The sequence below is a fragment of the Lysobacterales bacterium genome, assembly GCA_019634735.1.
Taxonomy (GTDB): Bacteria; Pseudomonadota; Gammaproteobacteria; order Xanthomonadales; family UBA2363; genus Pseudofulvimonas.
The window spans coordinates 345,199-401,676 of sequence record JAHCAT010000001.1 but is presented as its reverse complement, the minus strand read 5'-3'; the positions used below and the strand labels follow the sequence as shown (position 1 = coordinate 401,676).

52 protein-coding genes and 2 pseudogenes (2 of these 54 cut by a window edge) are annotated in these 56,478 nt (G+C 68.4%); 32 read left to right on the top strand and 22 right to left on the bottom strand.

Annotated features, from left to right (window positions below; translation table 11 throughout):
- From KF823_01645 to KF823_01625, 5 genes are all read right to left on the bottom strand, one after another.
- On the bottom strand, nt 1-595 hold the 5' portion of the coding sequence (locus KF823_01645) for a hypothetical protein (protein MBX3724606.1). It extends 230 nt beyond the left edge of the window; the window shows 595 of its 825 coding nt (coding positions 1-595); its start codon is at nt 593-595; its stop codon lies off the left edge, out of view.
- Complete coding sequence (locus tag KF823_01640; protein ID MBX3724605.1) at nt 592-1,179, bottom strand: recombinase family protein; 588 nt, start codon at nt 1,177-1,179, stop codon at nt 592-594. The genes KF823_01645 and KF823_01640 overlap by 4 nt, the downstream gene beginning before the upstream one ends.
- A gap of 1,335 nt (nt 1,180-2,514) precedes the next feature.
- Nucleotides 2,515-3,378 (bottom strand): hypothetical protein, encoded by an 864-nt coding sequence (locus tag KF823_01635; protein ID MBX3724604.1) that lies wholly within the window; start codon nt 3,376-3,378, stop codon nt 2,515-2,517.
- The gene (locus tag KF823_01630; protein MBX3724603.1) at nt 3,362-4,189 is read right to left on the bottom strand and encodes an AAA family ATPase; all 828 of its coding nucleotides are present in this window, start codon (nt 4,187-4,189) and stop codon (nt 3,362-3,364) included. The genes KF823_01635 and KF823_01630 overlap by 17 nt, the downstream gene beginning before the upstream one ends.
- 1 nt (nt 4,190) lies before the next feature.
- Nucleotides 4,191-4,418 (bottom strand): AlpA family phage regulatory protein, encoded by a 228-nt coding sequence (locus KF823_01625; protein MBX3724602.1) that lies wholly within the window; start codon nt 4,416-4,418, stop codon nt 4,191-4,193.
- An 89-nt stretch (nt 4,419-4,507) separates the two neighbouring features.
- On the opposite strand from KF823_01625, the gene KF823_01620 reads away from it, so the two are divergent.
- Nucleotides 4,508-5,485, top strand: a complete 978-nt coding sequence (locus KF823_01620) for a LuxR family transcriptional regulator (protein MBX3724601.1) — start codon at nt 4,508-4,510, stop codon at nt 5,483-5,485.
- 31 nt (nt 5,486-5,516) lie between these two features.
- On the opposite strand, the gene KF823_01615 is transcribed toward KF823_01620, so the two are convergent.
- The 3 genes from KF823_01615 to guaB all read right to left on the bottom strand — a co-directional run bounded on the left by KF823_01615 (nt 5,517) and on the right by guaB (nt 10,222).
- Entirely contained in the window at nt 5,517-6,713 is a 1,197-nt protein-coding gene (locus KF823_01615) for a tyrosine-type recombinase/integrase (GenBank protein MBX3724600.1), read from the bottom strand.
- A 305-nt stretch (nt 6,714-7,018) separates the two neighbouring features.
- Complete coding sequence (guaA, locus tag KF823_01610; GenBank protein ID MBX3724599.1) at nt 7,019-8,590, bottom strand: glutamine-hydrolyzing GMP synthase; 1,572 nt, start codon at nt 8,588-8,590, stop codon at nt 7,019-7,021.
- A 177-nt stretch (nt 8,591-8,767) separates the two neighbouring features.
- Nucleotides 8,768-10,222 carry an IMP dehydrogenase gene (guaB, locus tag KF823_01605; GenBank protein MBX3724598.1) on the bottom strand — a complete coding sequence of 485 codons (1,455 nt, stop codon included), beginning with the start codon at nt 10,220-10,222 and terminating at the stop codon, nt 8,768-8,770.
- A gap of 104 nt (nt 10,223-10,326) precedes the next feature.
- On the opposite strand from guaB, the gene KF823_01600 reads away from it, so the two are divergent.
- Together KF823_01600 and KF823_01595 are read left to right on the top strand one after the other, a co-directional pair.
- Nucleotides 10,327-11,082, top strand: a complete 756-nt coding sequence (locus KF823_01600) for an arginyltransferase (GenBank protein MBX3724597.1) — start codon at nt 10,327-10,329, stop codon at nt 11,080-11,082.
- A pseudogene (locus KF823_01595) lies at nt 11,079-12,309 on the top strand (endonuclease/exonuclease/phosphatase family protein). The gene KF823_01600 and the pseudogene KF823_01595 overlap by 4 nt, the downstream one beginning before the upstream one ends.
- Before the next feature lie 39 nt (nt 12,310-12,348).
- Here the strand turns inward: KF823_01595 and lolA are convergent.
- The 4 genes and pseudogenes from lolA to ald all read right to left on the bottom strand — a co-directional run bounded on the left by lolA (nt 12,349) and on the right by ald (nt 17,008).
- Complete coding sequence (gene lolA / locus KF823_01590; GenBank protein MBX3724596.1) at nt 12,349-13,011, bottom strand: outer membrane lipoprotein chaperone LolA; 663 nt, start codon at nt 13,009-13,011, stop codon at nt 12,349-12,351.
- Nucleotides 13,012-13,108: 97 nt separating this feature from the next.
- A pseudogene (locus KF823_01585) lies at nt 13,109-13,481 on the bottom strand (aldehyde dehydrogenase family protein).
- A 57-nt stretch (nt 13,482-13,538) separates the two neighbouring features.
- Complete coding sequence (locus KF823_01580; GenBank protein ID MBX3724595.1) at nt 13,539-15,797, bottom strand: DNA translocase FtsK 4TM domain-containing protein; 2,259 nt, start codon at nt 15,795-15,797, stop codon at nt 13,539-13,541.
- A gap of 143 nt (nt 15,798-15,940) precedes the next feature.
- On the bottom strand, nt 15,941-17,008 hold the full coding sequence (gene ald, locus KF823_01575; protein MBX3724594.1) for an alanine dehydrogenase: 1,068 nt from the start codon (nt 17,006-17,008) through the stop codon (nt 15,941-15,943).
- 142 nt (nt 17,009-17,150) lie between these two features.
- On the opposite strand from ald, the gene trxB reads away from it, so the two are divergent.
- The 4 genes from trxB (at nt 17,151) to KF823_01555 (ending at nt 22,413) form a co-directional block, all read left to right on the top strand.
- Nucleotides 17,151-18,101: a thioredoxin-disulfide reductase gene (gene trxB, locus KF823_01570; protein ID MBX3724593.1), complete on the top strand. Its 951-nt coding sequence runs from the start codon at nt 17,151-17,153 to the stop codon at nt 18,099-18,101.
- Nucleotides 18,102-18,259: 158 nt separating this feature from the next.
- Nucleotides 18,260-19,411, top strand: a complete 1,152-nt coding sequence (locus KF823_01565) for a GNAT family N-acetyltransferase (protein MBX3724592.1) — start codon at nt 18,260-18,262, stop codon at nt 19,409-19,411.
- A complete protein-coding gene (gene aat / locus KF823_01560) occupies nt 19,389-20,123 on the top strand; it encodes a leucyl/phenylalanyl-tRNA--protein transferase (GenBank protein MBX3724591.1) in 735 nt (244 codons plus the stop codon). Before KF823_01565 ends, aat begins: the two co-directional genes overlap by 23 nt.
- A 184-nt stretch (nt 20,124-20,307) precedes the next feature.
- Nucleotides 20,308-22,413 (top strand): S9 family peptidase, encoded by a 2,106-nt coding sequence (locus KF823_01555; protein ID MBX3724590.1) that lies wholly within the window; start codon nt 20,308-20,310, stop codon nt 22,411-22,413.
- 447 nt (nt 22,414-22,860) lie between these two features.
- Here the strand turns inward: KF823_01555 and KF823_01550 are convergent, their stop codons facing one another.
- Nucleotides 22,861-23,454, bottom strand: a complete 594-nt coding sequence (locus KF823_01550) for a glycine zipper 2TM domain-containing protein (protein MBX3724589.1) — start codon at nt 23,452-23,454, stop codon at nt 22,861-22,863.
- A gap of 145 nt (nt 23,455-23,599) precedes the next feature.
- Here KF823_01550 and cysS point away from each other — a divergent pair, with 145 nt between their 5' ends.
- The 5 genes from cysS to KF823_01525 all read left to right on the top strand — a co-directional run bounded on the left by cysS (nt 23,600) and on the right by KF823_01525 (nt 28,017).
- Nucleotides 23,600-24,976 (top strand): cysteine--tRNA ligase, encoded by a 1,377-nt coding sequence (gene cysS / locus KF823_01545; GenBank protein ID MBX3724588.1) that lies wholly within the window; start codon nt 23,600-23,602, stop codon nt 24,974-24,976.
- Nucleotides 24,958-25,422: a SufE family protein gene (locus tag KF823_01540; protein ID MBX3724587.1), complete on the top strand. Its 465-nt coding sequence runs from the start codon at nt 24,958-24,960 to the stop codon at nt 25,420-25,422. Before cysS ends, KF823_01540 begins: the two co-directional genes overlap by 19 nt.
- Nucleotides 25,423-25,564: 142 nt before the next feature.
- Nucleotides 25,565-26,392, top strand: a complete 828-nt coding sequence (locus KF823_01535; protein MBX3724586.1) for a ferritin-like domain-containing protein — start codon at nt 25,565-25,567, stop codon at nt 26,390-26,392.
- 14 nt (nt 26,393-26,406) lie between these two features.
- The gene (locus tag KF823_01530) at nt 26,407-26,814 is read left to right on the top strand and encodes a hypothetical protein (GenBank protein ID MBX3724585.1); all 408 of its coding nucleotides are present in this window, start codon (nt 26,407-26,409) and stop codon (nt 26,812-26,814) included.
- Between the two features lie 93 nt (nt 26,815-26,907).
- Nucleotides 26,908-28,017, top strand: coding sequence for an S-(hydroxymethyl)glutathione dehydrogenase/class III alcohol dehydrogenase (locus tag KF823_01525; GenBank protein MBX3724584.1), 1,110 nt, complete (start codon nt 26,908-26,910; stop codon nt 28,015-28,017).
- 21 nt (nt 28,018-28,038) lie between these two features.
- On the opposite strand, the gene KF823_01520 is transcribed toward KF823_01525, so the two are convergent.
- Entirely contained in the window at nt 28,039-28,935 is an 897-nt protein-coding gene (locus tag KF823_01520; protein MBX3724583.1) for an acyltransferase, read from the bottom strand.
- A gap of 270 nt (nt 28,936-29,205) precedes the next feature.
- Between KF823_01520 and KF823_01515 the strand changes: the two genes are divergently transcribed.
- A complete protein-coding gene (locus tag KF823_01515) occupies nt 29,206-30,012 on the top strand; it encodes a hypothetical protein (protein MBX3724582.1) in 807 nt (268 codons plus the stop codon).
- A 139-nt stretch (nt 30,013-30,151) separates the two neighbouring features.
- Complete coding sequence (locus KF823_01510) at nt 30,152-30,355, top strand: hypothetical protein (protein MBX3724581.1); 204 nt, start codon at nt 30,152-30,154, stop codon at nt 30,353-30,355.
- Here the strand turns inward: KF823_01510 and KF823_01505 are convergent.
- The gene (locus KF823_01505) at nt 30,313-30,936 is read right to left on the bottom strand and encodes a DNA-3-methyladenine glycosylase (GenBank protein ID MBX3724580.1); all 624 of its coding nucleotides are present in this window, start codon (nt 30,934-30,936) and stop codon (nt 30,313-30,315) included. The two genes, KF823_01510 and KF823_01505, sit on opposite strands and share 43 nt — an antisense overlap.
- Nucleotides 30,937-31,081: 145 nt before the next feature.
- Here KF823_01505 and KF823_01500 point away from each other — a divergent pair, with 145 nt between their 5' ends.
- The 12 genes from KF823_01500 to KF823_01445 all read left to right on the top strand — a co-directional run bounded on the left by KF823_01500 (nt 31,082) and on the right by KF823_01445 (nt 44,857).
- Nucleotides 31,082-31,258 (top strand): hypothetical protein, encoded by a 177-nt coding sequence (locus tag KF823_01500; protein MBX3724579.1) that lies wholly within the window; start codon nt 31,082-31,084, stop codon nt 31,256-31,258.
- Nucleotides 31,259-31,467: 209 nt separating this feature from the next.
- Nucleotides 31,468-33,132 (top strand): AbgT family transporter, encoded by a 1,665-nt coding sequence (locus KF823_01495; protein MBX3724578.1) that lies wholly within the window; start codon nt 31,468-31,470, stop codon nt 33,130-33,132.
- Nucleotides 33,133-33,221: 89 nt separating this feature from the next.
- Complete coding sequence (locus tag KF823_01490) at nt 33,222-33,500, top strand: hypothetical protein (protein MBX3724577.1); 279 nt, start codon at nt 33,222-33,224, stop codon at nt 33,498-33,500.
- Between the two features lie 127 nt (nt 33,501-33,627).
- Entirely contained in the window at nt 33,628-34,809 is a 1,182-nt protein-coding gene (locus KF823_01485) for a hypothetical protein (GenBank protein ID MBX3724576.1), read from the top strand.
- Nucleotides 34,810-34,906: 97 nt separating this feature from the next.
- Complete coding sequence (locus KF823_01480; protein MBX3724575.1) at nt 34,907-36,817, top strand: winged helix-turn-helix transcriptional regulator; 1,911 nt, start codon at nt 34,907-34,909, stop codon at nt 36,815-36,817.
- A 112-nt stretch (nt 36,818-36,929) separates the two neighbouring features.
- The gene (locus KF823_01475; GenBank protein MBX3724574.1) at nt 36,930-38,012 is read left to right on the top strand and encodes a hypothetical protein; all 1,083 of its coding nucleotides are present in this window, start codon (nt 36,930-36,932) and stop codon (nt 38,010-38,012) included.
- Between the two features lie 67 nt (nt 38,013-38,079).
- The gene (locus tag KF823_01470; GenBank protein MBX3724573.1) at nt 38,080-38,358 is read left to right on the top strand and encodes a hypothetical protein; all 279 of its coding nucleotides are present in this window, start codon (nt 38,080-38,082) and stop codon (nt 38,356-38,358) included.
- Between the two features lie 21 nt (nt 38,359-38,379).
- Complete coding sequence (locus KF823_01465) at nt 38,380-38,817, top strand: hypothetical protein (GenBank protein ID MBX3724572.1); 438 nt, start codon at nt 38,380-38,382, stop codon at nt 38,815-38,817.
- Between the two features lie 119 nt (nt 38,818-38,936).
- Nucleotides 38,937-41,021, top strand: a complete 2,085-nt coding sequence (locus tag KF823_01460; protein ID MBX3724571.1) for a S9 family peptidase — start codon at nt 38,937-38,939, stop codon at nt 41,019-41,021.
- Nucleotides 41,022-41,154: 133 nt separating this feature from the next.
- Nucleotides 41,155-41,727, top strand: coding sequence for a sigma-70 family RNA polymerase sigma factor (locus KF823_01455; GenBank protein MBX3724570.1), 573 nt, complete (start codon nt 41,155-41,157; stop codon nt 41,725-41,727).
- A 17-nt stretch (nt 41,728-41,744) separates the two neighbouring features.
- Nucleotides 41,745-44,321, top strand: a complete 2,577-nt coding sequence (locus KF823_01450) for a serine/threonine protein kinase (protein MBX3724569.1) — start codon at nt 41,745-41,747, stop codon at nt 44,319-44,321.
- Between the two features lie 92 nt (nt 44,322-44,413).
- On the top strand, nt 44,414-44,857 hold the full coding sequence (locus tag KF823_01445) for a hypothetical protein (protein MBX3724568.1): 444 nt from the start codon (nt 44,414-44,416) through the stop codon (nt 44,855-44,857).
- 106 nt (nt 44,858-44,963) lie between these two features.
- On the opposite strand, the gene KF823_01440 is transcribed toward KF823_01445, so the two are convergent.
- Together KF823_01440 and KF823_01435 are read right to left on the bottom strand one after the other, a co-directional pair.
- Nucleotides 44,964-45,530, bottom strand: a complete 567-nt coding sequence (locus tag KF823_01440; protein ID MBX3724567.1) for a hypothetical protein — start codon at nt 45,528-45,530, stop codon at nt 44,964-44,966.
- Nucleotides 45,531-45,942: 412 nt separating this feature from the next.
- The gene (locus tag KF823_01435; GenBank protein MBX3724566.1) at nt 45,943-47,013 is read right to left on the bottom strand and encodes a TraB/GumN family protein; all 1,071 of its coding nucleotides are present in this window, start codon (nt 47,011-47,013) and stop codon (nt 45,943-45,945) included.
- A 234-nt stretch (nt 47,014-47,247) separates the two neighbouring features.
- On the opposite strand from KF823_01435, the gene KF823_01430 reads away from it, so the two are divergent.
- The 4 genes from KF823_01430 (at nt 47,248) to KF823_01415 (ending at nt 50,595) form a co-directional block, all read left to right on the top strand.
- Nucleotides 47,248-47,907, top strand: coding sequence for an energy transducer TonB (locus tag KF823_01430; GenBank protein ID MBX3724565.1), 660 nt, complete (start codon nt 47,248-47,250; stop codon nt 47,905-47,907).
- Nucleotides 47,908-48,076: 169 nt separating this feature from the next.
- Nucleotides 48,077-48,550, top strand: a complete 474-nt coding sequence (locus KF823_01425; GenBank protein MBX3724564.1) for a hypothetical protein — start codon at nt 48,077-48,079, stop codon at nt 48,548-48,550.
- Between the two features lie 492 nt (nt 48,551-49,042).
- Nucleotides 49,043-49,636, top strand: a complete 594-nt coding sequence (locus KF823_01420; protein ID MBX3724563.1) for a HutD family protein — start codon at nt 49,043-49,045, stop codon at nt 49,634-49,636.
- An 89-nt stretch (nt 49,637-49,725) separates the two neighbouring features.
- Complete coding sequence (locus KF823_01415; GenBank protein MBX3724562.1) at nt 49,726-50,595, top strand: bile acid:sodium symporter family protein; 870 nt, start codon at nt 49,726-49,728, stop codon at nt 50,593-50,595.
- On the opposite strand, the gene KF823_01410 is transcribed toward KF823_01415, so the two are convergent.
- Entirely contained in the window at nt 50,517-51,026 is a 510-nt protein-coding gene (locus KF823_01410; protein ID MBX3724561.1) for a hypothetical protein, read from the bottom strand. The genes KF823_01415 and KF823_01410 overlap by 79 nt on opposite strands.
- Before the next feature lie 84 nt (nt 51,027-51,110).
- On the opposite strand from KF823_01410, the gene KF823_01405 reads away from it, so the two are divergent.
- Nucleotides 51,111-51,248, top strand: a complete 138-nt coding sequence (locus KF823_01405) for a hypothetical protein (protein MBX3724560.1) — start codon at nt 51,111-51,113, stop codon at nt 51,246-51,248.
- A gap of 420 nt (nt 51,249-51,668) precedes the next feature.
- Here KF823_01405 and KF823_01400 read toward each other — a convergent pair whose 3' ends face one another.
- The 4 genes from KF823_01400 to KF823_01385 form a co-directional block, all read right to left on the bottom strand.
- Nucleotides 51,669-53,417, bottom strand: a complete 1,749-nt coding sequence (locus KF823_01400; protein ID MBX3724559.1) for a DUF885 family protein — start codon at nt 53,415-53,417, stop codon at nt 51,669-51,671.
- A 186-nt stretch (nt 53,418-53,603) separates the two neighbouring features.
- Nucleotides 53,604-54,533 carry a GGDEF domain-containing protein gene (locus KF823_01395; protein MBX3724558.1) on the bottom strand — a complete coding sequence of 310 codons (930 nt, stop codon included), beginning with the start codon at nt 54,531-54,533 and terminating at the stop codon, nt 53,604-53,606.
- 391 nt (nt 54,534-54,924) lie between these two features.
- Nucleotides 54,925-55,596, bottom strand: coding sequence for an SDR family oxidoreductase (locus KF823_01390; protein MBX3724557.1), 672 nt, complete (start codon nt 55,594-55,596; stop codon nt 54,925-54,927).
- Nucleotides 55,597-55,666: 70 nt separating this feature from the next.
- Nucleotides 55,667-55,906, bottom strand: a complete 240-nt coding sequence (locus KF823_01385; GenBank protein ID MBX3724556.1) for a hypothetical protein — start codon at nt 55,904-55,906, stop codon at nt 55,667-55,669.
- Nucleotides 55,907-56,283: 377 nt separating this feature from the next.
- On the opposite strand from KF823_01385, the gene KF823_01380 reads away from it, so the two are divergent.
- Nucleotides 56,284-56,478, top strand: partial view of a cation-transporting P-type ATPase gene (locus KF823_01380; protein ID MBX3724555.1) — the beginning only. The gene runs 2,298 nt beyond the window's last position; only the first 195 of its 2,493 coding nucleotides appear in the window; its start codon is at nt 56,284-56,286; its stop codon lies off the right edge, out of view.

The following is a 56,478-nucleotide window of genomic DNA, read 5'->3' as shown; positions in this document are numbered from 1 at the left end:
GATAGCGGTCATCGGTGCCGAAGTCCTCCGGCAGAATCAAAGTCATCAGGCCCGTGGTGCCTTCGGTTAGCGCAAAGGGTGTTGGCGCGACGTACATCTTGCGGTCGCGGATCATGATGTCGCCGTAGGTGCCAAAGCCCTTCACGCTCTTGTTCTTGTGAACGTAGTTGTGATCAGCGTTGAGGAAGTCGCCGTGGCAAACGACGAGATCAACCACCGGGTATTGCCTGCGGCCGTTGCCCTGATCAGCATAGCCAGATAAGTCAGCCGGGTAGCGGCCAAACACGTAGAAGATTTGGCGGCCGTTGTGAAAACCGGTCGGCACTTGGCTATTCGAATCGTAGTCGCGTTCACGGCCAGGCCATGCCAGGCCCTTGATCTCGTATCCCTCAGTGTGCTCCACCAAGCAGAAGTCGGGGTAGGTGTTGCGGCCCGACCCCTCGAAGTGCATCGACAGGCTTTGAAGTCTCTTCTGAAACCAGTTCTGGAAATGAAATTCCTTGTCCTTCGCAGAGACAGATTCGATCAGTTCTCCGGCTTGGACTGCTTGGACGCATTTCTCAAACACGTCGAAAGCGGTTGTCTTCTTGGTCATGTTGCCCCTTCAATCAGTTCGCTCGGCGGCACTACGCCGCAATACTTATAAATGGTTGTTCTCGACACGCCATAGTCACGGGCCACCTCGGCAACGCTGGTATTTGGATCGCGCAGCAATACCTTAATCTGGCGTATCTGTTTGGCGTCCAGCTTCGGCTTGCGACCTCCCGCCCGCCCTCGTGCACGAGCTGCGGCCAGGCCGGCTTGGGTGCGCTCCCGAATCAAGCCTCGCTCGAACTCGGCCAGCGCCGCAAATACATGAAAAACCAACTTGCCCGCCGCGCTGCTCGTCTCGATTTTTTCTGTCAAGCTCTCAAAGCCAATGCCTCGCTGCTCAAGGTCAGCGATGATCTGCACTAGGTCAGGCAAACTGCGACCAAGGCGATCCAGGCGCCATACCACCAGCGTATCCCCTGCCCGCAGGGCCTTGCGGCACTGTTCAAGCTCTGGACGCACAGCGCTCTTACCGCTGATCGCTTCCTCATAGATCACGCTGCACCCAGCCTGCGAAAGCGCGTCGCGCTGCAACTCCAGGTGCTGGTCATCGGTCGATACGCGAGCGTATCCTATCCGTTGATTCATGGACGCAACCAGTACATTGAAAATTTGACGAGTATCTTAACACTCAATGACCACAACGGCGATCAGAAAACATCGCATGGCAGAGTGTCTAGAAAACCACCGTTTTCTGAACAGGTTGAGCATCTCAGCCTGCCGTGACAGTACGGTTCCCCCTGGGACTGTTCCCATGGCGAGGCAACACCCATGACAGCTACCTGAACCTTTGAGGCCAGGCGACTGGAAGCCCGCAATGAGGGTGGCAAGCTGCTGCGATGCTGGGTTGAACACCGGCACCCGCAGGTGCCGCCGGCGGCCGTGTTCCTTCTCGTCGTTCTCCATGCCTCGCCTCTTCTCTCTCGCCGGCGGTAGCCGGCTGCCTCGCAGAGCAGGATGACCCGTTGAGCGCCCCTGGTGCGAATAAGGGACAGTGAAGAAAGATAACCGGCTCGCCGGTTAGCTAACTTCACACATCCTGCCCCGTGTTCAGCATCCAATCTTCCGCTTACGCTCAGATCATATCACCGCTATTTTGTCGTCACTGGATCTCACTTCAGCGTAACGCTCATGGAATTGCGGCAGAATGTTCAGTAACAGCGCATCGACAGCGTTCTAGTTGTGCTCCAACAGCGCAGAAATAGCGCTTCAACAGTAGTGCTTTCCCATAGGCATGCTGTGCATGCCGAACGCAAATCACAATTCGCATTTTCGATTTTCATCTGTACCGTTTACCCGCCCCTCAAGTGTCAAATAAACAAGGAAACCCTGCCCCGGCTCGGTCTGGCGAGAGATGGCCATCTGAAAATTTATAGTCCTTCGGTCTTGCTGACTGTCTGCGACTCCCAAAGCATTCCTTACCTTTATCGGCTCGGTGACTAGGTTGAACGCCAAGGGGGGTGCCCTGTTTCCGACGCCTAGTGACGTCCTGTGCATAATCGACAATGCGGCGGGCTATTGATATTTGAGGGGCGCTTGGCGCTTTTTACGATTGTTGTATGTTGTAGTGCGCTACATACAACATACAACACGGGTAGAGCCGTAACGCGTGTCCCTTTTTCGGTCCCGACATGACCCTACCAAACAAAGGAGAAAGCTACCCTCCTGAGAGACTGCTCCGACCCATCCCCCTTCCCTTGGCGTTCAACCATCGGCCGAAGGCCGATTGATAAGCACGGCCGAAGCCCCTCCTGGGGCCTTCGGCCCTAGAAGTTCTTAGTAACTTCTTAGTACGGATTTTTGCGGAGTCGCCAAAAGCCGGACAGGACGCGGCTTTCAGCGATTTTTTGATCGGCAGAACGTCCCTGTTAATACGGTAGAGCGTCCCCGTTAATACGGGAAGGCGTCTCCGTTAATACGGTACTATCCGAGGGTCAGCGGGCGCCTTATAGTTGCCTTGGCTCCACCGCCTCGGCCCTCTATTTTCACTTGCCAACCCTCAAGCCGTCCTATCTCCTGCAACGCCTTGGCAATGCGCTCCCGGCGACTCCTGTTGGTGGATGCACTCTTGCTGGGTGGCCCCCAAACCTTTTCAGCCAGGCGGTCAAGCCGGATGCTGTTGCTAGCACCCTGCCGCAACCAAGCCGACAGCCAAGCATGGGCAAGCTGGGCCGTATCGCCGCGTAGCGCTCGGCGCTCAGTTAGGGATACATGGACGTGATGCCCGGAAAGAGCCTCGGCAAAACGAGGGTTTAGGGCTATGTGTATCTGGCCTTCCGGAGTTTCAGCGTAGGACAGCAGACGCATGGACCAGTCGTAACCATCCTTGCGGGCACGACAGCCAACCATGCTCAAGCGTTCCAGGCAATCTTCTAGCCTGTCATACTCGGCCTTGCCGTCTGCCATACCTGCGGCCTGTAGCATCGCGTAGCGGCTCGTTTTAACGACAATGGCGCGATCCATTACGGCCTGCTCAGACGGCTCCAAATCGAGCCATAGCTGCTGCCCCCTGGGGTGGGTAACGTCTTGGCCCAAGCCTTGGGTTTCGCCCACATGAGCCATCATACCGGCCAATCCCACAGCAGCGAGCAATACGGACTGGTCGCGGCTATCCAGCGACTGCCAAACATTGAACTTTAGGCGCAACCCGTTATGCTCGTGCTCAATGGCGAGGCCGCCAGCACGACGCCCACGGCAAACAGGCCGAAATAGTGATACCAACGCCAAGGCAGGGTCATGTCTGGCGTGATCTACGTCGCAACCACGATGCTCAACCAGCGTAGCCATTGAACACCCCTTTTACCCTGCGCTTTTCCAGCACTGCGGGCTTTAATACGCCGCCCTCATGCCGTCTGAACCAACGCTCCGGGAAGGGCGCGCCGTAATTGGCCTTGCTCACGCCGTAGCGTACGAAGTACCCGCGCTGACTATCTTCAACGCCACATTCTTCAGCCTCGGCTTGTGTCATTCCGGACAGATAGGACTGCCAGCGGATGTTATCGACCAGCACGGACGATCCTCGGCTGGCCTGCTGCTGGTCGCCAGCCCCCATCATGGCGGCACCCTTGCTAGCGTGATGAAGAAACACGATTGAGCACCCGGTTTCGGTAGCGATGGCCTCCATTCGGCCAATCACCTGCGCCATTGGGCCGCTGGCGTTTTCCTCTTCTATGTGGAACCGCCGCAAGGTGTCCAAGATCATCAAGCGGCGACCGTCAGCAGCTCGCTTGAGGCCATCGAACCAGCCCAAGTTCATGATGTTTGGGCATCTACCGATAAGAGGTTCTATTACCAAGCCCTCAGCCACTAATTGCCGTTGTTCAGAGGTCAGATATGCCCCCAAAGCGTGCAGTCGGTGATGGATAGCGATGGGGGGATCTTCGGCTGGCAAATAAATGACTGGACCGGTGGGCAGGTCACCCACTTCCAGCAAATCAGGGCCGCCGGCAATCTGCGCAGCCAATTGCAGGATCAGCATGGACTTGCCTGCCCCGCCAGGTGACACCAGTGCGCCAACCGTGCCGGCAACCATATTGGGTAAAACGTAATCAATCGGCGGCGGCGGCTCGGTGAACGCCACCATCAGGTCAAGGGCCATATCAACCCCTCACGTCGCCGGGCCGATCAGCCTGAATACCCGACGATTTACGCGCCTCGATCCACTCTTCGACTTCCGATAAATCCCATGCGACATTCCTGCATGTGAGGGCGATACGGCGTGGAAATTCCCCTCGCTGCTCCAGGTTGTAGATCGTTCGCGTCGAGAGCGGAATGATCTCCAGGAGCTTTTTTCTGTTGATGAGTATTTTTCTGGTTGCTGCCTGCATGGCCCGGCCTCCAATTGCTAACGAGTGCCTTATGGTGCCTAGCAATTCATACTGCGACAGCCTTATAATTACCCAAATAGGTTGACACCATGAAAAAAGAACAGGCCATAACCATCTGGGAAGGATGCGACCCCGACATATCGGAAGCCATCGAACGCTTTCAGGAGCGCTGGCGCCCATACTCCACTGCCTCGCGGCGCTACCCAATCGTGCGATTGATACAGGAAGTCATTGATCCCGCCGTAGCCACTTACATGAACGCCCTCCCCGCACGCTATGCGGGCTTCGTCTCCGGCGTCGGGGCGGGAATGGACTTCAGTGAGACCATTCGATTGCTCGGATTTGATACGATGGTTCGCCTGCAACGACAGTTACTGCGCCATTTCATCAAAACGGAAGACAAGCAGGATTCAAGGGATAAGCGATTTGTTGCAACCATCGAGTCGCTAACCGGCTTGGTTTGGGATTGCGCGTGCAAGCGCCCTAAAAAATCGACCACCACAACGGGCGTCAATCTAAACGCACAACGCAAACACGGCTTTTGCGAACTATGTGGAGAGCTGACCGAGTTCGCCGACTTCATGGCAACGGTCGCTGACGACCAAGTCAATGACGTAGAGCTGCAAGACCGCAAGAAACTCGAACTCAGCCACCAGTACTGCGCCAGGCATAGACCGATCTTGGCGAATGGCAGCCGGAACCCCGCTTATAGGCAAGCAAAGCGATCCCTCGCGCAATTCAACCTCGAACTTGACCGGCTCAACCGTCAGTGCGCGAAGCGTGCCACGCCGCAAGCCGCCTCTGGCGACCCGCTGGTGGATCGCTACTTCTACCACCTCATGTTGAGCCAGACTGTACAGTCAGCCGACAAAGGAGAGCTGCGCAACCAGGCGCGCTTGATGGTGGACTCGAAGCTATCAGACCGCAAAAAGCAAATACTGATACTCCAGTGGGATGGACTCAACCAGTCTGAGATAGCGCGAAAACTGGGCATCGAACGTCAGGCAGTATCGAAAGCACTGAAATCATTGGCCTCGACGCCCCGAATACTCCAACTGAAGGAGTAAAACACCACGGAAAATTTTAGCGGCTAAAAAATCATCGACTCCCAACAGTCCACTCATCGATCATGTCCGCCCAATCCTGCAACATCGCCGCCCGCTGCTCGCGGTACTCAGCTTTGTTGTAGACCGCCCTCACGCCCTTCTGCTCGTGCGCTAGGCACTTCTCAATCCAATCGGTGTTGTAGCCGGCCTCATGCAACAGCGTACTGGCTGTGCGCCGCAAATCGTGCGGCCCGAACTTGGCAAGTGACTTCCCATCTTTCTGCGCCGCCTTGTAAGTCAGCGTCAGTACCTGGTTGAGTGTGGCGGCGCTCATCGGCGCATCCGAGTCGTACCGTGATGGCAAAACGAAGTCGGAACCACCGGCAAAGGTTTTCAGGGCAATGAAAATATCCAGGGCCTGCTGGGACAGGAATACCAGGTGCGGGTTACGGCGCTTCATCCTCTCCTTTGGAATCGTCCACAGCGCTTCACTGAAATTGATCTCGCTCCAGGTCGCATTGGTCAGCTCGCTTTTGCGTACCATGGTCAGCAAAAGCAGCTTGGCCGCCGCACGATTTGTTGGGCTTGTACCCACCCGCTCCATGTACTGGTACATCAACCCGATTTCTTCTGGCGTCAACGCTCGATCGCGTGGCTCGAATCGGGCAATGCTGGTTGGCCGCACCAGCTCCGCCGGGTTTTCGACCTTCTGCCCACGCTCGGTTGCCCAGCGAAACACTTGCATAACGATTTCACGCACATGAACGGCGGTGGCCGGTGCGCCTCGCTCGACGATGGCATCGGTCAGCGCTCGCAAGTCCTCATGGGTGATCTCCACCAGCTTCTGATTGCTGAATTTCGGCTTCAGCTCGCGCTCATAGACCGAACGGCGCATGTCGCGTGTGGAGTCGGCCATCTGGTAACCGCGCAGCCACTTCTCCGCCCAGGCACCGAACGTCTCCGCATCTTTCACCCGCGCCTTGTCGCGGGCCTTCTCCTTGGCCGGTGACTTGCCCGCCGCAACCATCTTCTTGGCGTCATTCAACTGCTCACGGGCTTCAGCCAAGGTGATGCCACCGACGCCATAGCGACCAAAGGTGATGGTCTCCTGGCGTCCGTTTATTGAGTAGTTGTAACGGAACGAGATGGAGCCGGCTGGAGTCACGGCCACATAGAGACCTTCTCGGTCGTTCACCTTGTAGAGCTTGTCCCTGGGCTTGAGATTTCGCAGCTTGGTATCAGTCAGCATTGTCCTTCTTCTTTCTCAATTTTGATACCATGCTAAAAAACACCTAAAAAATGCGCAACTTTTCCATATAAAACAACTGGTTATTAAATCTTGATACCATGCTCTCGCAAAAAAATTCAGCATGGTATCGGGATCTGCCATGGTATCGCCAGCCGATAGTACCAGCTTTAATGCCATGCTCAAACGGTGCTTGACACTTCCTTCTGTTGCCAGACCATGCCAGACAAAAATACAAAAAAGCCCGCAGTTACGCGGGCTTCAGAGCATTTCATGCCGTCAGGTGCCTATCTTTGCCAGACGCGGGATCATTCCCACTCGATGGTCGCCGGCGGCTTGCCGGAGATGTCGTAGACCACCCGGGAGATGCCGCGCAGCTCGTTGATGATGCGCCGCGAGACGGTGTCCAGGAAGGCGTACGGCAGGTGCGCCCAGTGCGCTGTCATGAAGTCGATGGTCTCGACGGCGCGCAGGGCGATCACCCATTCGTAGGCACGGGCGTCGCCGACCACGCCCACCGACTTCACCGGCAGGAACACCGCGAAGGCCTGGCTGGTGCGCTCGTACAGGTCCCAGCGACGCAGTTCCTCGATGAAGATGTGGTCGGCGCGGGCCAGCAGCTCGGCATACTCGCGCTTCACCTCGCCAAGGATGCGCACGCCCAGACCGGGGCCGGGGAACGGGTGCCGGTAGACCATCTCCCGTGGCAGCCCCAGCGCCACGCCCAGCCGGCGGACCTCGTCCTTGAACAGCTCGCGCAGCGGCTCGACCAGGCCCAGCTTCATGTGCTCGGGCAGGCCACCGACGTTGTGGTGCGACTTGATGACGTGCGCCTTGCCGGTGCGGCTGCCGGCCGACTCGATGACGTCCGGGTAGATGGTGCCCTGGGCCAGCCAGCGGGCATTGGCGCGCTTGCCGGCCTCCTCGTCGAAGATCTCCACGAACAGCCGGCCGATGATCTTGCGCTTGGCCTCGGGATCGGCGACGCCGGCCAGGGCCTGGAAGTAGCGGTCGGCGGCATCGACGCGGATCACCCGCACGCCCATGTGCTCGGCCATGGTCGCCATCACCTGGTCGCCCTCGCCATGGCGCAGCAGGCCGGTGTCGACGAACACGCAGGTGAGCTGGTCGCCGATCGCGCGGTGCAGCAGCGCGGCGACCACCGAGGAATCGACGCCGCCTGACAGGCCGAGGATGACCTCGTCGTCGCCGACCTGCGCGCGGACCCGGGCAATCTGGTCCTCGATGATGTTCTCGGCGGTCCACAACGTGCGGCAGCCGCACAGGTCGACCACGAAGCGGCGCAGCAGGGCCTGACCCTGGCGGGTGTGGGTGACCTCGGGATGGAACTGCACGCCGTACAGGCGTCGGGCATCGTCGGCGAAGGCCGCCACCGGGATGCGGTCGGTGCGGGCGGTCACGGCGAAGCCGGGGGGCGCGGTGGCGACGTGGTCGCCGTGGCTCATCCACACGTCCAGGCGCGGCACCGGGGCGTCGGCGTGGTCGTTGAAGCCGGCCAGCAGGCGGTCGCTGCCGGTCAGCTCGACCTCGGCATGACCGAACTCGCGCTGGTCGGCGGCCTCGGTGCTGCCGCCGAGCTGCACGGCCATGGTCTGCATGCCGTAGCAGATGCCCAGCACCGGCACGCCGGCCTCGAACACCGCCTGCGGCGCGCGCGGCGAATCCGGCAGCGTGGTCGATTCCGGCCCGCCGGACAGGATGATGCCGCGCGGCGCGAAGCCTTCGATCTCCGCCGGCTCGTGGTCCCAGGCCCAGACCTCGCAGTAAACCCCGAGCTCGCGCACCCGCCGGGCGATCAGCTGCGTGTACTGCGCGCCGAAGTCGAGGATGAGGATGCGGTCGGTGTGGATGTCCTGCATGGGGACCGGGGACCGGGGACCGGGGACCGGCGGTTGGTTGCTTGTCATTGCCTCGTGCTCGTTCAAGTTCTCAGGTGCCGAGGGACCGCAAGCTGTCCCACATTCCTTGCAGCGCGCCAGGACGCTCCGGTTCCCAGTCCCCAGTCCCCGGTCCCCGGTCCCCAGTCCCCCAAGCAGTCAATCCAACCGGTAATTCGGCGCTTCCTTGGTGATCTGCACGTCGTGGACGTGCGACTCGCGGACGCCGGCGTTGGTGACCCGCACGAACTGCGGGCGGGTCTGCATCTCGTCGATGGTCGCGCAGCCGACGTAGCCCATGGCGGCGCGCAGGCCGCCGGCGAGCTGGTGGACGATGTGGCGCAACGGCCCGCGGTAGGGGACGCGGCCCTCGATGCCCTCGGGGACCAGCTTGTCGGCGTCGGTGGCGTCCTGGAAGTAGCGGTCCTTGCTGCCCTGCTGCATGGCGCCCAGCGAGCCCATGCCGCGGTAGGTCTTGTAGGAGCGGCCCTGGAACAGCTCCATCTCGCCGGGCGATTCGTCGGTGCCGGCGAACAGGCCGCCGATCATCACGCAGGAGGCGCCGGCGGCGATCGCCTTGGCGACATCGCCCGAATAGCGGATGCCGCCGTCGGCGATCAGCGGCACGGCATCGCCCAGGGCCTCGCGGACCATGGCCACCGCGGTGATCTGCGGCACGCCGACGCCTGCGACCATGCGCGTCGTGCAGATCGAGCCGGGGCCGATGCCGACCTTGACGCCGTCGGCGCCGGCATCGACCAGGGCGCGCGCGGCGTCGGCGGTGACGATGTTGCCGCCGACCACCTGCACCGCCGGGAAATTGCGCTTGACCCAGGCGACCCGCTCGAGCACACCCTGCGAATGGCCGTGGGCGGTGTCGACGATGATCACGTCGGTGCCGGCCTCGACCAGGGCCGCGACCCGCGCCTCGGTGTCGCCGCCGGTGCCGACCGCGGCGCCCACACATAGACGCTCCTGGGCATCCTTGGCGGCATTCGGATTGTCGCGGGCCTTCTGGATGTCCTTGACGGTGATCAGGCCGCGCAGCTCGAAGGCGTCGTTGACCACCAGCACCTTTTCGATACGGTGCTGGTGCATCAGGGCCAGCACCTCGTCGTCGCTGGCGCCCTCGGCGACCGTGACCAGGCGGTCCTTGCGGGTCATGATGTTGCGGACCGGGTCCTCGGGTCGGCGCTCGAAGCGCAGGTCGCGGCTGGTGACGATGCCGACCAGGGCGCCGGCGTCGACCACCGGCACGCCGGAGATGTTGTGGGCGCGGGTCAGCGCCAGGACCTCGCGGATCGAGGTGTCCGGACCGACCGTGATCGGGTCGCGGATGACGCCGGCCTCGAACTTCTTGGCGGCGCGCACCTCGGCGGCCTGGCGCTCGACGCCCATGTTCTTGTGGACGATGCCGATGCCGCCGAGCTGGGCCATGGCGATGGCCATGGTCGACTCGGTGACCGAGTCCATGGCTGCCGACACCAGGGGCAGGTTGAGGGTGATGCCCCGCGCCAGGCGGGACCTGAGCGACACGTCCCGGGGCAGGACGCTGGAGTAGGCGGGAACGAGCGAGACGTCGTCGAAAGTGAGCGCCTCTGCCAGGATTCGCATGCGCGGGGCTCCGGGGCCTGGTAAAGACGCGGAATTATAGTCGATGCCGCGGGTTCCGCGGACGTGTCCGGTGGCCGGAATCTGCATCGGCGCGCAGGGGCGCTATGCTCGGCGCCGTGAAGACCGGCACCGTCAGGCTGTTCCAGACCCTCGACCACCCGTGCGGGTACTACGAGGACCGTAGTGCCCGCAACCTGGTGATCGACCCCCTGGATCCGCGCCTGCCCGAGGTCTACGGCACCGCCCTGGCCTGGGGCTTCCGGCGCGCCGGCGGCCACGTCTACCGGCCGCACTGCCGGACCTGCCAGGCCTGCGTGCCGTGCCGGGTTCCGGTGGCGGATTTCCGGCCAGACCGCAGCCAGCGACGCTGCCTGGCGCGCAATGCCGACTTGCGGGTGCGCTGGCGCACCGCGCGTCCCGACACGGCGATCCATGCCCTGTACGAGGAATACGTGGCCTGGCGCCATCCGGGTGGCGGCATGGACGAGCCAGGCGGCGACGACTTCCGGCGCTTCCTGATCGCCCCCTGGGGCATCAGCGACTATCTGGAGGTCTGGGAGGGCGAGACCCTGGTCGCGGTGGCGGTGACCGATGTCGCCCAGGACAGCCTGTCGGCGGTCTACACGTTCTGGCGTCCGACACATGTCCGACGCGGCCTGGGGGTATTCTGCGTCCTGCAGCAGGTGGAGCAGGCGCGCTGCATGGGCCTGCGCCACCTGTATCTTGGCTACTGGATCCCGGGACATCCGAAGATGCACTACAAGGCTGGATACCGCCCCATGGAGGTGCTGCGCGAAGGTCGCTGGCAGCCCCTGATGCCCGATACCGACGCCGGCCCGATGGCCGGACCGGCGGCATGAGGGCGCTGTGCATGGTCGCTGCCGTTCTGGCCGCGGCGGCTGCCGCGACGGCCAGCGCCGACCCCGGCAGCACCCGCCTGCGCATCGCCTCCTTCAACGCCTCGCTGTTCGGCGACCGCGAAGGCGCGGTGGCGGAGCGTCTGCGGGGGCGTCGCGACGAGCAGTTGCGCCAGGTCGCCGCGGTGATCCAGCAGGTCCGTCCGGACATCCTGCTGGTCAACGAGTTCGACTGGGACGGCAGCGGACGCGCCGCGCAGGATTTCCAGTTCAACTACCTGATGCGCCGGCAGTACGGGCGTGACGGCATCCGCTACCGGTTCAGCCACGTCGCGCCGGTCAACACCGGTCTGGACAGCGGCCTCACCCCTCGATGGCGACGGCCGCCGCGGCGGCCCCGGCGATGCCTGGGGCTACGGTGCCTTTCCCGGCCAGTACGGCATGCTGGTGCTCTCGCGCTACCCGATCGTCAAGCGCGAGGTGCGCAGCTTTCGCCGTTTCCGCTGGGCCGACATGCCGGGCAACCTCCTGCCGGTGCGGGAGGACGGCGGTTCCTGGTATCCGGCCGCCGCCCTGACGCTGTTCCCGTTGTCCTCCAAGAGCCACTGGGACCTGCCGATCCGAACGCCGGCCGGCCGCCTGCACCTGCTGGCCTCGCACCCGACGCCGCCGGCCTTCGACGGCGAGGAGCGTCGCAACGTGCGCCGCAATCACGACGAGATCCGTCTGTGGGCGGACTACGTGTCCCTGGAGCCGGGCCAGGCCGACTACCTTTACGACGACGAGGGCCGCCACGGCGGCCTCTCCCCCGACGCGCTGTTCGTGATCGCCGGCGACCTCAATGCCGACCCCCTGGACGGCAGCTCCCATCCGGGCGCCATCGACCAGTTGCTGCGCCACCCGCGGATCCAGGCCACGCCGGTGCCGGCCAGCGAGGGCGGCGTCGAGTCGGCGCACCGCCTGGGCGGGGGCAATCTGGGCCATCGGGGCGACCCCGGTCACGACACCTCGGTGTTCGGCGATCCGCCCGGCAACCTTCGCGTCGACTACGTGCTGCCGTCGATCGGCATGCGGGTGGTGGATGCCGGCGTGTTCTGGCCGCTGTCCACCGAGCCCGGCGCCGAGCTGCTCGACGCCAGCGATCATCGCCTGGTGTGGATCGACCTCGAGCTGGACATGCCGCCGGCGCCCGCGCCGCGGCGCAGCCCGCGTACGGCACGCGGTTATTGAGCGTGCGGGCCGGGGCCCGTGCGCCCTGCCCTGCCCGGCTCAGTCGCCCAGGGGACGCACTTCGCCCAGGCTGTCGACATCGCCGACCAGGTCGACGCCGGCCGGAGGCTGGAAGCGGAACAGGGTCGCCTCGAGTTCGACGTTCCTGCGCCAGTCGCTGAAGGCGATGGTGGTGCGGCCGCCCAGGCTGTCGACCAGTTCCATGCGGGCGACGCCGGTGCCGTCCAGGCCGAGTTCGGCGCGGCTGAAGGCGCCGTCCTCTTCGAGCGGCTCCAGCCGCAGCCAGTCCAGGCCGTCGCGCCGGCCCGCCTCGCTGACCCGGTAGCGGGCCTCCAGGCTGGCCGGATCGGTCAGCACCACCAGCGGGCTCTGTGCCTCGGCATCGGCCTGGCGGCGGACGCTGACCTGCTCGAGGTCGACATCGTGCAGCCAGACATGGGTGCCATCGGCCACCACCAGTTGCTCGTAGGGGGTCACGTAATGCCAGTGGAACTGCCTGGGCGCCTTCAGCGCGAGGCTGCCGGTGGCGGTTTCCCGCAGGCTGCCATCGCCGTTGTAGACCCGCTGCTCGAAGCCGGCGCGCACCGACACCAGATCGGCGCTGGCCCGGGCCAGCGCGGAACGGGCGTCGCCGGCCCAGGCGGTGGGAGCCGCGGAGGCCAGCAGTGACAGGGCGAAGAGAGACAGGGACGATCGGTTCATGGCGGTCCTGACGATGCGGTTCGGGGTGTGCATGGGTGCAAGAAATAGCGGCGGCTGGCTGAAGCGGACGCGAACCGCCTGGTTTGAGGGGTTCGGATCAGGCCGAGCGCACGACCAGCAGGCGCGGCCAGGTCATCTGCGCGATCGCATAGCGGAGCGACCTCGCGCCTCAGCCCCGACTGCTTCACGCCGCCATAGGGCATGTGGTCGATCCGCCCGGACGGCACCTCCCCGACCAGCACGCCGCAGACTTCCAGCCGGTCCCAGGCCCGGAAGGCGTGTTCCAGGGAGTCGGTGAATATCCCGGCCTGCAGGCCGTAGTCGCTGTCGTTGACGCGCGACAGGGCGTCGTCGAAATCTTCGAAGGGTTCCAGCACCGCGACCGGTCCGAAGGCTTGCTCGCGGTGCGGGCCCGCGGCATGCGCGAATCCTTCGGGCAGGGTCGGCTGCTGCCGGCCACCGTCGCTCACGCGCTGGCCATCGCAGCATCCATGGGATCGGCATCGCCCAGGGCCACCCGTGTTGTTTCACTCCCGCGGTGGTGGCGGCGCCAGCACCTCGCGGTTGCCGTTGTGGGAGGGCGGCGATACCAGGCCTGCGGCCTCCATCTGTTCGATCAGCCGGGCGGCTCGGTTGTAGCCGATCTTCAGGCGCCTCTGGACGCCCGAGATCGAGGCGCGCCGGGTCTCCAGCACGCACTGCACGGCCATGTCGTAGAGTCGGTCGGACTCGGGGTCGTCGCCGTTGCCCTCCTCCGGCAGTCCGGTCGGGCCCACGTACTGGCCGTCGCCCATCATCTGCACCTCCTCGAGCACGCCGTCGAGGTAGGTGGGCTCGCCGAAGCGCTGCTTGAGGAACTCGACCACGCGATGCACCTCGTGGTCGTCTACCCAGGCGCCATGCACGCGCTCGGGGGTGGCGGTTCCCGGCGGCAGGTACAGCATGTCGCCGCGGCCGAGCAGGGTCTCGGCACCGCTCTGGTCGAGGATGGTGCGGGAATCGATCTTGCTGGACACCTGGAAGGCGATCCGGGTCGGCACGTTGGCCTTGATCAGGCCGGTGATCACGTCGACGCTGGGCCGCTGCGTGGCGAGGATCAGGTGGATGCCGGCGGCTCGCGCCTTCTGCGCCAGGCGGGCGATCAGCTCCTCGACCTTCTTGCCGACGATCATCATCATGTCGGCGAACTCGTCGATCATGACGACGATGAACGGCAGGGTGTCCAGCGCCGGCGGTGCCGGGCCGTCCTCGGCGCGGAACAGCGGGTCGAGCACCGGCTGGCCGGCGCTCTTGCCGTCACGGATCTTCTTGTTGAAGCCGGCCAGGTTGCGCACGCCCAGCGCCGCCATCAGCTTGTAGCGGCGCTCCATCTCGGCCACACACCAGCGCAGGGCATTGGCCGCCTCCTTCATGTCGGTGACCACCGGCGCCAGCAGGTGCGGGATGCCCTGGTAGATGCTCAGTTCCAGCATCTTCGGGTCGATCATGATCATCCGCACGTCGCCGGCGGTGGCCTTGTAGAGCAGGCTGAGCACCATGGCGTTCAGGCCCACCGACTTGCCCGAGCCGGTGGTGCCGGCGACCAGCAGGTGCGGCATGCGCTGCAGGTCGACGACGATCGGCCGGCCGCCGATGTCCTTGCCCAGGGCCAGCGACAGCGGCGAACCGGCGCGCTGCCAGGCTTCGGCGCCCAGGATCTCGCCCAGGTAGACGGTCTCGCGCTGGGCGTTGGGGATTTCCAGGCCGATCGTCGACTTGCCGGCGATCACCTCGACCACGCGCACGCTGACCACCGAGAGGCCGCGGGCGATGTCCTTGTCGAGGCTGGAGATCTGGCTGGCGCGCACGCCGGGCGCAAGTTCGAGCTCGAAGCGGGTGATAACGGGTCCGGGATAGACGCCGACCACCCGCGCCTCGATGCGGAAATCGCGCAGTTTGAGTTCGACCTGCCGGGACAGCGCCTCCAGGGCCTCGGGCGAGTAGCCGGGCGGCTGCGGCTTTGCTTCGTCCAGCAGCGACAGCGGCGGCAGGTCGCCTTCGCCGCCGGCGCCCGGAAACAGCGGCATCTGGACTTCCCGGCGCGGCCGCTCGGCCTTGGCCGGAGGCTCGAGCGGCCGCTCGATGCGGACCGGCTCGCGCTCGGCGCGGCTGATGCGGTCGGCCTTGCGCACCTGCTCGCGTTCGACCCGCGCGACCCGCGCCGCACTGCGGTCGTCGCGCTGCCGGAAGCGCTGGGCCAGCCAGGCCAGTACGGCCAGGACCCAGCCGCCGACGCGGTCCATCACGGCCGGCCAGGCGATGCCGAAGCCCAGGGTCACCGCAGCCAGGAACAGCGCCAGCAGCAGCAGGCTGGCGCCGACCTGGCCGAAGGCGCCGACCAGGCTGACCCCGACCAGCTGGCCGAGCAGGCCGCCCGGCGAGGCCGGAAGGCCGGTGGCCGGGGCCAGGTGCAGGTAGGCCAGCGCGCAGCCGGTCAGCACGAACAGCAGCAAGCCGACCAGGCGCAGGCTGGGATCGAAGCGCGACTCGTCGGCGCGCGGGCGGACCATGTTCCAGCCAAGCCACATCAGCAGGAACGGCAGTGTCCAGGCCACCCGCCCGAAGAAGTACAGGCTGAGGTCGGCCAGCCAGGCCCCGGCGACGCCACCGACGTTGCGCACCGGGCCATCGCCGCCGGCATGCGACCAGCCCGGATCCTCGGGGTGGTAGGTGAGCAGGCAGATCAGCAGGTAGATCGCGACCGGCAGCAGCAGCAGGAAGGCGACGTCGCGCAGGTGCCGGTGCATCGAGGACGACAGCAGCGGACGGCTGCCGTCGCCATCGCCGCGGGGGGCGTGCGCGGATCGACGCTCAGTACGCGCCATGGAGGTTCCTGTTGGGTATGCCGGCGATCATGCCACGTCGAAGGACGTCCGGGCCCCGGCAACGATCAGGCCATGCCCTCCAGCGCCGGATGCACGAGCTTGCCCGCCTCGACGTTGATGCCGCGTGCGAGCGGCGCGAACTGCCGCCAGCCCTCGCCGCCGGCGAGCTTGGACACGAACGGCAGGATCGCCGCGCAGATCGCCTCGGACGAGGTCTTGGGCACCGCGCCCGGCATGTTGGTGACCGCGAAATGGGTGACCCCGTGCACCTGGTAGGTGGGCTCGGCCCAGGTGGTCGGCCGGGTGGTCTCGAAGCAGCCGCCCTGGTCGACCGATATGTCGACCAGCACGCTGCCGGCCTCCATGCTGCGCACCATGTCCTCGGTCACCACGCGCGGCGCCTTGGCGCTGGGGATCAGCACGGCGCCGATCACCAGGTCGGCATCGGCGACCTCGCGGGCCACGTACTCCTCGTAGGGATACAGCGCGGTCACGTTGGTGCCCAGCGCCATCATCTCGGCCAGCCGGTCCTGGCGCTTGTCGAACACCACCACGTTGGCGCCGCCGGCGGCGGCCAGCGCCGCGGAATTGCCGCCGGCTGCGCCGGCGCCCAGCACCACCACCTTGCCGCGCTCGGTGGACGGCAGGCCGCCCAGCAGCTTGCCCTTGCCACCCATCGGCTGGTGCAGCAGGTGGGTGCCGACCTGGGTGGCGATGCGGCCGGCGATGATCGACATCGGCGCCAGCAGCGGCAGCGCGCCGTCGTCGAATTCGACGCTCTCGAAGGCGACGCCGGTCAGGCCGATATCGAGCAGCTTGCGGGTCAGCGCCGGTTCGGCGGCCAGGTGCAGGTAGCAGAACAGCAGGTGGTCGCGGCGCAGGTGCGCAAGGTCGCCGGCGATCGGCTCCTTGACCTTGACGATCAGTTCGCCCTGAGCGTACAGGGCGGCGGCGTCGGGGGCGATGCGCACGCCGACCCGGGTGTAGGCCTCGTCAGGAAATCCGCTCTTGATGCCGGCGCCGGTTTCCAGCCAGACCTCGTGGCCGCGGCGGACCAGGTCGGCGCAGGCGGCGGGGACGAGGGCGACACGGCCCTCCAGGGTCTTGGTTTCGCGCGGGATACCGATGCGCATGGCTGCTCCGGGTGGCGGTTCGGGTTCGGATGGCTTGATCGACCGGCAGCGCGGCCCCATGCTGTGTGCGGCTTCGCGTTCGCGAAGGACCGCATCCGACACCACGAAACGACGCCCGCCGGCAAGCGGGCAAGGATACTACATGAGCGCCCGACACTCCCGACTGCTGATCCTGGGTTCCGGCCCCGCCGGCTACAGCGCGGCGGTCTATGCCGCCCGCGCCAACCTGAAGCCGCTGCTGGTCACCGGCCTGCAGCAAGGCGGCCAGCTGATGACCACCACCGAAGTCGACAACTGGCCCGGCGACGTCGAAGGCCTGATGGGCCCGGACCTGATGGACCGCATGCTGCGCCACGCCCAGCGTTTCGACACCGAAGTGGTGTTCGACCACATCATCGAGGCGGACCTGGCGCAGCGGCCGTTCCGCCTGCGCGGGGACGGCGGCGAGTACACCTGCGACGCCCTGATCATCGCCACAGGCGCCACCGCCAAGTACCTGGGCCTGCCCTCCGAGCAGGCCTTCATGGGCCGTGGCGTTTCGGCCTGCGCGACCTGCGACGGCTTCTTCTACCGCGACCAGGAAGTGGTGGTGGTTGGCGGCGGCAACACCGCGGTCGAGGAGGCGCTGTACCTGGCAAACATCTGCAGCAAGGTCACCCTGGTCCACCGCCGCGACAGCCTGCGCGCCGAGAAGATCATGCAGGACAAGCTGTTCGCGCGGCAGCGCGAGGGCAAGGTCGAGGTCGTCTGGGACCATGTCGTCGACGAGGTGCTGGGCGACGACAAGGGCGTCACCGGCGTGCGCATCGTCCCGACGCGCGGCGGCACGCCCCGCGAGATCGCCGCCAGCGGTCTGTTCGTGGCGATCGGCCACAGTCCCAACACCGGCCTGTTCGACGGCCAGCTCGCCATGCGTTCCGGCGGCTACCTGGTGGTCCGCTCGGGGCTCGACGGCATGGCCACCCAGACCAGCGTGCCCGGCGTGTTCGCGGCCGGCGACGTGGCGGATTCGGTCTACCGCCAGGCGATCACCTCCGCCGGGTCCGGCTGCATGGCCGCGCTCGACGCCGAGAAGTTCCTGGACCACGGCTGAGGCCTGCCAGCCTGGCCAGGCCGCCCCCGGGCAGGGTCTCCCCCGCCCGTGCAGAACCTCCCCCGCTGCCGGAATGCCGGCAGCGGCCGGATGAACCGCAGCGCACGCGCCGCGATGCGACGACGGCGCCTGTACGGCCGTCTTCGTACACTGACTCCATGGCCCTGACCCTGCGCATCCACCCCAGGATCGACGAGATCCCGGCAGCCGACTGGGACGCCCTGCGTCCGGACGGCAACCCCTTCCTTGCCCATGCCTTCCTGGCCGGGCTGGAGGCGCACGGCTGCGTCCGCGAAGACCTGGGCTGGCAGGCCTGGCACCTGGCCTGGTACCGCGAAGGTCGCCTGGTCGCGGCCGCGCCGTGCTATCTGAAGGGCAACAGCCACGGCGAGTTCGTTTTCGACTGGACCTGGGCCCAGGCCTTGGAGCAGGCCGGCGGGCGGTACTACCCGAAACTGCTCTGCGCCGTTCCCTACACGCCGGTGACCGGCCCGAGGCTGCTGACCGGCGCCGTCCCGCAACCGGCCCTGGCGCGCGCGCTTGCCGACGCCCTGATCGCCCAGGCCCGGCAACTGGGTCTTTCCGGGGCCCACATCAACTTCCCCGACGCCGCCCAGGCGGCGCAACTGGCCGGCGACGCACGCTGGCTGCCGCGCATCGACCTGCAGTTCCACTGGCACAACCAGGCCTACCCGGACTTCGATGCCTTCCTTGCCCGGCTCAGCCACAAGAAGCGCAAGAACATCCGCCAGGAGCGCGAGCGCCTGCATGCGGCCGGCTGGCGGTTCGAGCGCCTGCGGGGCGGGGCGCTGGCACCGCGCGACTGGCGCTTCATCCATGCGCTCTATGTCGGCACCTTCGCCGACAAGGGCAATTACCCGGCGCTGACCGAGGACTTCTTCATCCACCTGGGCCGGGCAATGCCCGACAACGTGCTGCTGGTCCTGGCCCGGGCCCCGGATGGCCGGCCCGCGGCCATGGCCCTGTTCCTCGAAGGCGGCGGCCGGCTGTACGGCCGCTATTGGGGCGCCCTCGCGCAGGCGCCGGGGCTGCACTTCGAATGCTGCTACTACCAGGGCATCGAGCACGCCATCGAGCAGGGCCTGACGGTCTTCGAGCCGGGCGCCCAGGGCGAGCACAAGCTGGCACGAGGCTTCCTGGCCACCTATACGCACTCCTTCCACCACCTGCTGGCCCCTGCCCTGCACGCACGGGTCGGCCAGGCCCTGGAGCAGGAGCGCCAGGCCGTGGCGCACTGGGCCGAGGCCCTGGCGGCGCGCAGCCCCTATGCGATCGCTGCCGCGGCTTGACGACGATCCGGCGGCGCCGTTCCCGCCGCTGGCGGCGGCCCTGCGCGCGCCGGACGGCCTGCTTGCCGTCGGCGGCGACCTGTCGGTGCGGCGCCTGGCCAATGCCTACCGGCATGGCTGTTTCCCCTGGTTCGGACCGGACGATCCGCTCCTGTGGTGGGCCCCGGATCCGCGCTGGGTGCTGCCCACCGACGGCATCCACGTTTCCCGCAGGTTCGCGCGCTGGCTGCGCAGCTGCGACTGGACGATGTCCTTCAACCGGGACTTCGTTGCCGTGATCGCCGCCTGCGCCGAGGCACCGCGGGCCGGCCAGGACGGCACCTGGATCGTGCCGGAGATGGTCGCGGCCTACTGCGGACTGCACCGGGCCGGGCATGCGCACGCAATGGCCGTGCACGACGCCAGGGGCGACCTGGTCGGTGGCATCTACGGCGTCGGCATGGGCCGCATGTTCTTCGGCGAATCGATGTTCAGCCGGGCCAGCAATGGCTCCAGGGTGGCTCTGCTCGCCTTGTGCCGCCACCTGGCCAGCCACGGCGCGCCGGTCGTCGACTGCCAGTTGCACAGCGCGCATCTGGCCCGCCAGGGCGCACAGCCGATGGCGCGGAGCGAATTCGCCGCGCTGGCCGCGCGACTGTGCGATGCGCCGGCACCGGCGACGCTCTGGCAACCCTGGCAGCAGCCCCGGGCAGCCAGCACCCTGGTGCCCTGATGCCTCGGCGCGGCCCGTGACCGGCGGTCGCGCAGGATTCGAGGAAGGACAGGTCCGGCGCTTGCCTGCGCCCGCCTGGCCCCCATCTGAAGGACAATCCGCGGCCCGGTTCCTCCGATACCGACCGAAGCCGATGCCTTTTCACCTGCCGGCCCGTGCCGGCCTCATCTTCCTGGCCTGCCTAATGACCGTGTCCTGCACCAACCCCTCCCAGCCCCTCGGTGTTGCGGGCGACAGCCACCGGCCACCGCTGGCCGAGCGGCGAACCCACACGGTGACCTCGGCCAACGGCGATCGTGAGGATCCCTGGTACTGGCTGCGCGACGACAGCCGGCAGGATCCGGCGATGCTGGCGTACCTGCAGGCCGAGAACGCCTGGTTCGAGCGCCACATGGCGCCCCTGGCGCCGTTGACCGGGCGCCTGTACGACGAGATCGTCGGGCGCATCAAGCAGGACGACGCCACCGTGCCAGCGCGCCATCGCGGCTACTGGTACTACGCCCGCTACGAGGAGGGTCGCGAATACGCCATCCATGCCCGCCGCAAGGACAGCATGGCGTCGCCCGAGGAGGTGCTGCTCGACGGCAACGCCCTGGGCGAGGGCCTGGACTACTTCCAGATCGGCAACTATGCGGTCAGCGACGACGGCCGGCTGCTGGCCTGGGCACAGGACACCGTCGGCCGTCGCCAGTACACCCTGCGCTTCCGCGACCTGGCGACCGGCAAGGAGCTGCCCGACACCATCACCGGCGCCAGCGCCGACCTGGTCTGGGCGGCCGACAACCGCACGGTGTTCTACATCGAGAACGATCCCGACACCCTGCTCGGCCGGCGCGTCAAGCGCCATGTCCTGGGGACGCCGGCCGCGCAGGACGTCACCGTCTACGAGGAGGCGGACGACAGCTTCTACCTGGGCGTCGACCGCAGCGGCGACGAGCGCTACGTGGTCGTCCACAGCGGCAGCACGGTCACCGACGAGGTGCGCTTCCTGGATGCCGGTACGCCTGCGGGCGAGTTCGAGGTGCTGGCACCGCGCGAGCGCGGCATCGAGTACTCGGCCGACCACATCGACGGCCGGTGGATCATCCGCACCAACTGGCTGGCGCCGAACTTCCGGCTGATGGCCGTCGACGACGCGGCCACCGGCAGCCGGGACGCCTGGCAGGAACTGCTGCCGCATCGCGACGACGTCTACCTGGAGGAGTTCGAGCTGTTCCGCGAGTTCCTGGCGATCGGCGAGCGCAGCGAGGGCCTCAAGCGCGTGCGCATCCGCGCCTGGGACGGCTCGCGCGAGGAATACATCGGCGCCGATGAGGCCGCCTACGTGGCGGAGATCGACGACAATCCCGAGCAGGACACCCGCTGGCTGCGCTACCGGTACAGCTCGCTGACCACGCCCGGCACCGTCTACGAGGTGGACATGGCGACCGGCGAACGCCGCCTGCTCAAGCGCGACCCGGTGCTGGGCGGCTTCGACAGCGCCGACTACGTCACCGAGCGAACCTGGGCGATCGCCGACGACGGCGAGCGGATCCCGGTCAGCCTGCTCTACCGCAAGGGCCTGGCGCGCGACGGCAGCGCCGCCCTGTACCAGTACGGCTACGGCGCCTATGGCCTGTCGATGGACCCCTACTTCAGCTCGGCCCGGCTTTCGCTGGTCGACCGGGGCGTGGTGTTCGCGATCGCCCACATCCGCGGCGGCGAGGAGATGGGCCGACGCTGGTACGAGTCCGGCCGGCAACTGGCCAAGCGCAACAGCTTCACCGACTTCATCGCGGTCACCGCGCACCTGGTCGAACAGGGCTATGGCGCCGCCGACCGGGTGGTCGCGGCTGGCGGCAGCGCGGGCGGCCTGCTGATCGGCGCGGTCGCCAACATGGCTCCGGATCGCTACCGGGCGATGGTGGCGCACGTGCCCTTCGTCGATGTCGTCACCACCATGCTCGACGCCAGCATCCCGCTGACCACCAACGAGTACGACGAGTGGGGCAACCCGGAGGAGAAGGCAAGCTACGACTACATCCTGTCGTACTCGCCGTACGACAACGTCCAGGCCGGGGACTACCCGGCCCTGCTGGTGACCACCGGGCTGTGGGATTCCCAGGTTCAGTACTGGGAGCCGGCGAAGTGGGTGGCGCGGCTGCGCGCCACGGCCACCGGCAGCGCACCGCTGCTGTTCAAGACCAATCTGGAGGCGGGCCATGGCGGCAAGTCCGGCCGTTTCCGGCGCTACCGCGAGATCGCCGAGGAATACGCCTTTCTGCTCGACCAGCTTGGCATCGACGACTGAGGCAGCCGGACTGCGGACCCGTCCCCGGCTCGAGCGGGACTGTGACTGTGGGCAGGACCGAGCCGATCGCCTGACCGGTCGCCGCGACGTCGCTGCGGACCGGTGAGGGTCCGGCCGGCAGCATGAACCATCCGGCCAGGGAAGGCCCGGTCGATACAGGCCTTGCCCCGGCCTGTGGCTGGGCCGGCGGGAATCCCGCATGCACGTGCCTGGTTCATCGGAGTCGGACCCGGGCAGGGGCCGGGCCCGGCGAGCCTGACCAAGGCCAGGATGGCCTCGATGGGACCTTCCCTGGCAGGCTGTTGAAAAACAGCCTGCTGGCGGCGGCCGTGGATGGCCGCTCGGCGAAGCAAGTGCGTAAGCAGTTGATTCGACGGGAGCCCGTCCGGACCTGCGCCGGACGGGCGACTTGAAAAACGACCAGGAAGGTCGTTTTTCAACAAGCTGCTAGTTCGGGCTCATCACCCCGGACGAGCCTGGGTAGCCATCTGCGTGGATCGCCGGCGAGACGCTGACCCGGATGCGCAGCCGATCGCCGGGGTCGAAGTCGAGCCGGGACATGTAGACCTCGCCCCGGTAGCGATACTCGACGTCATAGCCGGTGACCTGGGTCTCGACCACGTACTCCTCGACCAGATGGCAGCGCTGCTCGTTGCTGATCCGGGTCTCGCTGCCCGCCGCGTGTCCGATCGCGCCGCCGGCCACGGCCCCGGCGACCGTGGCCGCACGCCGGCCGCTGCCGGAGCCGATCTGGTTGCCGATCGCGCCCCCGATCAGGGCCCCGAGCACGGTGCCGCCGGCGCTGCGCGGGCCGTTTCGTTCCACGCGGTCGTAATTCTCGCAGTACTCGACGGCCCTGGGCACCTCTACCTCGGCGTACACCGCCTGGACGCGAAGCACCTGGGCGTAGGCGAAGTTGACGTGCTCGGCGCCGGGAATCTCCAGCGCCCCGCCTGGCTGGCCAAGGGCGGGTGCAAGCGGCATCAGGAGGCAGCAGGCGGCGGAGGCCAGGCGGCCGGACAGGAAGGCTGCGTCGCGCATGATCGGTCCGTGGCTTACCGGAGGGCGGGCGGGTTCGGGCAATTTAACGTGAAGCCAACAAACGGCAGATGAACCCGGCGCCGGATTTTTCCAGTGCCGGCGGTGCTTTGCTAGAGTTACCGTTGCTGCTCTGCACAAGAATCCCATGCGTCTCAATCTTTTCAACAGCTTGACGCGGAAACTTGAAGTCTTCGTTCCGCTGGATCCCCAGCGGGTCACGATGTACGCCTGCGGCCCGACGGTCTACAACTACGTGCACATCGGCAATGCCCGGCCGCCGGTGGTGTTCGGCCTGCTTGCCCGGCTGCTGCGGCGCCTGTACCCCGGCGTGGTCTACGCGCGCAACATCACCGACGTCGACGACAAGATCAATGCCGCGGCGGCCGCCCTGGGCGTGCCGATCGGCGAGATCACCACGCGCTTCGCGGCCGCCTACCACGACGACATGGCGCGCCTGGGGGTCGATCCCCCGGACCTTGTGCCGCATGCCACCGACCATATCGGCGCCATCATCGCCATGTGCGCGGTGCTGCTCGAGCGCGGTCACGCCTATGCGGCGGAAGGGCACGTGCTGTTCGATGTCGGCTCCTTTCCCGCCTACGGCGCGTTGTCGCGCCGTTCCACCGACGAGATGCTGGCTGGCGCCCGCGTCGAGGTCGCGCCCTACAAGCGCAACCCGGGCGACTTCGTGCTGTGGAAGCCCTCCACCCCTGAACTGCCCGGCTGGGACAGCCCCTGGGGACGCGGCCGCCCGGGCTGGCACATCGAGTGCTCGGCCATGGCGCAGGCGCACCTGGGCGAGACCATCGACATCCACGCCGGTGGCATCGACCTGCAGTTCCCGCACCACGAGAACGAGATCGCACAGAGCACCTGCGCCCATGGCGGCAAGGTTTTCGCGCGCTACTGGCTGCACAACGGCCTGCTCAACATGGGCGGCCGCAAGATGTCCAAGTCGCTGGGCAACGTCACCCTGGTCCACGACCTGCTGGAGCGTCACCCTGCCGAGGCCCTGCGCTACGTGCTGCTGTCCGCGCACTACCGGCAGCCGCTTGACTGGTCGGAGGCGGCCGTGGAGCAGGCGGTCCGCACCCTGGACCGCCTGTACGGCACCCTGCGCGACCTGGCCGAAGTCGATGCCGGTCAGCCCGGCGATCCTCCGGACGCGGTGCTGGCGGCGCTGTGCGACGATCTGAACACGCCCGAGGCCCTGGCCCTGCTGGCCGGCCTGGCGGGGCAGGCGCGCCAGGCCACCGACGCGGGCGACCGCTCCGCCGCGAAACGCGCCTTGCTCGATGCAGGTGCCCTGCTCGGTCTGCTGCAGCAGGATCCGGAAGACTGGTTCACCGGCGCCCACGGCGGCGGCGAGGCGGTGCGCATCGAGGCCCTCGTGGCCGAGCGCCAGCAGGCGCGCAAGGCGCGCGACTTCACCCGCGCCGATGCCATCCGCGACGAACTGACGGCCCTGGGGGTGGTGGTCGAGGAAGGGCCGGACGGCGCCCGCTGGCGGTGGAACCGGTGAACGCCCAGGCCAGCCAGGCGCAGCAGCGGATCGCCGAGGAGTTCGCCCTGTTCGGCGACTGGAGCGAGCGCTACCAGTACCTGATCGACCTTGGCCGGGCCCTGCCGCCGTTCCCGGAGGCCTGGCGCACCGAGGAGAACCGCATCCACGGCTGCCAGTCGCTGGTCTGGCTGGTGGCCGAGGGCGACGCCTCGGCCCTGACGCTGCATGCGGGCAGCGACTCGGTGATCGTCTCCGGACTTATCGCCCTGGTCCTGCGGGTCTATTCGGGCTTGCCGGCCGAGGACATCCTCGCCACCGAGCCGCAGTTCATCCACGCCATTGGCCTGGGCAACCACCTTTCGCCGACGCGCAGCAACGGCCTGGCCGCACTGCTCGCCCGCGTGCGGGTCCTGGCCGGGCAGGCCCGCGGGGGCGCGGTGCTACGGGCGCCGCCGACGGCCTGAGACGGGTGCGCGGCGCCGCGCCCGCGTTCCACCCGGGCGCACTGATCGTCGTCGCCCGGTACGCGGCCACCGGTCATCAATCGTTCGGTTGGCCCAGCGCCCAGCTGTGCTAGCGTCCGCCGGTCGCCGTCACCCTCCTGTCATGCACGCGCCCTGGACCCCCGAGGACATCGACTGGTCCGCGTTCGACCCGCATCGGGTCGACGCCACCCAGCTGGCCGCCGTCAAGGCCGCCGCGCTGGTCGAGTTCAATGCCGACGACTACGTCGACTACCTCGGCCGCGTGTTCGCCGACGCGCCCGATGTGCTTGCGCTGATCCGCCAGTGGGGCGAGGACGAGCGCCGGCACGGCCTTGTCCTGGGGCGCTGGGCGGTCCTGGCCGATCCGTCGTTCGATTTCGAGGCGGCCATGGCGCGGTTCAGGGAGGGCTACCGGATCCATCCGGATGCGGCGGCCAGCGTGCGCGGCTCGCGCGCCGGCGAGATGATCGCGCGCTGCATCGTCGAGTGCGGCACCTCGTCGTTCTACTCCAGCCTGCGCGATGCCGGCACCGAGCCGGTGCTGCGCGATGTCGCAGGCCGCATCGCCCGCGACGAGTTCAGTCACTACCGGCTGTTCCACGCGCTCTACCAGCGCTATGCGCCGGCTGACCGGGTCGGTCTGTTGCGCCGGCTCCGGATCGCCCTCGGCCGCGTCTCGGAGGCCGACGACGACGAACTGGCCTATGCCTGGTGGAGCGCCAACGTCGCCCCGTCCGGCCAGCCCTACGAGCGCACCGCCTGTTTCCGGGCACAGCAGCGCGCGGCGCTGGCTGGTTTCCGCAAGGACCATGTCCGCCGCGCAGTGCACATGATCGCCCGGGCGGTCGGTCTGCGACCGCAGGGTCGGCTGGCCCGGGCCGCGACCGGCCTGGCCTGGTGGCGCCTGCGCGGCCGTGGCGCTGGCGCCTTCTTCCCACCCTCCCAATGAACAAGGATCGCACCATGTCTCTCCTGCGACAGGCCTGCCTGAGCCTGGTCCTGCCTGCCCTCCTGGCCGGCACCGCGGCCGCCCAGGACGAATCCGATATCGGCTTCCCGTCCGTCGAGGCCGCCCGCAGCGCCCTGCAGGCGCGCGACGATGTGCGCATGTCGCGCGCCGACGGCTGGCTGAGCATCGAAGACCCGGTGAACCTGGCGATCTGGACCTTCGCCCCGGAGGACGACCCCGCGCACCCGGCCGTGGTCCGGCGCAGCGTGCTCGAGCGCGATGGCCAGGTGGTGATCCGCATGGACATCCGGTGCGAAGGTGACCCCGCGGCCTGCGACGCGCTCGAGGAGCACTTCCTCAGTCTCAACGCCGGTGCAGGAGACGCCCTTCCCTCACCGGACGACGCCGACCCGACCCGCTGAAGTCCTCGGAGGGGCGGCCGCACGGCCGATGCTGTTTCCGGACCGGTTGCCCTGCGGCTACCCTGTGCCTCGATCCCGAACCCTGGAGACGCCATGAAGGTCAAGGCAGCCGTCGCCCATCGCGCGGGCGCCCCGCTCAGCATCGAAACCGTCGACCTCGAAGGGCCACGGGCGGGCGAGGTGCTGGTCGAGATCAAGGCCACCGGCGTGTGCCACACCGATGCCTTCACCCTGTCCGGCGACGACCCCGAAGGCCTGTTCCCGGCCATCCTCGGGCATGAGGGCGCCGGCGTGGTTGTCGATGTCGGTCCAGGCGTGACCTCGCTGCGCAAGGGCGACCACGTGATCCCGCTGTACACCCCCGAGTGCCGGCAGTGCGAATACTGCCTGCACCCGAAGACCAACCTCTGCCAGGCGATCCGAAGCACCCAGGGACAGGGGCTGATGCCCGACGGCTCGAGCCGGTTCTCGATCGCCGGCGAGCCCATCCACCATTACATGGGCACCTCGACGTTCGCGCAGTTCACCGTGGTCCCGGAAATCGCACTGGCGAAGATCCGCGAGGACGCGCCATTCGACAAGGTCTGCTACATCGGCTGCGGCGTGACCACCGGGATCGGGGCGGTGCTGTTCACGGCCGGCGTCGAGGTGGGCTCGAAGGTGGTGGTGTTCGGGCTGGGCGGCATCGGCCTGAACGTCATCCAGGGCGCGCGGCTGGCCGGCGCCGACATGATCGTCGGGGTCGACCTGAATCCCGCGCGCAGGGACATCGCCGAGCGTTTCGGCATGACCCACTTCGTGAATCCCGCCGAAGTGGAGGGCGACCTGGTCCCCTACCTGGTCGACCTGACCCGGGGCGGCGCCGACTACACATTCGAGTGCATCGGTAACGTCAAGGTGATGCGCCAGGCCCTGGAATGTGCGCACAAGGGCTGGGGAACCAGCGTCATCATCGGGGTGGCGCCGGCAGGCGCCGAGATCGCCACCCGACCCTTCCAGCTGGTCACCGGGCGCAACTGGCGAGGCAGCGCCTTCGGCGGCGCGCGTGGCCGCACCGACGTGCCGCGCATCGTCGACTGGTACATGGAAGGCAAGATCGAGATCGATCCGTTGATCACCCACACGCTGCCACTCGACCGGATCAACGAGGCCTTCGATCTCATGCACGCCGGCGAATCGATCCGCAGCGTGGTGATGTACTGACGTCCGCCGGGCCGGGTCGCCTCAGCCCAGGCGGCCTGCCAGATCGGCGAGACGGTCGTCCTTGTCGCGCCAGAGTGCGTTGATCCAGTCGCGGGCAGCGGCCTGTGCGGTGTCGCCGGCCATCACCTCGCCGGACATCAACGCCGGCGGCACCGGCAGCGTGCGCACCAGCACGTCGACCCGACGGACATCTCCGGCCAGCAGGTCCGACAGACTGGGCGCGGCACCCTGATAGGCGACGGTGACGTCGAGCACGGTGTCGATCGCCTCGCCCATGGCGCCGAGCACGAAGGCGACGCCGCCCGCGCGCGGCCTGAGCAGGTACCGGTAGGGCGAGCCCTGCGCGGCGTGCTTCTCCGGGGTGCGCCGGCTGCCCTCGGGGAAGTTCATCACCGACACCGGAATGTCCCGGAACCGCTCGCAGGCGCGGCGGGTGGCTTCGAGGTCGCGTCCCGCCAGCGCCGGGCGCCGGGCCACCTGTTCGCGCGTGTAGCGGCGCATGAAGGGAAAATCCAGCGCCCACCATGCCAGGCCCAGCAGCGGCACCCAGAACAGTTGCCGCTTGAGGAAGAAGCGCAGCAGCGGTATTCGGCGGTTGAAGGCCTTCTGCAGCACTGGGATGTCGACCCAGCTCTGGTGGTTGGCGAGAACCAGATAGTGACCGTCCCGGCGCAACCCGGAAGGCAGCTCGACGTGGATGCGCAAGGGCGTGAGACGGTCCAGCAGGAAGGCGTTGACGCCGATCCAGCTCTCCGCGATCGCCATCAGGACCCGGTCGAGCAACCGTCGCAGCGGCCGCCAGCGCAGCACTGCCTTGGCCAGCGCCACCATCAGCAGGGGCACCACGTGGACCAGGGTATTGACGCTCAGCAGCAGCAGGCCGGCGGCGACGCGCGCGGTTCGGATCGTTCGGGCCATGGCGGCTAAGGGCGACGGGCTGCGGAGCAGCGCACAGGGTAGAGGAACCCCGTCGCCCAGGAGGCCCGGGTTCGCATCCGGTCGGCAGGGCGCCCGGCGGCCAGCCCGGCTGCGCGCGAAGGCCACCCCTACCGCTGGCCGCCGGGCGGCATTACAGTCGGGCGCCGCCAGACCACGCAGGACCCCAGGGAAATGACACGGAGCCGTCGCGATCCAGCGCGCAAGCGCCCAGCCCCTCCCCAGACGCCGCGAACCGGCCGCCGCATCGGCGTGGTCATCGATCGGCCGGTGCTCGCCTTGATCGGGCTGGGCCTCCTGCTCACCGGCTACCTGTCGGTGGTGGCGCTGGGCGACGGCCGCCCGGCCCTGTGTTCGACCGAGGGCGGCTGCGCAATCGTCCAGGGCAGCCGCTGGGGCAGCCTGTTCGGTCTGCCCGTGGCGGTCTGGGGGTTCGGTCTGTACGTGCTTATGCTTCTCGCAAGCCTAGATCCCGCACCTGCCCTGAAGCGGTGGCGTCGCCAGTGGCGGCTGGCCCTGGTCGGCCTGTCGATCAGTGTGTTCCTCACCCTGGCCGCCGCCATCCACCTGCGCGCGGTCTGCGGCTGGTGCCTGGCGTCGCTGCTGTTGGTCGCTGTGCTGTTCGCGTGGCTGACGGTGCGCCGGCCGGACGTGGCGCCGGGCCGGCCCTGGGGGCCCTTCCTGCTGCCGCACCTGCTGGCCATGGCCGTGCTGGTGGGCGGCATCGGGCTTGCCCAGAGCGGCGTGCTGCAGCCACCTGAAGACCCTCGACTTCGGGATCTCGCCATCCACCTGGAGCGCACCGGCGCGAAGTTCTACGGAGCCTTCTGGTGCCCCGCCTGCCAAGACCAGAAGCAGATGTTCCGGCGCTCCGCCAGTCGCCTGCCCTATGTCGAGTGCAGTCCGGATGGCCGTGGCGGCATCGCGGCACTGGCGTGCATCGATGCCAACGTCAGCGACTACCCGACCTGGGTGATCCGCGGGCGCACCCATACCGAGGTGCTGCCCCCCGAGCAGCTGGCGCGCCTGAGTGGCTATCGCTGGGAGCGCGCCGACTGAGCTCGCCGTCATCGAACCCCGACCTTGCCGGCGGCTGAACGGCCGACGAGGTCGGCGCATGGCCGATGACTTCCGGCCGATGGCCGGCTTTCCGAGCAGGCCCAGACTGGACGCGTCCCTCCCCAAGGCGACGTACGCCATGAACAGCTTCGATCCCCGCTTCGACCCGCCTGCCCAGGACGCAAACGAACGGCGCCTGGCGCCCTCGCCGCGACCCTCCGGCTATCGCGACTCCCTCCGCCCGCGCCGTTCGCCCGGCAGCGGTTATGGCCGCAGCAGCGGCTGGGCGAAACGCCACCGCTACGCCGAACACGGGGGCGACGACCTGCTTCGCCTGGGCTGACGCGACCGGCAAGGCTCGTCCGGCACCGACCAGCGCCACTGCTTTTCGGTGCCTCGGCTGATGCCGATCCTGGGCGTCGTCTCCGGGTCGGTTGGCGGCGGGGTTCCATCGTCCAGCAGGCGATAGGGTCCGTCGCCAAGCAGATCCAGGCCGTCGTGGCGCCGGTCGATTGCCATCGCCCGCGCCAGCCGTCCCGGTCCACGACACAGGTCCAGGTCGCGCAGGCAGCCTGGCCGGGCGGCGCGCATCGCCGTCAGGCCGGCCAGCGGACGCAATGCCCGGATCAGCACGCCGTGGCCCGGGCCGCTGCAGACCACGTTCGCGCAATGGTGGATGCCGTGGCTCAGATACACGTAGAGATGGCCGGCCGGCCCGAACATGCTGGCGTTGCGCGCCGTCGCACCCCGGTAGGAATGGGCCGCGGGATCCTCCGCGCCCGCATAGGCCTCGACCTCGACGATGCGCCCGATGCGGCCATCGGCGCCCGCCAGCAGCAGGTTGAGCAATCTGGGTGCGACCTGGGCGGCATGGGGCTCAAGCAGGCTGCGGGCCACCGGCGCCGCGTCGATGGCGGGTTCCATGCGGCAAGCTGAACGCCGGGAGCCTGTCCGGCACCTGAACGGCACCCGCGGCGCCCTCCGATCGTGACCTCCGGCCCATGCGTGCTGGCGATGGGGTGCTCTAGTCTGGCAACACACCAGAACACAACGCCCCAAGGAGGGCATCATGAGCCGCAGCAACGACAACCTCCGCATCCCGACCCCCGCCCCGACCCGTCCGGAACGCGCACTCGTCCGTTATGCGCCCCGTCGCACCGGCACCGGCTACGGCCGCAGCAGCGGCTGGGCAAGTGATCGCCAGTACGCGGCGAATGCCCATCGTGAACTGATGAGCGTGCGTTGACCCGCCGGCGCTGCCGAACCCCTGCTTCAACGGCTGCCGCTCGAGAGCCACGGGAGTTGCCGGCCACCCGGTGCACGCCGGGTGACCGGATTCCCTGGGCTGGTGACTTTCCGGAGCAAAGCGCCTTCTCAAGCGAAAGCTGAACGGTGGCCGGGGGCGCACGCCTGCCGGAGGGTTAGCATCTCCGGGTCCATCCCGGTGAGGCGAACATGACCCAGGAACCGGCGCGGCCACCCGTGCCCCCTGCCCTGCCGTCCGGCGAGACCAGCCGGGATCCGCAAGCCGGCCAGGCCGAGGGCGCCCGCCCGACGCCGTGGACCACCCGCCTGCTTGACGCGGTGGAGTGGGCCGGCAACCTGCTTCCCCACCCGGTCACGCTGTTCGCCCTGCTGGCGGTCTTCATCGTCCTGCTCAGCGGCCTGCTGGCGGCCCTGGGCGTCGCCGTCGAGGACCCCCGCCCCGAGGGCGCCGCGGGCCGCGCCGCCGATGGAACCATCGCCGTGGTCAGCCTGCTTGATGGCGAGGGACTGCGGCGGATCGTCACCGGCCTGGTCACCAACTTCACCCAGTTCGTACCTCTGGGCACCGTGCTCGTGGCCATGCTCGGCGTCGGCGTCGCCGAGCGCTCAGGCTTGCTGACGGCCGCCATCCGTGCCCTGGTGCTGCGCGCACCCCGCAGCCTGGTCACCGCCGTGGTGGTGTTCGCCGGCGTGCTGTCCAACACCGCCTCGGAAATGGGTTATGTCGTGCTGGTTCCGCTTGCGGCTGCGATCTTCCATGCCCTTGGCCGCCACCCCCTGGCGGGACTGGCTGCGGCGTTCGCCGGTGTCTCCGGCGGCTACAGCGCCAACCTGCTCATCGGCACCGTGGACCCCCTGCTGGCCGGCATCACCCAGGAAGCAGCGCGGCTGATCGACCCGGGCTACGAGGTGCACGCAGCAGTCAACTGGTACTTCATGATCACCAGCACCTTCCTGATCACTGTGCTGGGCACCTTCGTCACCGTGCGCATCGTCGAGCCCAAGCTCGGACCCTATGACGCCGGACTGATGAGCGCCGAGGGTCCGCCCGAGGTCAGCATGGCGCCCCTCACGCCGCGGGAGCGACGCGGCCTGCGCAACGCCGGGTTCGCGGCGTTGGCAGTGGCGGCGCTGATCGCCCTGCTGACCGTGCCCACCTGGGGCGCCCTGCGCGAACCGGGTGTCGAGGACACGCTGGGTTCGTTGCGGCCGTTCCTGACCGGGATCGTCGCCCTGGTGTTCGTGTTCTTCGCCGTGCCCGGCTTCGTCTACGGCCGCACGGTCGGCAGCCTCCGCAGCGACCGCGACGTCATCGATGCGATGGCGGCCTCGATGTCGACCCTTGGCCTGTACATCGTGCTGGTCTTCTTCGCCGCCCAATTCGTGGCCTTTTTCAACTGGACCCAGATCGGCCAGGTGCTTGCGGTGGTCGGCGCCGATACCCTTCGCGGCATCGGCCTGACCGGCCCGCTGGTGTTCATGCTGTTCATCCCGATGTGCGCGCTGGTCAACCTGTCGCTGGGCTCGGCATCGGCACAATGGGCGGTGACCGCACCGATCTTCGTGCCGATGCTGATGCTGGTCGGCTACAGCCCCGAACTGGTCCAGGCCGCATACCGCATCGGCGATTCGGTCAGCAACCTGATCACCCCGATGATGAGCTACTTCGGCCTGATCATGGCGTTCGCGGCGCGCTACGTGCGCAACCTGGGCATCGGCACCCTGATCGCCATGATGCTGCCCTACAGCGTGGTGTTCGCGCTGGGGTGGACCGCCCTGTTCTACCTGTACGTGTTCGGCCTGGGACTGCCGGTCGGCCCGGGCGCGCCCACCTACTACCCGGCGCCGCCCTGACGCGGGCCTGAAGCCACCGGCGATCCGGCGGCAATGGTTGCGCCTTCGGCCACTACGATGAACTGCCTCATCCCACCGGGAGAACCGCCATGAACCGCCTGTCCCCGCCCCTGCCGGGCAACCGACTGTCCCGGTGGCTGGCCGGCGCGGCCGCGGTGTTCGGCCTGGCCGTCTCGGCGGTGCTCGGTGCCTTCGTCTTCCTCGCTCTGCTCGGCCTTGCGCTGGTGGCGATGCTGGTGATCGCAGCGCGCCTTGCCTTGCTCAGGCGGCGGTTGCGGCGTTCGTCCGGCGCGGCTCCCGGACGGACCCCGGGCGGCGTGGTGGCCGATGCCGAGTACGTGGTCGTGGAGCGCCATACGCGGTACTGACAGCACCCGTCGCAACGCCCCGCCTCTGCATGCTCGCCGGTATCGGGGTACCCTCCGACTGCGCGTCGCCTGGACCGGGCGCTGCCCGACGCCTGCACGACGCGCCCATCGAAGCCTGGGAGGGCGCATGGCGAAGCAGAGGACCCAGGCCGGCTCGCGCATTGGGCAAGCCATCCGGGCGCTGGAACCGTTCCGGCGCGATCCGGTGCTCCGCTGGTTCCTGCGGCAGGACGCCTGGGTGACGCCGGTGTTCTTCCTCGGCTTCTACGGTCTGCTCGCGCTGGCGACCCTGGCCGATGGGACGTTCTGGTCGATCCCAGAGCCACCAGGCCGGTATCCATCACAGGCCCAGCTGGTTCCGTTCGTTCGGGAATACTTCGGGCCGGTGTTCCTGCTGCTCTGGTTTCCGGCGATCGTGCTCTACGCCCGCCTGCTGAATGCCCGCATCCGTCACACCGTGCAGTTCCTGTACGAGCGCGGCATCCTCACCGACGAGGTGGAGCCCCCGGAAGCCTATGTCGCGGCGTGGCAGAAACGCTTCGACAGCGCCTGGGCCTGGTTCGGCTCCGTGCTTTTCATGGCCTGGTTCCTGGCGTTCTGGATCGCCGCCCGCCTAGGCGGCCTGGACGGCAACCTCGGGATCGTGGTGCACGCATCGTCCCGGGATGCGGTGTTCGGCTTCGCGTGGATACTCGCTTTGTCCGTGCTTGGCTCGCACCTGTTCATGTCAGTGCTTTGGCGCGGCGCGGTCAGCGCCAGCCAGATCCACCGCACCTTCACCAAGGAGCGCGCGCAGCCGATCCGCCTCAAACCTCTGCATCCGGACAATTGCTGCGGCCTGCGTTTCGTGGGCGACTTCACCCTGCTCAACAGCGGCTACATCGCGTTCTTTCCCCTATTCCTGACCCTGCTGGTCTGGTTCTATCCCCGATTCCTCGACAATGCGCTTACCGGCTGGCTGCTGGTCTATGCCGGTGCCGCCTTCTATCTGGTTGTGGCCACCTTCGCCTTCCTCGGTCCCACCTACAGCGCCCACCTGCGCATGTACGCCGAGCGCGAGCGCATGCTCGGCTTCCTCAACGACCACTTTTTCCAGCGCTACGACGAGGTCTTCGACAAGTTGCACGAGATCAAGACCGATCCCGCCAAAGTCGAGGAAAAGATCCGCCTTCTCAACAATATCCGCGAATACTACCGGGAGGTGGGTCGACGCGCGGTGTGGCCGTTCAACCTCCGCGTGGTGTCGGAATTCGCCGGCGTGGTCGCCGCCCCCCTGCTGTTGCTGTTCCTCGAGCGGCTGCGCGGCTGATCCGGGACCGGCCGCGCCATCCCGCGGTGCCTCGTCCGGTCTTTCCCCGGGTGCCCCGGCGTTGCTATCGTCCCGGCTGAACGCAGGGGGAGAACGCGTGGCCGAACTGGACAGTCCGTTGCCAAGGGCCGGCGCCCCCGGCGTGCGCCTGCCCGGCATCGAGCTCGACCTGGAGGGCCACCGGCTGCTGGTCGACGGCCGGCAGCGCGCCTGTTCGCAGCGGGCCATGGCCCTGCTCGCCCTGCTCCACCAGCGTCCCGGCCGCGTGTGGCCTCGTGGGGAACTGCTGGACGCACTCTGGCCCGGCGGCCAGGTGGTCGCCGACGAGGCGCTGAGCCAGCTGGTGTTCCGTCTGCGCGCCGCCCTCGGCCCGCGCGGCGACTGCATCGTCACGGTGCGCGGCGTTGGGGTACGCCTGGACGCGACGAGCGAGCTGGTGCCCGCCCGGGAACCGGTGCCCGATCCCCCGCCGGCTCACGCCGACGGGGAGCCGCGTGTCGTCGCCGCAAGAGACCCCGCGCCGGCGCCGCCGGCTCTCGACGCGGTCTCCATCGGCCTCCCCGCGCCTGCCGCTGCGAGCGGCCGGAAGCCGGGCTCGCCGGCCATGCGGACGGTGCTGCCGCTTGTGCTGGTCCTTGCCCTGATCGTGCTCGTGCTCGCGGCCGCGCTCCTTCGGCACTGGCGGGCCGGCAGCGCAACCGACACCCGCTGGATGGACCTTGGCCTGGGTGTCCAGACGAGCGACTTGGGTGACGTCCCTGCGGAAGTGAAGCTCCTGGTCGCGGAAGCCTTCGAACAGGAGCGTCAGGGCGACCGTGCCCGGGCCCGCGCCCTCATGGAGGCTGCGCACGGCAGCTCGGAATCGCCCTTGCCGGCGCTGATCCTGGTGTTGTGGACGCTTAGCATCGACGATGGCAGCCAGGGCCAGGAATGGCTCGCCCGGGCCACGCAACGGGAGCGTGGCGGCAATGCCTACCTGCTGCTGCTGGAGAACTATGTCCGCGCCGAATCGGAAGGGCGGCCTCTGGAGACCATCCGCCACGCAGGCGCCCTGCTCGACCTGAGGCCGCAGGCCTGGTTCCTGCGCCTGGCGCGCGCGCACCTCTACGGGTCCAAGGGACTGCGCGAGCTGGCCCTCGAGGAACTGCGGGGCATCACGGCGGACGACCTGCGCCACCCGAGGCTGGCGATGGCGATCGCCGACCTAGCCGCCTACGGCGACATTGCAGCCGCCCGGGCAAGGCTGGCCAGCCATGACGCCGCAATGGACACGCCCGAGCTGGCGCTGGCCCGGGCCCGGATCGACTGGACCGACGGCAACCTGGTGGGTGCGCGTGCCGGACTGGTCCGGGCAGCGCAGCTTGGACGCAGCCTGGGGCGCCTGGATGTGCACGACCGGGGGCTGGCCTATGCTGGCCTGCTGGATCTGATCGACGACCGTCCAGGCGATGCGCTCCCGCTCCTGGAGCGTTCGCGGGCCGGCGCACGGGACCGTCGTGCCACCGGCCTCGAGCTCGATCTGACCCTGCTGCTGGCCCACGGCCATGCCGCACTGGGACATTCGGGCGATCTTCGCCTCGAGATGGAGCACGCCATCCGACTGGCCCGCAGTCAGCCGTCGGACAGCATGGCCGACTTCGTCCGGCTGGTGGCGTTGCGACTGACGCCGGACCTCGATTCCGCGGATGCCCCCGACAGCGAGGAGCCAGGCGCCACCAGCCTTATCGACGCCCGCCGCGCCCTTGCGCGGGGAGACGCCGACCTGGCCCGGATCCAGGTCGACAGAGCGGTCGCGCAGGGCAGCCTCGAGGCGCGCCTCGCGGAAGAGACCCGTCTGCTGAGGGTCGAACTGGGCCTGCCCGCGCCTGCCGGACCGCCCCTGCACCCGCCGCATCCGCCGCTGACCCGCTTTGTGGTGCAGCACCTGGCCGATGGCTGGCGAGAACCCGCCACGGCGGTCACCAGCGAGCCCTTGGCGAGTCCCGTCGGGCAGGCCCCAGGCCACTGACTTAAAAGAAAAAAATGTGCCGGCAACGCAGCCGTCAGGCACGCCAGCGCGGTCGGCGTCACTGTCGGGTCCGGCGGTGCCACCCCGGCGTCGATGCCCTGGAATTCACGAGATGTCCAAGATCCTGCCTGCCGGTGCTGTCCGGACGGTCCTTCCGCTGCTTCTTGTTCTTGTCCTGTCCGCGACCCCGCCAGTGGCCCGCGCTGCCGTGTTCTGCGCCAACAATGCGACCGAGCTTCGCAACGTCCTGGCGCTGGTTGGCAGCAATGGCGAATCCGACGAGGTACGCATCCGCAACGTGCGCATGCCGACCAGCTGGGCGATGGGGCCGCTCTCGACCTATGCGGCGGTGTTGAGCGACGGCAAGAATCTGGTCATCTCCGGTGGCTGGCGCGACAACCTGTGCAACGCCCAGGATCCCGACGCCAGCCGGACCGTGCTGCTGCCGGCCCCGGGTCGCGGCATTCTGCGGATCGACACGCCGGATGATCCGGCCCAACCCCGCCCGGTGGTGACCATCACCAACCTCACGCTGACCGGCGCCGATGAAATGGGTGGCCACGGCTGCGCACTGAACCTGCACGGGCGCCACCATGCCCGGATGGTGCGCACCCGGGTGATCGACAACCAGTGCGACAGCGCCGTGGTGCTCAGCGTGCGCGGCGGCGATATCGACCTGCTGGGCAATCTCATCGCCTGGAACAGCACCATCGCCTCGGTGGTCCGTTCCTACCAGGACGCCGGCGCCCACGTCGGCAAGGCCGTCATCGCCGGCAACACGCTGACCGGCAACCAGGCCGGCACGCCCTGGGTCGTGCATTTCCCGGGCAACGCCGCCACGGTGAAATGGATAGAGAACAACGTCGTGTGGGGAAATGCGCTGGCCGGCGGGTCGCCGGGCAACCGGGAGATCGAGCTCAGTGGCGCCATCCAGGCGCGGGTGCGCCACAACCTCAGCGCCGAAGGTCATGGGCTGCTGGGGACGGGACAGGGCAACCTTGCCGCCCATGCCGGTTTCGTGGACCCGGGTTACCCGCTGCCTGGCGCGGCTTCGCCGCTGCGCAACGCCGGGCTGTCATCGCCGCATTCCGGGCTGCCGCCCTACGACCTGGCCGGCGTGCCGCGCGTCGTCGAAGGCCAGGTGGACATCGGTGCCTACGAGTTCGAGAGCATCTTCAGCCACGGCATGGAATGACGGCCCTTCCGGCCGCCAACCGATCCGTCCCTCCGTCCCGCCACCCCGTCCAACCAAGGAGAAGTCCATGAACCTGTCAAGTCGCGCCGTGCTCCTCGCCGTCGCCGTCTGCATGACCCTGCTGGTCCCCTTGCGGGCCCCGCACGCCCAGCCGGCCGGCGACGCCATCCGGCAGACCCTCGAGCAAGCGCGCGAGGCCGGCAACCGGAGCGTCACCGTGCATGTGCAGGGCGCCAGCCTTGCCTTGCTGGTGACCGCCATCGAAGGCGATCAGGTGGTCGGCCGCAGCGCCCAGCATGGGCGTATCGTGGTGCGGATCGACCGTATCGACGCCGTGTCCTTCTGACCCCGAACCCTGGAGCCGACCATGTCGCCCGAGGACATCGAACGCGTACGTTCCAGCTTCGCGGTGTTGCAGGGCGGTTCCGGTGACACCGCCGCCCTGTTCTACCGCCACCTGTTCGACCTGGCGCCGCAGGCCAGACCCCTGTTTCCCGAAGACATGGAAGCGCAGGGCGAGAAACTCATGTCGATGCTGGCGGCCATCGTATCGGCGCTCGACCGACCCGATGAACTGCACGCCCTGTTCGCCGACATGGGGCGGCGCCACGTCGGCTACGGCGCGCAGGAGTCGCACTACGACGCGGTCGGGGCCGCGCTGTTGCGCAGCCTCCATGATGCCCTTGGGCCAGCCTGGTCGCCCGGGGTGGAGGACGCCTGGGCGCAGGTCTACGGGGCGATGGCCGAGGCGATGATCGAGGGCGCCAGCCGGACTGCCGGTGCACCTGCGCCGGAACGCCACTGAGCGGGCCGGCCAGAAAACGAGCGGCGCCAGGCTGCGGCCATGACCTCTGGCAAGGGTTCGCGGGGCGGCCCGGGGAGTAGGATCGGGGTCCTGTTTTCGCCATGAGGAGCCCGGCAATGATCCTGCGTCCCATCCTGGCAAGCCTGCTGGCGCTTGCGGCAGTCGCCTGCAGCCGGGAGCCAGCCCCTGCGCCGCCGGGCGAACCCGCGCAGGCGCGAGCGCCGACCCGCCTCGAAGAGGTGCCACTGATCCCGCGCGAAACCCTGTTCGGCAACCCCGAGCGTGCCAACGTCCAGATCAGCCCTGATGGCAGGTACCTGAGCTGGATCGCGCCGGTCGATGGCGTACTGAACGTCTGGGTCGCCCCGGCCGACGATGTCGCCGCCAGCCGCGCCGTCACCAGCGACACGGCACGTGGCATCCGGCAGTACTTCTGGTCCTACCGCCCCGACACACTGCTCTACCTGCGCGACAGCGGCGGCGATGAGGACTTTCACCTGTATGCGGTCGACCTGGTCCGCGGCACCAGCCGCGACCTGACGCCGTTCGAGAGCACGCGGGCGGTGGTGTACGAAGTCAGCCACCTGCACCCGGACCAGATCCTGGTCGGCATGAACGACCGCGACCGCCAGTGGCACGACCTGTACCGGGTCGACCTGGCCAGCGGCGAACGTTCGCTGGTGCAACGCAACAGCGAGCGAATCGCCGGCTACCTGACCGGCCCGGACTTCCGGGTCCGTCTTGCCACGCGCTCGCGCGAGGATGGCGGCACCGACGTGCTCGAGCCCACCGAGGACGGCGGCTGGAAGGTGCGCGAGAGCATCGGCTTCGACGACTACCTGACCACCGGCTACCTGAGCGTCACCACGGACGGCGCCAGCGTCTACCTGCGCGAATCCCGGGACAGGAACACTGTGGCGCTGTACGAGGTCGACCTCGCCAGCGGCGAGCGGACCCTGGTGTTCGAGGACCCCCGGGCCGACGTGTCCGACGCACTGGTCCATCCGCAGACCGGGCGGGCGCAGGCAGTTGCCGCCAACTACCTGCGCAACGAGTGGACCGTGCTGGACCAGGAGATCGCCACCGACATGGAACGGCTGCGCGCCCTTGGCGCCGGCGAGGCGTCCGTTTCGGCCCGCACGCTGGACGATTCGGTCTGGATCGTCGCTTATGCCGCTGCCGAGGAGCCGTCCACCTACTACCGCTACGACCGTGCCGGCGACGGGACGATCACCCGCCTGTTCAGTGCCCGCCCGGCGCTTGACGGCAAGCCCTTGGTGCCCATGTGGCCGGTCGAAATCCCCAGTCGCGATGGCCTGACCCTGGTTAGCTACCTGACCCTCCCGGCTTTCGCGGATCCCGATCGCGACGGCCACCCTGCCGCGCCGGTACCCCTGGTGCTGCTGGTCCATGGCGGGCCCTGGGCCCGCGATCAGTACGGCTATTCGAGCTATCCGCAGTGGTTGGCCAATCGCGGTTACGCCGTGCTCCAGGTCAACTACCGCGGGTCCACCGGCTTCGGCAAGGACTTCGTCAACCACAGCAACCATGAGTGGGCGGGCGCCATGCACGACGACCTGGTCGACGCGGTGCAATGGGCCGTCGACCGCGGCGTGACCCGCGCCGACCAGGTGGCGATCATGGGCGGCAGCTATGGCGGCTACGCCACCCTGGTCGGTCTGACCTTCACCCCGGAGACCTTCCGGTGCGGGGTGGACATCGTCGGGCCGTCCAACCTGGTCACCCTGTTCGAGTCGTTCCCGGCCTACTGGGCCAGCTTCATGGAACAGTGGTACCGCCGGGTCGGCGACCCGCGCACCGAGGAAGGCCGGGCGTTGCTGATGGAACGCTCGCCGATCAGCCACGTCGATCGGATCCAGCGCCCATTGCTGATCGCCCAGGGCGCCAACGACCCGCGGGTGGTCAAGGCGGAGAGCGACCAGATCGTCGAGGCCATGCAGGCACGCGGCATCCCTGTCACCTACGTCCTGTTCCCCGACGAGGGTCATGGCTTCGCCCGGCCGGAAAACAGCAAGGCGTTCACGGCGGTCGCCGAGGGCTTTCTGGCGGTCTGCCTGGCAGGCCGTGCCGAGCCGATCGGTTCCGACTTCGACGGCTCCAGCATCACGGTTCCCGTGGGGGCCGATGGCGTCCCCGAGCTGGCGACTGCCCTGGCGGGGCACGAACAGGCGGTCCGCAACTGATCCGGTCGAGGGGGGGGCACACACGTGCCGCCCCCCGGGGGGCTGGTTCCGCCACGAAAGTTCACGAATCCGGGCTGTCACCGACACGCCCGGCCACCTGTAGCATGCGGGTCTTGGAACGGGACCACCGACGATGGACGCTGACGTCACCGACCTGCTGCATGCCTGGAAGCGTGGCGACCGCAGTGTCGAGAACTCCCTGATCGAGCGCATCTATCCGGTGCTGCACGACATGGCCCGCGCCCAGCTGTTCCGAAGCGGCGGACCGGCGACCCTGCGCGCGACCGAACTCGCCCACGAGGCGTATGAACGGCTGCACAGGCAGCAGCGGGTGGATTGGCAGGACCGCAACCATTTCTTCGCGATCGCCGCGACGGTGATCCGCCGGGTCCTGGTCGACCATGTCCGGCAGCGCCACAGCGCCAAGCGCGGGGGCGGCACGGTGGTGGTCGCACTGGACGAGCAGCTGTCGGGCGAATTGCCGACCCAACGGGACGGCGTCGACTGGCTGGCGCTGGACCAGGCCCTCGACGGCCTCGAGCGCATGGATGCCGAGTGCGCCCGGGTGGTCGAGCTGCGCGTCTTCTCCGGCCTTACCGTCGACGAGGTGGCGGAAGTGCTCGGCTCGTCCAGCGCCACGGTCGGCCGTCAGTGGCGGTTCGCACGGGCGTGGCTGGGCCGACAACTGGACTTTTCGACCCACTGAGCGCGGTTCGACCGGCCATGGCGGAGGCACGCGCGAAGCGGCTCCAGGACCTGTTCCACCTCGCTGCCGGGTTGCCCGCGGACGAGCAGGTGCCTGCCCTGATCCGCGCCTGCCCGGACGATCCGGACCTGCTCGCCGAGGTGCTGGCTCTGCTCGAAGTGGGCCGGGGGGGTGCCAGCCCGCTGGGCGAAACCGGCCTGCAGGCGCTTTCCGAGGGCGCCCTTGCCCTGCTGCCCGTGGCACTTTCTGCCGAAGGGGGGCGGGTCGGTCCCTGGCAGATCGAGGCGGTTCTGGGGCGCGGCGGCATGGGCCAGGTCTACCGCGCGGTGCGGGCCGAGGTGCCGCAGGCGCCGCCGGTCGCCCTGAAGCTGGTGCGTGGCGACCGTCTGCAGCCGGCCGTGCTCGAGCGCTTTTCGACCGAACGTCGCCTCCTCGCCCATCTCGACCACCCGGGCATCTGCGGTTTCATCGATGCCGGACGCCTCGCCGATGGGACGCCCTGGGTCGCCATGGAACTGATCGACGGCGAGCCCCTGCTGGACTGGTGCGACCGGCGCAGTCTCGGGATCGAGGAGCGGCTGCGGCTTCTGCGCCGGATCCTGTCGGCGGTGGCGCATGCCCATGGCCGCCTGGTGGTGCATCGGGACCTCAAACCCGGCAATGTCCTGGTGACCGCCAGCGGGCAGCCCAAGCTGCTCGACTTCGGGATCGGCAAGTCGCTTGCCCCTGCGGACGACACCCACACCGCGACCACCGAGCGGTTCCTGACGCCCGGCCACGCCGCGCCCGAACAGCTCAGGGGCGAGCCCACCGGCGTCGCCTGCGATGTCTATGCCCTGGGCGCACTGGCCTATGAACTCCTGACCGGCCAGCCGGTGTTCGTCACCTCGGGGTTGCGCCCGGGAGAAATCGAACGACTGCTGCTCGAGGTGCCACCGCAGCCGCCCAGCCAGCGCGCCGGAAGCGCGCAGATCGCCGCTGCCCGAGCACTTCCAGGGCCTGCGGCGCTGGCCAGGCGCCTTGCCGGCGACCTCGACACGATCATTCTGCGCTGTCTTCGGAAACGCCCTGAAGATCGCTACGCGAGCGTCGCCGAACTCGACGCGGACATCGAGCGGCACCTCGACCGCCGCCCCATCCAAGCCCGCCGGGGTGAGCGCGCCTACCGGATCGGCCGTTTCGTCGCGCGAAACCGCGTTGCCGTGTCGCTCGGCGCCGCTCTGGCCCTCGCGGTTATTGCGGGCACCCTGGCAACGGCAATGCAGACCTTCGAACTGGCACGTCAACGCAACGCCGCCGTCCTGGAGCGGGATCGTGCGGAGGCCGTCGTCGAGGTCCTGCGCGGCGCCTTCCTTGCCGCCGATCCGGCGCGCGTCGCCGGTGCCGACATGCGCGTCCGGCAGGTGCTGGACGCCGCCCTGCCCCGTCTGGAAGCGGTGGCGGAAAGCCAGCCGGCCCTGTTCGTCAAGCTCGCCGACACCCTGGCTGGTGTCGAATTCGACCTGTCCTCCGATTCGCGCGCCGCCGCCCTGGCGCAGCGCGCACTCGCCCTGGTCGACCGGACGGACGCCGATTTCGCGACGATCACCCGCCTGCGCCTGGTGGCGGCGCGGGCGCTCATGAACCTCGGTGACGTCGAGACCGCCGACGCCCTCCTGCAGCAACAGGCACTGGAGGGTGGCGGCGAGTCGCCGGAGTGGTCGGTGGCGCAAGCATGGCTCGAAACGCGCACGGGTCGATATCTCCTGGCGGAGGAGCGATTGCGAAACGTGTTGCAGACGGTTGCCGACGCCGGTCCGGACAACGAGCTGGCCACCGAGGCGCGTTGGCGGATCGCCGACCTGTATCGCCTGATGCGACGATTCGAGGAAATGCTGGCCGAACTTGATGGGACTCTGGCTTGGCAACTCAGCACACTTGCCGATGACCATCCACGGGTCGCCCGCACCCAGCTCAGGCGAATGAATGCCATGGCGGCTGCCGGTCGCGGTGAACAGGCGTTGGCTGACCTGGCACCGGTGATGGAGCGGTTGATCGTTAGTTACGGCGACGACAGTGCCATGGCCGCCCTGGCCCGGACCGCCCTGGGCGAGACCCACTTCCACCTCGGCCAGTACCAGGAGGCGGTAGACCTGTACCAGCGCGCCTGGACAGCCTGGAAGGATGTGCTCGGTGAAGGACATCGCAACACGCTTCGCGCAGGCTACAACCTTGCCCTCTACACAATGAAGCTACCCGATGGCGACGCGCGAGCCGAACCGATCCTGCGCGAGGTGCTGCGATCCGGGGAGCAGCACCAGGAGCCGGGCGATATCAGTGTCTGCCTGTTCCGCTCGATCCTCGCAGACCTGCTGCTGCGCCACGAGCGCTCGCTGGAAGCGCTGGACCTGGTCGCCAGCCCGGGCGCGGCCGCCTGTCCGGAGATTGGCAACCTCTCGAACGTGAGACGGCAGATGGATGTTTCCGAACGCGCCATGGCTGCGGCGGGCTGCCATGGAGCTGCACCACCCCTGGCCTGTGGTCGGGCCGGGGCCATCCGAGAGAAGGCGCTCGACTATCTGGCCCGGCGGGAGGCCGAGCGGTCAGAAAACTGATCGAAGCTGATCGGGAGAGCTGCCGGTTTCCGAGTTAGACAGTCGTCGGACGTGGGGGACGCCCGGCTGACCACCCCTACTCGGAGTACCGCATGTCCATTTCCACCTTGATCTCCCGCCTCGCCCTCTCGACCTCGGCCCTGGCGTCCGCCAGCGCCATGGCCAGTCCGTCCTGCTCCATCGTGTCCTGCGACACGGGCGACACCTACGCAATCCAGATCGGTCAGAGCGGCGAGGATTGCGATTTCGAGCTGCATCGCTGCACCTCCTCCCGGGTGTCCCCACCGGAAGTCCGGCTCGAATGCCATCTGGATGCTGGAAGCTACTACTGTGAGGCTTGGCCCCAGGGCGATAACCTCGGCTACGCATGGATTGCGACTGGCGGGCTGATGTTGCCCGACCCCACCGCCGCAACCTCGCCACACCAGATCGTCACCTGCGTGGCTGGCCAGGATGGCGACCATGTCCTGGCAGTCGAAGTCGTCTCGCCGTTCGGACTAGCCGCCAGCGCACAGATCAGCCTTTCCTGCCCTTGAACCCTGCCCACCGGACAAGTGCAGGAGACGAACGGCCCGGACCACGACCAGGCAGGCCGGCCCCGTCCGCAGTCGGCAGGCGCCATGCGCGCCTGTCGACCTGCCCTTACTCGCCCGGGTCGGCGACCGCGTGGAGGAAGGCGGCGATGTCGGCACGATCGCGCGCGCTGAGCCGGGTCAGCGGGGCGCCGGTCCCGGACGGCGGATGGTGACGATGGCTTTCGCCGAAGGCGTCCAGTTGCCGTCGCAGGTAGCCTGGATGCTGCCCGGCGATTCGCGGCAGGTCGCCCTCGCCAAGGAAGGCCGGACCATGACAGGCCTCGCAGGCCAGCTGTCCGATCCGGACCCGGCCCCGTTCCACTGCCGCGTCCTCGACACGGATCCGCAAGTCCGGCCACGACCTCGATGAGAGCTCGTCGGCCAGCGCCGCCAGGTCGGGCTCCGACATGCCGGCGACCAGGGCGGACATCGGGAAGCTGTCGCGGTGACGTTCCTGGAAGCGCCTGAGCTGGTTCAGCAGGTAACCACGGCTCTGGCCCTCGATGATCGGAATCTGCAGACGGACCCGGGTGGGGCGATGGCAGTCGAGGCAGCCTTCGTCGATATCCGGAAAATCGGCGGCCGCAGCCAGTGGAAGCAGGCACAGCACCAACAGCAGGTTCCGTGGGTGCATCGGCAACTCCCCCCGAGCGCGCGGCTTCGCCGCGGATACATCCGGATTCTAGTCCGGATCATTCGCAAGTCCGCTACTGCGGCCGAGGATCTCGGGGCCGTGGACGGCCCGGTCTGTTCCCGCGGCTGCACAGCCGTCCTGCCACGGTGCGCCGCCCGCATCACGATGGGGTCTGGATGGCCCGCCGTGCGCGCTCCTGGACCGTCCGGGCTGGCCGACCCGCTGATCCGGGCGGGTGCGGACAGGGCGTCGCGCGCCTGGCAGCCGATGGAAGGAGCCGAACGTCCTGGCAGTTCCGCCGGTCGCCGTTACGACGCCCGTCCGGCCCGGCGACCGGCAACTGCGCCTCTGACCCATTCGCGCCTTCGCGCGCACGTCCACGCCCGCAGGCAGTGGCCGTTGCCTGTTGCTGTCACTCCGGTTGCATGTCGGTCTCCACCGGATCCCCGGCCGCCCGCTCCTCGTCGGGCGACTCGACGAGGTAGCCGCGCGCCGCCAGCGTGGCCAGCACGCCGTCGTCACCGAGCAGGAACTCGATAGGCATGATGCCGAAGCTGCTGACGTGGGTGGACAGGGCGGAGTCCACGGTATCCAGCCAGGCAGTGCGCAGCCGACCGGGCAGGTCTTCCATGCCCAGTTCGGCAGCCACCGTCGATTGCAGTACCGCATCGATGCAGGCCCGTCCCACCTCCACGCCGGCCAGCGCCTTCAGGCGTTGCAGGTCACCGACCGCCCAGGCATTGGCGCGCTCGCGCATCTTGTCGAGATCCTGCTCCAGCCTGGCCATGAGCAGGTCGAGGCAGTTGGTGTCGTCCAGCGCGGTCCTCGAGAAGCGGCGCAGCAACTCCCTCGGGTCGTCGATCCGGATCTTGACCGACGGCCGCTCCACCGGAACGTCGTGCCTGCGTGCGGCGCGGACGACAACCGGCCCCACGACGCCGCCGGCACGCAAGCCTTCGCCCTTTATGGCCTCGGCGTACAGCCGGTCGCCAGCGAACAGCGGGCGCCATCGCTCTGCGCTGCGGTTGTTCGGCATGTGCCTGGCCTTGAGCGCCTGCCAACGCGCGTACAGGGGCGCTGGCAACAGGTCGGAAAGCAGCACGCCCTCCGGATTGTTCCTGGCCTTGAGCAACGACGGCAGCAGGAACAGCCCACGAACCCGTCCCATGCCGCTGTCGAAGTTCATCGTGGGCGGAAAGATCACCACCTGGGAAAGCGCGATGCGACCCTCCACCTCGTCCGACATCCAGCGCATCCGCCGCGGCAGGGGCGACACGGTGCCGAGCAACCAAAGGCTGTGGTCGCCGTTGCGGACCCGCCAGAGACCAGGACCAGGCTGGTCGCCGGTCACCAGTACGGTGGCCAGTACCGTTTCTCCGTCGTCGGCTGCGGTATCGGATGTCCAGGCGGGTGCGGTCGGCACCAGGCCCACCAGGGCCCAAGTGATCGCCAGCAAAGTGCGTCGGACTGTCTGGAGGGGCATCGGGTTCGCGGCTGCGCAGCGGGTGGGGCGCGGAGCATAGCTGCGCGCCGACGGACGCCGAGTGAAGTTTTCGTTGCAGGCCACAACCCGATGGCGTGGCTGATCCCGGACCGCGGGAAAAAGCTGACTGCAGGCCCAATGACAGGATCGGAGGGGATGGGCAGTGGGTCCGCGCGGGCGTAAGAGTCGGACCAGGACCCATGGGCAGGGACGCCATCCGAAGGGAGCATCGCCATGAGCATCCGCACTCTCGTGTCCGAACCGATCCGCTGGCCCCGCGTCGGCGCCATGTCGGCCGCCCTCAACCTGCACGTCGTCGCAGCCGGACTGCTGGTGCTCGCGGCCACGGTTCCCCCTTCGGCCAACCCGATCCCGGCAACGCCGCCGACCTTGCAGGTGGAGATCGTCGAGCCGCCACCGATCGAGGCACCTGTGGTGCCCGCCCTCGAAGCGGTGCTGGAACCGCCACCCATGCACACGCCGCAGTTGCGCAGGGATCGAGCGAGTCCTGCCGCCAGCCAGGTCGTCGCGCCCCGCCTGCCGGTGGCCCACACCGACCTGCCACCCGCTCCGATCCCGCTGAGCGGGGCCGAGCCGGGCGCTGCGGTCACGGCGGCACCTGCCGACCGCGGCGTCACGGTGGTTCGCACCCGCCAGCCGCACTATTCGGTGGTTGCCCGCAACCGGGGCATGCAGGGCGAAGCCGTGCTTCGCGTCCTGGTCGGCGACGATGGCCAGGTGCGCACCATCGAGGTGCTGTCCAGCAGCGGCCATCGGGAACTCGACCAGGCGGCGCTGCTCGCTGTGCGCGCGTGGCGATTCTCGGCCGCCATCGAGCAGGGTCGACCCGTGGCGGCCTGGGTCCAGGTGCCGGTCTCGTTCCGCCTGCACTGAGCGGCCCCGACCCGGGGCGCGTCCCCGCCGGTCCTGTCTGGCGCCACGCGCGCCAGCTTCGGCCGGGGGGCACCCGGGCGTGGCCAGCGTCTTCGGAGGGCCGTGTCTGGCAGTCCAGCGGCACCGGCTGCGTTGCTAACGGCGTTGACCCCACCCACCGGAGCCGCCCATGCCTCGCACGCACCTGCTGTCCATCGCCCTTCTGTCCGCCCTCGTGCTGTCCGCCTGCGGCGGCAGCGGGGCACCAAGCTTCCCGAGCGACTACGCCGACCGCCTGCAAGCCGCCTGGGACAGCGCCGGTCGCGGCGAGAACCCGACCCATGGCTGCAGCGTGGTCGTCGGGCTCGCCGTCGGCCGTGCGGGCAGCGCTCCCGCCGCCCGGTCGGACGCGGCCCAGGCATTCCAGGTCTGCTACGTGGATGTATCCGCCCGCTACGTCGAGGCGCGCCTGGCGGCTTCCCCCGGTGAGGAAAGCTGCGCCAACCTCGCCGGCCACATCATGATCGCCCGCATGTCCCTGGGCGGATTCGCGGGCGAGGTCGGCCTGGACCGCGCCCAGCTCGACCGACAGCTCGCCGACCGCATCGGCGCACGGATACGCCAGAATTGCCCGCAGTCGGCGGACAGCATCCTGGGGTCCTGAGCAAGCGGACTTTCCGCTCCCTCGATCCGTCGGGAAACGACCGTCCTGGTTCTCCTGACCAGGACCTTTCGTGAGGATGGGTAGCGAGGCCGTCGAGATTGCGCCAAGGAGCAGACAGTGAACCGTTGAACGGCCATGGCGGCGTCCACCCTGCGTCGAACCGGTCAACGGCAGCGGACCACGCCACGGCGCGAGGTTCAGTGGCCCCAGTAGCGGTCCAATGACGCTTCCGCGCCGGGACAGGTTCCCGGCGGTTCGCCAGCACGTGCAAGTGACTCGCCGAGCGCACCCCTGGCCGCAACCGGCAGGCAGTTTTCCGATGCGCCAACCGGGTCGGGCAGCGCCACGCAGGCATCGTGATCAGCCGGCCTTGCCGGGCGTCGTCGCGGCACGCTGCCCGATAGGGGCGTCGCGCCGTGTACGTCCGATGCGAAGCCATCGGGCAGGCCAATTCGCTAAGGTGCGTTCGTGACGCGATCAAAGAACTCCGCCATGCGAGTCCTGCCCGCCAACGACTACAGGGTCGAGCCCTGGAGCAACGGTGGCGGATTCACGCGGGTCATCGCGGCCGGACGCCACCGTGCCTGCCGCAACGTCGATCCGGGGCGATGCCCTTGGGACTGGCGCCTGTCGCTGGCCGAGATCGCCCGGGCCGGTCCGTTTTCAGCGCTGCCGGGCGTGGCACGGCAGCTCATGCTGGTCGAAGGCGGACCACTGCTGCTGCGCGTCGATGGACGCGCCACGCGCCTGGACGGGATCGGCGACACCCTGCGTTTCACGGGTACGGACCGGGTCGAGGCGGACCCGGGCGATTCCCCGGTCCAGGTGTTGAACCTGATGTGGCGGGCGGCCTGCCTGGAAGGAAGGCTGGAGCCCATCGATCTGGCCCGCTGGACCCCGATTGCGCGTGAAACGGCTTCGCCGTCGAGGCTGATCTACCTGATCGACGCCTTGCCCGCCTGGTTCGACGCGCCTGTAGCGGCAGGCGACACGGTGCGGCTTCCGAACCGGTCGTCCCTGCCCGACCAGGCGCCCGCCGCACGTGGCATTCTTGCCACCCTGGACGCAACCACCCAGCCGGGCTGAGCCGTCCGTCGGCGTGCCTCGCACCGACGGCCGGCTGCCCCACGCGCTGGCGACGGCCAGGCGTCCCTCAGGCCATCCAAGGAGTCCGCATGCAGGCGACACTGGTAACCACCGTGCTGTTGCCGCTGGCGTTGGCCGTGATCATGTTCGGCCTCGGGCTGGGCCTGACGGCCGGCGACTTCGCCCGTATCGCGCGCTATCCGAAGGCCGTACTGGTCGGACTGGCACTGCAGACCGGCGTCCTGCCCTGGGCGGCATTCGGGATCGCGCTGGCGTTGCGCCTGCCGCCCGAGCTGGCGGTCGGCCTGATGCTCCTGGCGGCGTCGCCGGGCGGCGCCACCGCCAACATCTACAGCCACCTGGCGCGTGGCGACGTCGCCCTGAACATCACGCTGACCGCCGTCAACTCCCTGCTGTGCCTGATCACCTTGCCGGTGATTCTCAACCTGGCGCTCACCTGGTTCATGGGCGCGGGTCAGTTCGTTCCCCCGCCCTTCGCCAAGATCGTCGAGGTCGCTGTGATCATCGTCGTCCCGGTCAGTCTCGGCATGGTGCTGCGCGCCGCGCTGCCGGGCTTCGCGGTACGGGCGGAAGGTCCGGTGCGCGTGCTTTCGGTGGCTGTCCTGGTCCTGCTGGTGGTCGCCGCGGTGGCACAGGCCTGGAGCACCCTGCTCGCCTACCTGGGTGCGGTCGGCCTTGCCTGCCTGGCGTTCAACCTGGCCAGCATGGGAACCGGCTACGCGGCGCCGCTGGCGCTGCGCCTGCCACGCCGGCAGGCGATCGCCATCGCCATGGAGATCGGCATCCACAACGGCACGCTGGCCATCTACATTGCGTTGAACGTCCTGGGCAGCGCTGCCATGGCGATCCCCGCGGCCATCTACAGCCTGATAATGTTCGTGACGGCGGCACTGTTCGCCCTCTGGCTGGTGCGCGGCGGGAGTGATCCGGCGCCCTGAGCGGCACCCCGCGCTCCAGCGGCACTCGCCGACTCCGAAAGACGCGCCAGCATCCGGGCGAGCGCGGGGGTGCCCAGGGCCTGATCGCGAACCAGACAGCCGCCCAGGCGCCTGGGCGCGTCCTCGCCATCGCGAGCCAGCCAGCCGGACCAGACCAGGGCGCGTTGGCCCGGGGTGGTTGCCAGGGCCAGGAAGGCCGGGTGCCAGGTCAGCAGCGGGTCGAGCCGGGCGCCGAGGCTGGCACGGGCACTGGACCACCGGTAGTGCGCGGGCGCGTGGACGATGCCGTCCGACAGAGGCAGGTTTTCAATGAACCGGTGGACGACCAGCAGGTGGCGCACGGAGTCCACCCGGCAGGCGCGCAGCACGTCCAGCCAGGCCGGTGGCGGCCGGCCGTGGCGCCGCCGCCAGGCCAGCCGGTGAACTGCCATGAGCCGGCGCCAGAGTCGTACCGGCGCGGTGGCGTCGCATGCCGACGCAAGCAGATGGAGGCGATCGTCGAGCAGGACATAGGCATGAACAGCCACCTTCAGCCGGGCAGCCAGACCGGACGCCACGGCAAGCAGGCACCTGCGGTCGAAATCGTCGAGGAAGGCGGGCTCGCGACGACAGCCCCGCGTGCTGAGGTGGAACACCGCGAAATCGGCTGGTGATGCGCGAAGATCCATGACTGCCCCGCCTGTCCTGGCCCCATGCCGGACAGCGTGCCCGTCAGCGCCCGGGCAGGCATCCGAACAGCGCGCGGCCTGGCGTCGGATTCTTCCGAGGCATCGCCCGGAAGGGCGCTCATCGACGCAAGGGCGGCGCGTCGACGGCTCGGTGCCGCCCGGCGCCTCCGGACGCAGGACATCTCCCGGGCGTGCCGTCTCCGGCATGCCAACCTGGATGTCTGGCAAGGCCGCTCCTGCGGCTTCCCACCTTCACGCCGTGGCGCAGTCTTCTCCCTGTGGCGGGCTCGACGCAGGGCCGACTTCGCCTTCAGTGTCCAATGATCCGCGGCTCGCGCCACGGCGCGGGATCGATGGTCTCGCCATGCGTCCTGTTCGGGCTGCTCTTCGGGTTCTCCGCTAAGCTCAGCCGCCGGAGTGGAGGTCCGCCGCTGAGGGCTGGGTGGAGGCGCCCGCTGCGCCCTCCCTGTTGGCGAGCAGGTCGGCGAGCGGCGGCCGCCGCCAGAGCCCGCGCACCTCGTCGTCCAGGCCGGTCAGTTCGTAGCGGAACAGGGCAATGGGAATGCCACCTGCCGCCATGAACGCATCATGGAAATCCCCGAGCACGAAGTCGTCGCCGAGCTGCCGGGCACGCTCGCCGAGCACCTTCTGCATCTGGAAGGCGCCCACGGTGTAGCCCAACCCGTAGCCCGGGGGGCGGCGCAGGTAGATTTCCGCATCGACACGGGCGACATCATCGTCGAGGTTGGGCGTCAGCGACCGCCACCACGCAGCCACCTGTCGGCTGTCGGTCTCGTTGAGCTGAAGGCGGACATCGCCAACCGTGCGCGCCGCCCGGAAGATCGCGAAGTCCCAGATCAGCTCGCGCGTGCGCGGCCGCCCGGTGCGCTCGTAGAAGCCCAGTTGCAGGCCGGCCTCCTCCAGGTAGAGGGCCCAACCCTCGGCGCGGCCGCCGTCGCGCAGGTGCCGGCGCACCGGATGGCGGTTTCCGGCCAGCACCAGGGCATCGAAGCGGTGGCCGGGGATCACCGCATGCCAGTGGTCCGGCGAGGGGTCGCGGTACTGCACATATTCCCAGAAATTCGGCCCGCCCGGCCGTTCGATCCAGGGGACGTTGAAGCCGACCTGCCGGAAGTCGCCCGGCACGACGGCCGGAATGCTGAGGATCGCCTGTTCGTGCAGGAACGCGCGGATGTCGGCGTCCACTGCGGCGACCCGCGCCTCGTAGTCGTCGCGGCCCGAGGCAGGCAGCAACTCGGGCAGGTCGCGGTTGCGATGCCGCTCGAGGGTGCGCGCTGCCCAGACCCGGTCAAGCTCGCGCTGCCCCATCCGCTCGATCTCGCGCGCGCTGTAGGGCATGTACTTGACATGGCGCAGGTACCAGTCGAACAGGGTTTCGCCGAATCCGGCGCGTGCCGTCATCGCCGTCGATTGCCCGGCAAGCCAGTCGCGAAAGCCTGCGACGGCATCGCGCGCCGCCTCTACCTGGGGTGCCAGGTCCGGCTGGTGCCGGCGCGCCCGGCCGAGCAGGTCCTCGTACCAGCCCAGGATGCCCACCGGCGGCACCGCGCGGAAGGGATGGCCATGGCCGACGCCATCGGCGTTTTCGATGTTGAACAACGCCAGCGTCGCGAAATCGGCTGGAACCAGCGCCGGCTCGAGGTTGCGCGTCGCGGCGGCCAGCAGGAGTGGCACCCGATCCAGCGTGCCGGCCAGAACCTCACGTTGCCCTTCGGGCGCTGGGAGCGCCGTGAAGGTCGGCCGCAGCACCTGGTCCAGGTAGAAGCCCGGATCGCGCGCCCAGGGTTGCTGGACATGGAGCAGGAAGTCGTGCTCGTCGAGCTGCGCACGCAGAGCCAGCCAGTCCACCTGCCGTGCCCGCGGCCAGTCCGCCACGTCGATCCCGGCATGGCGCGCCTGCAATGCCTTCAGTCTGGCGCGCCGAGCGGCAACGGCGGCGGCGCCGTGGTCGACCAGGCCATCAGGCCCCGCCTCGGGACGACGCAGCACGGCAAGCGCCTCGGCGAGGTCGACCAGCGTGCTGTAGCCGACCGCCTCCTCGCCTGTCCCTGGCGGAGCCTCGCCATTCACAGGCGCAGCGGCGGTCAGCAGCAGTGCCAGCAGGAGACGCACGGTCATCGACAGGATCGGCATGGCGCAGGACTCCGGGAGTTGCGGCGATCCTGCGGCGCCCCGGCAGCGGGGGTCAAGCGCGATGCTCCGACGCTGCGGGCTCCTCCACGACAGGCACGACCTGTCGAAGCCGGGAAAGAAGCCGGTCCCCGCGCAACCGGGCCACCCACCAGCGCCTTCCCAGCCGCATCGTGTCGAACGTGGCGCTCAGGCCGTCCTGAGGCGCTTGCTGTCGTACATTGCCGCGTCGGCGTGGCGCCGGAGATCCTGCGCAGTCCGGCCATCCTGTGGGTAGACGGCGATTCCCACGCTCGCGCCGATGCGCAGCGGCTGCCCCTGCCAGGGCAGTGGCCAGGCCAGCGCCTCCTCGATCCGCTGCGCAACTTCGCCAGCCTCATCCCGTCCAGTGGGCGGCACCAGCAGCACCAGGAACTCGTCACCTCCGACCCGGGCGGCGGTGTCGCCGGGCCGGAGCAACGCCGTCAGGCGACGCGCGACCTCGCAGAGCACGGCGTCGCCGGCCTCGTGGCCGTGACGGTCGTTGACCGCCTTGAAGCGGTCGAGATCGATGAACAGCAAGGCGACTTCCAGACGGCTCCGCGTTGCGCCTTGCAACGCCATCTCGATGCGATCGCGGGCCAGCCTGAGCGTGGGCAGGCCGGTCAGTGCGTCGAGCGTCGCCAGGTGCTGGATTTCCCGGCGCTGGTCGTCGATCTCCGTGAGCAATGCCTTGACGGCCGTCTGATAGCTCCCCAGGCCGATCAGCATGACCATGAGCACCAGTCCGAACCCGACTGCGAGATTCAACCAGGCGCCGCCGCTGAGCACATAGTCGGAGGCATCGACCGGCATCTGCAGCCAACCCTGGGTGAACCCCGCACCGGCAAGAAGAATCGCAAGCAAGGCAGCCACCGATGTAGCGATGCCAGCCCGAAGGGACCAGACCGTTCCGGCCACCATGGCGGCAAAAGCGAGGAACCACAGAGAGGCGGCCAGCATCCCGAAATTGAGGAGTCCCCCCAACCCTGAGAGCCAGAACAGCAGGACCAGCAGCAGACCCTTGGTGCCCGGGCCGATCCGGTTCAGGTACAGGTTCACCAGGAGGGAAACCGACAACATCACGGTATGCAGGACCATGGTCGGCTGCAGTCCGATCTCCGGGACACGGATCAGGGAGACAGGGACACCGACCAGTCCGAGCAGCAAGGCGCCCCGCCACATGTGGTCGACGAAGCGCTCCCGGATCAGCCGGTACCTGACCTGCGTCTGGAGCTCGTCCTGATCGTGTATCCAGCCCACACCAAGCCCTCCCCTGTCGACACGCCGGGTAAGGCCCGCCCATCGGGACCTTCCGTGAACCTCGGACCGCTCCCTGGCGGACGTGCGCCTGGACACCCGAGCCGCCCGGGCCGCCTCCAGGACTGACCCGGTGGCTGCTGAGCAGGATCATGACAAGGTTGGCCCGTCCGGACCACTGTCCGTTGGCCTGCGCCTGCATCGTCACCAACGGCGGCACGCCGCCAGCCGTCTACCAGGGCAGGGGCGATCCATTGGCATGCCAGAAGCTCCCAGACTGCTCCAGGCCAAGGCTGTCCAGCCGCGCCACCAGGTTGGCGGCGGCCTGGGCGGGCTGGATGTCGCCCGTGCCACCGACCATGTCCGTGGCGACATGCCCCGGATGCAGAAGGAACACGGCGATACCGCGCGCCTTCAGGTCCACCGCCAGCGAGCGGCCGATCGCGTTGACTGCCGCCTTCGATGCCCTGTACCCGTAATAGCCGCCGGAGCCGTTGTCGGCGATCGAGCCCATGCGGCTGGTGATGATGCCGATGCGCGCGCCCGGGCCGAGATTGCCGGCCAGCGCCTGGGTCACGCGCAGCGGGGCCAGGGCGTTGACTTCGAACTGCCGGCGCATGGCGTCGAAGCCGGCCTCGTCCACGCCGTCACGCGGCTCGCGCTCCAGGATTCCAGCGTTGAGGATCAGCACGTCGATCGCCTGCCCCGCAAGGCGGCCGGCCAGCGCAGCGACCGCCGCGCCGTCGGTGACGTCGACCCCCGCTTCGACACGGGCACCGCTTGCGGCCAGCGCCGCGCTGCCGGTCCGGCACACGCCGATGACCTGGTCGCCGCGCTCGCGGTAGTGGCGGACCAGTGCCAGGCCGATACCGCGGTTGGCGCCGGTGATGAGGATCGTGGACATGCCGGTCTCCGGATGCTGGGGGGCGCCGTCATGCTAACCAACCCCGCGAGACCGCATAGTCCGGCGGTGCTCAGCCCGAACAGCCACCGCAGCACACCGAGGGCGCAAGCACGAGTTGCCCCAGCGCATCCGGCAGCCCGGCCTGGGCCAGGCGAGCTCGCACGGTGTCGGCGTCCAGCGTCGTGGCGATGCGCAGCAGCCGACCGCCAGCGGACAGGTCGGCCAGGGCCGCCGGGTCCAGTGCGGCCAGGGCCTGACGCACCTGTTCGGGTTCGATCTCCCAGCGGTCCAGGACGATGCGGTATTCCATGGGCGGAGGTTTCCATCGAGGCGGCCCGAACGGGCCGTTCCCGGCACTGTCCTTCAAGCGGGCGCGGCGGGCACTGACCCAGGTCAGTCCGTGGCCGGACCTGTCCGGAGGGCTCATGGGAAGGCGTGGCGAGGCCACCGGGACTTCGATGCGGTGCGGGCGGCGGACCGTTGAACGGCGATGCCGTGGCCGACAGTCCGTCGATCCGGCCAGGAGGACCCGTGCCACGGCGCGAAGTTCGGCGCCCGCCGTAGCGGCCCATTGAAACATCCGGGCTAGACTGCCGGCATGCTGCGACGCACCCGTCCGCTCCCATCCTGTTCCGGGCCGATCGCCGTCGCTGGTGCCCACACCAGGGTCGGCCGGGGATGCCGCTGGTGACTGCGCGAAGCATCCCCGAGGCCGTGCTTGTCGGGCTGGCTGGCGAGACCGGTCTTGGCAGCGCGGATGCGGAGTCGCGCCTCCGGCGCCACGGTGCCAACGACATCGTCGCCGACGTACCGCACCGCACCTGGCAGGCCCTGCGCGATGCTGCCCGCGACCCCATGCCCTGGTTCCTGCTGGTCACCAGC

What these genes read in the sequence shown, in the direction of transcription:
- KF823_01640 (MBX3724605.1), bottom strand. Translation starts at nt 1,179, where the DNA reads ATGAATCAACGGATAGGATACGCTCGCGTATCGACCGATGACCAGCAC.
- KF823_01635 (MBX3724604.1), bottom strand. Translation starts at nt 3,378, where the DNA reads ATGGCTACGCTGGTTGAGCATCGTGGTTGCGACGTAGATCACGCCAGA.
- KF823_01630 (MBX3724603.1), bottom strand. Translation starts at nt 4,189, where the DNA reads ATGGCCCTTGACCTGATGGTGGCGTTCACCGAGCCGCCGCCGCCGATT.
- KF823_01625 (MBX3724602.1), bottom strand. Translation starts at nt 4,418, where the DNA reads ATGCAGGCAGCAACCAGAAAAATACTCATCAACAGAAAAAAGCTCCTG.
- KF823_01620 (MBX3724601.1), top strand. Translation starts at nt 4,508, where the DNA reads ATGAAAAAAGAACAGGCCATAACCATCTGGGAAGGATGCGACCCCGAC.
- KF823_01615 (MBX3724600.1), bottom strand. Translation starts at nt 6,713, where the DNA reads ATGCTGACTGATACCAAGCTGCGAAATCTCAAGCCCAGGGACAAGCTC.
- guaA (MBX3724599.1), bottom strand. Translation starts at nt 8,590, where the DNA reads ATGCAGGACATCCACACCGACCGCATCCTCATCCTCGACTTCGGCGCG.
- guaB (MBX3724598.1), bottom strand. Translation starts at nt 10,222, where the DNA reads ATGCGAATCCTGGCAGAGGCGCTCACTTTCGACGACGTCTCGCTCGTT.
- KF823_01600 (MBX3724597.1), top strand. Translation starts at nt 10,327, where the DNA reads ATGCTCGGCGCCGTGAAGACCGGCACCGTCAGGCTGTTCCAGACCCTC.
- lolA (MBX3724596.1), bottom strand. Translation starts at nt 13,011, where the DNA reads ATGAACCGATCGTCCCTGTCTCTCTTCGCCCTGTCACTGCTGGCCTCC.
- KF823_01580 (MBX3724595.1), bottom strand. Translation starts at nt 15,797, where the DNA reads ATGCACCGGCACCTGCGCGACGTCGCCTTCCTGCTGCTGCTGCCGGTC.
- ald (MBX3724594.1), bottom strand. Translation starts at nt 17,008, where the DNA reads ATGCGCATCGGTATCCCGCGCGAAACCAAGACCCTGGAGGGCCGTGTC.
- trxB (MBX3724593.1), top strand. Translation starts at nt 17,151, where the DNA reads ATGAGCGCCCGACACTCCCGACTGCTGATCCTGGGTTCCGGCCCCGCC.
- KF823_01565 (MBX3724592.1), top strand. Translation starts at nt 18,260, where the DNA reads ATGGCCCTGACCCTGCGCATCCACCCCAGGATCGACGAGATCCCGGCA.
- aat (MBX3724591.1), top strand. Translation starts at nt 19,389, where the DNA reads ATGCGATCGCTGCCGCGGCTTGACGACGATCCGGCGGCGCCGTTCCCG.
- KF823_01555 (MBX3724590.1), top strand. Translation starts at nt 20,308, where the DNA reads ATGACCGTGTCCTGCACCAACCCCTCCCAGCCCCTCGGTGTTGCGGGC.
- KF823_01550 (MBX3724589.1), bottom strand. Translation starts at nt 23,454, where the DNA reads ATGCGCGACGCAGCCTTCCTGTCCGGCCGCCTGGCCTCCGCCGCCTGC.
- cysS (MBX3724588.1), top strand. Translation starts at nt 23,600, where the DNA reads ATGCGTCTCAATCTTTTCAACAGCTTGACGCGGAAACTTGAAGTCTTC.
- KF823_01535 (MBX3724586.1), top strand. Translation starts at nt 25,565, where the DNA reads ATGCACGCGCCCTGGACCCCCGAGGACATCGACTGGTCCGCGTTCGAC.
- KF823_01530 (MBX3724585.1), top strand. Translation starts at nt 26,407, where the DNA reads ATGTCTCTCCTGCGACAGGCCTGCCTGAGCCTGGTCCTGCCTGCCCTC.
- KF823_01525 (MBX3724584.1), top strand. Translation starts at nt 26,908, where the DNA reads ATGAAGGTCAAGGCAGCCGTCGCCCATCGCGCGGGCGCCCCGCTCAGC.
- KF823_01520 (MBX3724583.1), bottom strand. Translation starts at nt 28,935, where the DNA reads ATGGCCCGAACGATCCGAACCGCGCGCGTCGCCGCCGGCCTGCTGCTG.
- KF823_01510 (MBX3724581.1), top strand. Translation starts at nt 30,152, where the DNA reads ATGAACAGCTTCGATCCCCGCTTCGACCCGCCTGCCCAGGACGCAAAC.
- KF823_01505 (MBX3724580.1), bottom strand. Translation starts at nt 30,936, where the DNA reads ATGGAACCCGCCATCGACGCGGCGCCGGTGGCCCGCAGCCTGCTTGAG.
- KF823_01500 (MBX3724579.1), top strand. Translation starts at nt 31,082, where the DNA reads ATGAGCCGCAGCAACGACAACCTCCGCATCCCGACCCCCGCCCCGACC.
- KF823_01495 (MBX3724578.1), top strand. Translation starts at nt 31,468, where the DNA reads ATGACCCAGGAACCGGCGCGGCCACCCGTGCCCCCTGCCCTGCCGTCC.
- KF823_01490 (MBX3724577.1), top strand. Translation starts at nt 33,222, where the DNA reads ATGAACCGCCTGTCCCCGCCCCTGCCGGGCAACCGACTGTCCCGGTGG.
- KF823_01485 (MBX3724576.1), top strand. Translation starts at nt 33,628, where the DNA reads ATGGCGAAGCAGAGGACCCAGGCCGGCTCGCGCATTGGGCAAGCCATC.
- KF823_01475 (MBX3724574.1), top strand. Translation starts at nt 36,930, where the DNA reads ATGTCCAAGATCCTGCCTGCCGGTGCTGTCCGGACGGTCCTTCCGCTG.
- KF823_01470 (MBX3724573.1), top strand. Translation starts at nt 38,080, where the DNA reads ATGAACCTGTCAAGTCGCGCCGTGCTCCTCGCCGTCGCCGTCTGCATG.
- KF823_01465 (MBX3724572.1), top strand. Translation starts at nt 38,380, where the DNA reads ATGTCGCCCGAGGACATCGAACGCGTACGTTCCAGCTTCGCGGTGTTG.
- KF823_01455 (MBX3724570.1), top strand. Translation starts at nt 41,155, where the DNA reads ATGGACGCTGACGTCACCGACCTGCTGCATGCCTGGAAGCGTGGCGAC.
- KF823_01450 (MBX3724569.1), top strand. Translation starts at nt 41,745, where the DNA reads ATGGCGGAGGCACGCGCGAAGCGGCTCCAGGACCTGTTCCACCTCGCT.
- KF823_01445 (MBX3724568.1), top strand. Translation starts at nt 44,414, where the DNA reads ATGTCCATTTCCACCTTGATCTCCCGCCTCGCCCTCTCGACCTCGGCC.
- KF823_01440 (MBX3724567.1), bottom strand. Translation starts at nt 45,530, where the DNA reads ATGCACCCACGGAACCTGCTGTTGGTGCTGTGCCTGCTTCCACTGGCT.
- KF823_01435 (MBX3724566.1), bottom strand. Translation starts at nt 47,013, where the DNA reads ATGCCCCTCCAGACAGTCCGACGCACTTTGCTGGCGATCACTTGGGCC.
- KF823_01430 (MBX3724565.1), top strand. Translation starts at nt 47,248, where the DNA reads ATGAGCATCCGCACTCTCGTGTCCGAACCGATCCGCTGGCCCCGCGTC.
- KF823_01425 (MBX3724564.1), top strand. Translation starts at nt 48,077, where the DNA reads ATGCCTCGCACGCACCTGCTGTCCATCGCCCTTCTGTCCGCCCTCGTG.
- KF823_01420 (MBX3724563.1), top strand. Translation starts at nt 49,043, where the DNA reads ATGCGAGTCCTGCCCGCCAACGACTACAGGGTCGAGCCCTGGAGCAAC.
- KF823_01415 (MBX3724562.1), top strand. Translation starts at nt 49,726, where the DNA reads ATGCAGGCGACACTGGTAACCACCGTGCTGTTGCCGCTGGCGTTGGCC.
- KF823_01410 (MBX3724561.1), bottom strand. Translation starts at nt 51,026, where the DNA reads ATGGCAGTTCACCGGCTGGCCTGGCGGCGGCGCCACGGCCGGCCGCCA.
- KF823_01405 (MBX3724560.1), top strand. Translation starts at nt 51,111, where the DNA reads ATGAACAGCCACCTTCAGCCGGGCAGCCAGACCGGACGCCACGGCAAG.
- KF823_01400 (MBX3724559.1), bottom strand. Translation starts at nt 53,417, where the DNA reads ATGCCGATCCTGTCGATGACCGTGCGTCTCCTGCTGGCACTGCTGCTG.
- KF823_01395 (MBX3724558.1), bottom strand. Translation starts at nt 54,533, where the DNA reads ATGGTCCTGCATACCGTGATGTTGTCGGTTTCCCTCCTGGTGAACCTG.
- KF823_01390 (MBX3724557.1), bottom strand. Translation starts at nt 55,596, where the DNA reads ATGTCCACGATCCTCATCACCGGCGCCAACCGCGGTATCGGCCTGGCA.
- KF823_01385 (MBX3724556.1), bottom strand. Translation starts at nt 55,906, where the DNA reads ATGGAATACCGCATCGTCCTGGACCGCTGGGAGATCGAACCCGAACAG.